This window comes from Elongatibacter sediminis (assembly GCF_037892215.1).
GTDB classification, from domain to species: domain Bacteria; phylum Pseudomonadota; class Gammaproteobacteria; order Xanthomonadales; family SZUA-36; genus Elongatibacter; species Elongatibacter sediminis.
The window spans coordinates 266,283-323,953 of sequence record NZ_JAZHOG010000004.1 but is presented as its reverse complement, the minus strand read 5'-3'; the positions used below and the strand labels follow the sequence as shown (position 1 = coordinate 323,953).

The 57,671-nt window shown below is 62.4% G+C and carries 51 protein-coding genes, 3 tRNA genes and 1 other RNA gene (1 of these 55 only partly in view); 10 read left to right on the top strand and 45 right to left on the bottom strand.

Features of this window, described 5'->3' with window-relative positions:
* Positions 1 to 9: 9 nt before the first annotated feature.
* From V3330_RS08320 to V3330_RS08275, 10 genes are all read right to left on the bottom strand, one after another.
* Positions 10 to 990 carry a helix-turn-helix transcriptional regulator gene (locus tag V3330_RS08320; protein ID WP_354694935.1) on the bottom strand — a complete coding sequence of 327 codons (981 nt, stop codon included), beginning with the start codon at positions 988 to 990 and terminating at the stop codon, positions 10 to 12.
* A 37-nt stretch (positions 991 to 1,027) separates the two neighbouring features.
* The gene (gltX, locus tag V3330_RS08315) at positions 1,028 to 2,443 is read right to left on the bottom strand and encodes a glutamate--tRNA ligase (protein WP_354694934.1); all 1,416 of its coding nucleotides are present in this window, start codon (positions 2,441 to 2,443) and stop codon (positions 1,028 to 1,030) included.
* Between the two features lie 113 nt (positions 2,444 to 2,556).
* Positions 2,557 to 4,701: a type IV pilus modification PilV family protein gene (locus tag V3330_RS08310; RefSeq protein ID WP_354694933.1), complete on the bottom strand. Its 2,145-nt coding sequence runs from the start codon at positions 4,699 to 4,701 to the stop codon at positions 2,557 to 2,559.
* Positions 4,702 to 4,715: 14 nt separating this feature from the next.
* On the bottom strand, positions 4,716 to 6,206 hold the full coding sequence (locus V3330_RS08305) for a hypothetical protein (protein WP_354694932.1): 1,491 nt from the start codon (positions 6,204 to 6,206) through the stop codon (positions 4,716 to 4,718).
* 40 nt (positions 6,207 to 6,246) lie between these two features.
* A complete protein-coding gene (locus V3330_RS08300) occupies positions 6,247 to 6,945 on the bottom strand; it encodes a PilW family protein (RefSeq protein WP_354694931.1) in 699 nt (232 codons plus the stop codon).
* A complete protein-coding gene (locus V3330_RS08295; RefSeq protein ID WP_354694930.1) occupies positions 6,945 to 7,592 on the bottom strand; it encodes a GspH/FimT family pseudopilin in 648 nt (215 codons plus the stop codon). Before V3330_RS08295 ends, V3330_RS08300 begins: the two co-directional genes overlap by 1 nt.
* A gap of 370 nt (positions 7,593 to 7,962) precedes the next feature.
* Positions 7,963 to 10,056: a type IV pilus modification PilV family protein gene (locus V3330_RS08290; RefSeq protein ID WP_354694929.1), complete on the bottom strand. Its 2,094-nt coding sequence runs from the start codon at positions 10,054 to 10,056 to the stop codon at positions 7,963 to 7,965.
* 13 nt (positions 10,057 to 10,069) lie between these two features.
* The gene (locus V3330_RS08285) at positions 10,070 to 11,614 is read right to left on the bottom strand and encodes a pilus assembly PilX family protein (protein WP_354694928.1); all 1,545 of its coding nucleotides are present in this window, start codon (positions 11,612 to 11,614) and stop codon (positions 10,070 to 10,072) included.
* 51 nt (positions 11,615 to 11,665) lie between these two features.
* Positions 11,666 to 12,385 carry a PilW family protein gene (locus V3330_RS08280; RefSeq protein ID WP_354694927.1) on the bottom strand — a complete coding sequence of 240 codons (720 nt, stop codon included), beginning with the start codon at positions 12,383 to 12,385 and terminating at the stop codon, positions 11,666 to 11,668.
* On the bottom strand, positions 12,379 to 12,987 hold the full coding sequence (locus V3330_RS08275; protein WP_354694926.1) for a GspH/FimT family pseudopilin: 609 nt from the start codon (positions 12,985 to 12,987) through the stop codon (positions 12,379 to 12,381). Before V3330_RS08275 ends, V3330_RS08280 begins: the two co-directional genes overlap by 7 nt.
* A 186-nt stretch (positions 12,988 to 13,173) precedes the next feature.
* On the opposite strand from V3330_RS08275, the gene V3330_RS08270 reads away from it, so the two are divergent.
* Positions 13,174 to 13,602: a type IV pilin protein gene (locus V3330_RS08270; RefSeq protein ID WP_354694925.1), complete on the top strand. Its 429-nt coding sequence runs from the start codon at positions 13,174 to 13,176 to the stop codon at positions 13,600 to 13,602.
* Positions 13,603 to 13,717: 115 nt separating this feature from the next.
* Positions 13,718 to 15,172 (top strand): membrane-bound lytic murein transglycosylase MltF, encoded by a 1,455-nt coding sequence (gene mltF / locus V3330_RS08265; protein WP_354694924.1) that lies wholly within the window; start codon positions 13,718 to 13,720, stop codon positions 15,170 to 15,172.
* A 7-nt stretch (positions 15,173 to 15,179) separates the two neighbouring features.
* On the opposite strand, the gene dnaQ is transcribed toward mltF, so the two are convergent.
* From dnaQ to V3330_RS08250, 3 genes are read right to left on the bottom strand one after another with little or no spacing between them, the layout of a single operon-like run.
* Positions 15,180 to 15,905, bottom strand: a complete 726-nt coding sequence (dnaQ, locus tag V3330_RS08260; RefSeq protein ID WP_354694923.1) for a DNA polymerase III subunit epsilon — start codon at positions 15,903 to 15,905, stop codon at positions 15,180 to 15,182.
* A gap of 16 nt (positions 15,906 to 15,921) precedes the next feature.
* Complete coding sequence (gene rnhA / locus V3330_RS08255) at positions 15,922 to 16,359, bottom strand: ribonuclease HI (RefSeq protein ID WP_354694922.1); 438 nt, start codon at positions 16,357 to 16,359, stop codon at positions 15,922 to 15,924.
* Positions 16,360 to 16,381: 22 nt separating this feature from the next.
* The gene (locus V3330_RS08250) at positions 16,382 to 17,068 is read right to left on the bottom strand and encodes a hypothetical protein (RefSeq protein ID WP_354694921.1); all 687 of its coding nucleotides are present in this window, start codon (positions 17,066 to 17,068) and stop codon (positions 16,382 to 16,384) included.
* A gap of 78 nt (positions 17,069 to 17,146) precedes the next feature.
* On the opposite strand from V3330_RS08250, the gene gloB reads away from it, so the two are divergent.
* From gloB to V3330_RS08235, 3 genes are all read left to right on the top strand, one after another.
* The gene (gene gloB, locus V3330_RS08245) at positions 17,147 to 17,917 is read left to right on the top strand and encodes a hydroxyacylglutathione hydrolase (protein WP_354694920.1); all 771 of its coding nucleotides are present in this window, start codon (positions 17,147 to 17,149) and stop codon (positions 17,915 to 17,917) included.
* A 70-nt stretch (positions 17,918 to 17,987) separates the two neighbouring features.
* Entirely contained in the window at positions 17,988 to 19,547 is a 1,560-nt protein-coding gene (locus V3330_RS08240; protein WP_354694919.1) for a lytic transglycosylase, read from the top strand.
* An 8-nt stretch (positions 19,548 to 19,555) separates the two neighbouring features.
* The gene (locus V3330_RS08235; RefSeq protein WP_354694918.1) at positions 19,556 to 20,425 is read left to right on the top strand and encodes a M23 family metallopeptidase; all 870 of its coding nucleotides are present in this window, start codon (positions 19,556 to 19,558) and stop codon (positions 20,423 to 20,425) included.
* A 40-nt stretch (positions 20,426 to 20,465) separates the two neighbouring features.
* On the opposite strand, the gene folE2 is transcribed toward V3330_RS08235, so the two are convergent.
* From folE2 to V3330_RS08180, 11 genes are all read right to left on the bottom strand, one after another.
* On the bottom strand, positions 20,466 to 21,449 hold the full coding sequence (gene folE2, locus V3330_RS08230) for a GTP cyclohydrolase FolE2 (RefSeq protein ID WP_354694917.1): 984 nt from the start codon (positions 21,447 to 21,449) through the stop codon (positions 20,466 to 20,468).
* A gap of 210 nt (positions 21,450 to 21,659) precedes the next feature.
* Positions 21,660 to 21,736 (bottom strand) — tRNA-Pro (locus V3330_RS08225).
* A gap of 75 nt (positions 21,737 to 21,811) precedes the next feature.
* The gene (locus tag V3330_RS08220; protein WP_354694916.1) at positions 21,812 to 22,168 is read right to left on the bottom strand and encodes a MerR family transcriptional regulator; all 357 of its coding nucleotides are present in this window, start codon (positions 22,166 to 22,168) and stop codon (positions 21,812 to 21,814) included.
* Positions 22,149 to 22,448, bottom strand: coding sequence for an integration host factor subunit alpha (locus tag V3330_RS08215; RefSeq protein WP_354694915.1), 300 nt, complete (start codon positions 22,446 to 22,448; stop codon positions 22,149 to 22,151). Before V3330_RS08215 ends, V3330_RS08220 begins: the two co-directional genes overlap by 20 nt.
* Positions 22,449 to 22,450: 2 nt before the next feature.
* Positions 22,451 to 24,823, bottom strand: a complete 2,373-nt coding sequence (gene pheT, locus V3330_RS08210) for a phenylalanine--tRNA ligase subunit beta (protein WP_354694914.1) — start codon at positions 24,821 to 24,823, stop codon at positions 22,451 to 22,453.
* Between the two features lie 25 nt (positions 24,824 to 24,848).
* Complete coding sequence (gene pheS, locus V3330_RS08205; RefSeq protein ID WP_435791620.1) at positions 24,849 to 25,892, bottom strand: phenylalanine--tRNA ligase subunit alpha; 1,044 nt, start codon at positions 25,890 to 25,892, stop codon at positions 24,849 to 24,851.
* A gap of 129 nt (positions 25,893 to 26,021) precedes the next feature.
* Positions 26,022 to 26,378, bottom strand: coding sequence for a 50S ribosomal protein L20 (rplT, locus tag V3330_RS08200; protein WP_354694913.1), 357 nt, complete (start codon positions 26,376 to 26,378; stop codon positions 26,022 to 26,024).
* 20 nt (positions 26,379 to 26,398) lie between these two features.
* A complete protein-coding gene (gene rpmI, locus V3330_RS08195) occupies positions 26,399 to 26,596 on the bottom strand; it encodes a 50S ribosomal protein L35 (RefSeq protein WP_354694912.1) in 198 nt (65 codons plus the stop codon).
* Positions 26,597 to 26,792: 196 nt separating this feature from the next.
* Positions 26,793 to 27,311, bottom strand: coding sequence for a translation initiation factor IF-3 (gene infC, locus V3330_RS08190; protein WP_354694984.1), 519 nt, complete (start codon positions 27,309 to 27,311; stop codon positions 26,793 to 26,795).
* A gap of 3 nt (positions 27,312 to 27,314) precedes the next feature.
* Positions 27,315 to 29,246 (bottom strand): threonine--tRNA ligase, encoded by a 1,932-nt coding sequence (gene thrS / locus V3330_RS08185; RefSeq protein ID WP_354694911.1) that lies wholly within the window; start codon positions 29,244 to 29,246, stop codon positions 27,315 to 27,317.
* Positions 29,247 to 29,558: 312 nt separating this feature from the next.
* Positions 29,559 to 29,633: transfer RNA gene (locus V3330_RS08180), tRNA-Val, on the bottom strand.
* A 233-nt stretch (positions 29,634 to 29,866) separates the two neighbouring features.
* Here V3330_RS08180 and dnaE point away from each other — a divergent pair.
* Complete coding sequence (gene dnaE / locus V3330_RS08175; RefSeq protein ID WP_354694910.1) at positions 29,867 to 33,340, top strand: DNA polymerase III subunit alpha; 3,474 nt, start codon at positions 29,867 to 29,869, stop codon at positions 33,338 to 33,340.
* Positions 33,341 to 33,364: 24 nt separating this feature from the next.
* Here the strand turns inward: dnaE and V3330_RS08170 are convergent, their stop codons facing one another.
* Together V3330_RS08170 and V3330_RS08165 are read right to left on the bottom strand one after the other, a co-directional pair.
* Positions 33,365 to 33,958, bottom strand: coding sequence for a transglycosylase SLT domain-containing protein (locus V3330_RS08170; RefSeq protein ID WP_354694909.1), 594 nt, complete (start codon positions 33,956 to 33,958; stop codon positions 33,365 to 33,367).
* A 192-nt stretch (positions 33,959 to 34,150) separates the two neighbouring features.
* Positions 34,151 to 35,032 (bottom strand): acyl-CoA thioesterase, encoded by an 882-nt coding sequence (locus V3330_RS08165; RefSeq protein ID WP_354694908.1) that lies wholly within the window; start codon positions 35,030 to 35,032, stop codon positions 34,151 to 34,153.
* A gap of 182 nt (positions 35,033 to 35,214) precedes the next feature.
* Between V3330_RS08165 and sbcB the strand changes: the two genes are divergently transcribed.
* Positions 35,215 to 36,750 (top strand): exodeoxyribonuclease I, encoded by a 1,536-nt coding sequence (gene sbcB / locus V3330_RS08160; RefSeq protein ID WP_354694907.1) that lies wholly within the window; start codon positions 35,215 to 35,217, stop codon positions 36,748 to 36,750.
* A complete protein-coding gene (locus V3330_RS08155; protein WP_354694906.1) occupies positions 36,747 to 38,927 on the top strand; it encodes an acetyl-CoA hydrolase/transferase C-terminal domain-containing protein in 2,181 nt (726 codons plus the stop codon). Before sbcB ends, V3330_RS08155 begins: the two co-directional genes overlap by 4 nt.
* A gap of 259 nt (positions 38,928 to 39,186) precedes the next feature.
* Here V3330_RS08155 and V3330_RS08150 read toward each other — a convergent pair whose 3' ends face one another.
* Positions 39,187 to 39,414, bottom strand: a complete 228-nt coding sequence (locus tag V3330_RS08150) for a hypothetical protein (RefSeq protein ID WP_354694905.1) — start codon at positions 39,412 to 39,414, stop codon at positions 39,187 to 39,189.
* Between the two features lie 264 nt (positions 39,415 to 39,678).
* On the opposite strand from V3330_RS08150, the gene V3330_RS08145 reads away from it, so the two are divergent.
* Entirely contained in the window at positions 39,679 to 39,960 is a 282-nt protein-coding gene (locus V3330_RS08145; RefSeq protein WP_354694904.1) for a ComEA family DNA-binding protein, read from the top strand.
* Positions 39,961 to 40,005: 45 nt separating this feature from the next.
* Here V3330_RS08145 and recR read toward each other — a convergent pair whose 3' ends face one another.
* The 11 genes from recR to pncC form a co-directional block, all read right to left on the bottom strand.
* A complete protein-coding gene (gene recR, locus V3330_RS08140) occupies positions 40,006 to 40,605 on the bottom strand; it encodes a recombination mediator RecR (protein ID WP_354694903.1) in 600 nt (199 codons plus the stop codon).
* Positions 40,606 to 40,612: 7 nt separating this feature from the next.
* On the bottom strand, positions 40,613 to 40,933 hold the full coding sequence (locus tag V3330_RS08135; RefSeq protein ID WP_354694902.1) for a YbaB/EbfC family nucleoid-associated protein: 321 nt from the start codon (positions 40,931 to 40,933) through the stop codon (positions 40,613 to 40,615).
* Positions 40,934 to 40,957: 24 nt separating this feature from the next.
* Positions 40,958 to 42,640: a DNA polymerase III subunit gamma/tau gene (gene dnaX / locus V3330_RS08130; RefSeq protein WP_354694901.1), complete on the bottom strand. Its 1,683-nt coding sequence runs from the start codon at positions 42,638 to 42,640 to the stop codon at positions 40,958 to 40,960.
* 135 nt (positions 42,641 to 42,775) lie between these two features.
* Positions 42,776 to 42,872: signal recognition particle sRNA small type (gene ffs / locus V3330_RS08125), an RNA gene on the bottom strand.
* Positions 42,873 to 43,193: 321 nt separating this feature from the next.
* Positions 43,194 to 43,286 (bottom strand) — tRNA-Ser (locus tag V3330_RS08120).
* 197 nt (positions 43,287 to 43,483) lie between these two features.
* The gene (gene csrA / locus V3330_RS08115) at positions 43,484 to 43,672 is read right to left on the bottom strand and encodes a carbon storage regulator CsrA (RefSeq protein WP_354694900.1); all 189 of its coding nucleotides are present in this window, start codon (positions 43,670 to 43,672) and stop codon (positions 43,484 to 43,486) included.
* 145 nt (positions 43,673 to 43,817) lie between these two features.
* Positions 43,818 to 46,463, bottom strand: coding sequence for an alanine--tRNA ligase (alaS, locus tag V3330_RS08110; RefSeq protein ID WP_354694899.1), 2,646 nt, complete (start codon positions 46,461 to 46,463; stop codon positions 43,818 to 43,820).
* A gap of 144 nt (positions 46,464 to 46,607) precedes the next feature.
* Positions 46,608 to 47,102, bottom strand: a complete 495-nt coding sequence (locus tag V3330_RS08105; RefSeq protein ID WP_354694898.1) for a regulatory protein RecX — start codon at positions 47,100 to 47,102, stop codon at positions 46,608 to 46,610.
* Positions 47,103 to 47,127: 25 nt separating this feature from the next.
* Positions 47,128 to 48,174 (bottom strand): recombinase RecA, encoded by a 1,047-nt coding sequence (gene recA / locus V3330_RS08100; protein ID WP_354694897.1) that lies wholly within the window; start codon positions 48,172 to 48,174, stop codon positions 47,128 to 47,130.
* Positions 48,175 to 48,276: 102 nt separating this feature from the next.
* On the bottom strand, positions 48,277 to 48,834 hold the full coding sequence (gene thpR / locus V3330_RS08095; RefSeq protein WP_354694896.1) for an RNA 2',3'-cyclic phosphodiesterase: 558 nt from the start codon (positions 48,832 to 48,834) through the stop codon (positions 48,277 to 48,279).
* On the bottom strand, positions 48,834 to 49,328 hold the full coding sequence (pncC, locus tag V3330_RS08090; RefSeq protein ID WP_435791612.1) for a nicotinamide-nucleotide amidase: 495 nt from the start codon (positions 49,326 to 49,328) through the stop codon (positions 48,834 to 48,836). The genes thpR and pncC overlap by 1 nt, the downstream gene beginning before the upstream one ends.
* A 69-nt stretch (positions 49,329 to 49,397) precedes the next feature.
* On the opposite strand from pncC, the gene mutS reads away from it, so the two are divergent.
* Complete coding sequence (gene mutS / locus V3330_RS08085; protein WP_354694895.1) at positions 49,398 to 52,010, top strand: DNA mismatch repair protein MutS; 2,613 nt, start codon at positions 49,398 to 49,400, stop codon at positions 52,008 to 52,010.
* 4 nt (positions 52,011 to 52,014) lie between these two features.
* Here the strand turns inward: mutS and V3330_RS08080 are convergent, their stop codons facing one another.
* From V3330_RS08080 to V3330_RS08050, 7 genes are all read right to left on the bottom strand, one after another.
* Positions 52,015 to 52,401, bottom strand: a complete 387-nt coding sequence (locus tag V3330_RS08080; protein WP_354694894.1) for an RNA-binding S4 domain-containing protein — start codon at positions 52,399 to 52,401, stop codon at positions 52,015 to 52,017.
* Positions 52,402 to 52,408: 7 nt separating this feature from the next.
* The gene (gene htpG, locus V3330_RS08075) at positions 52,409 to 54,370 is read right to left on the bottom strand and encodes a molecular chaperone HtpG (RefSeq protein WP_354694893.1); all 1,962 of its coding nucleotides are present in this window, start codon (positions 54,368 to 54,370) and stop codon (positions 52,409 to 52,411) included.
* A gap of 152 nt (positions 54,371 to 54,522) precedes the next feature.
* Positions 54,523 to 54,870 carry a 50S ribosomal protein L19 gene (gene rplS / locus V3330_RS08070; RefSeq protein WP_354694892.1) on the bottom strand — a complete coding sequence of 116 codons (348 nt, stop codon included), beginning with the start codon at positions 54,868 to 54,870 and terminating at the stop codon, positions 54,523 to 54,525.
* Between the two features lie 34 nt (positions 54,871 to 54,904).
* Positions 54,905 to 55,648 carry a tRNA (guanosine(37)-N1)-methyltransferase TrmD gene (trmD, locus tag V3330_RS08065; RefSeq protein WP_354694891.1) on the bottom strand — a complete coding sequence of 248 codons (744 nt, stop codon included), beginning with the start codon at positions 55,646 to 55,648 and terminating at the stop codon, positions 54,905 to 54,907.
* 2 nt (positions 55,649 to 55,650) lie between these two features.
* Positions 55,651 to 56,166 carry a ribosome maturation factor RimM gene (gene rimM, locus V3330_RS08060; protein ID WP_354694890.1) on the bottom strand — a complete coding sequence of 172 codons (516 nt, stop codon included), beginning with the start codon at positions 56,164 to 56,166 and terminating at the stop codon, positions 55,651 to 55,653.
* Between the two features lie 30 nt (positions 56,167 to 56,196).
* Positions 56,197 to 56,448 (bottom strand): 30S ribosomal protein S16, encoded by a 252-nt coding sequence (gene rpsP, locus V3330_RS08055; protein ID WP_354694889.1) that lies wholly within the window; start codon positions 56,446 to 56,448, stop codon positions 56,197 to 56,199.
* 150 nt (positions 56,449 to 56,598) lie between these two features.
* Positions 56,599 to 57,671: the 3' portion of an alkaline phosphatase PhoX gene (locus V3330_RS08050; protein ID WP_354694888.1), read on the bottom strand. Its footprint extends 358 nt past the window's final position; only the last 1,073 of its 1,431 coding nucleotides appear in the window; its start codon lies beyond the right edge, outside the window; the stop codon is at positions 56,599 to 56,601.

Here is a 57,671-nt window from a genome sequence, read left to right as displayed (position 1 = left end):
GGGCGCTGTTCAGTCGTCCGGAGCGTCGTAGCGCTGCGCGGTCCGGCGGGCAGCGGCGGCCACCGCTTCACGCAGAAAATCCGGAGCCCTGACCTCGACGTCAGGACCGTAGCGCAGAATGTCCATGGTGAGTTCCCGGGCGCTGCTGAACGGCAGGCGCAGCACCCAGCGCCCTTCCCCGTCGAATTCGCCCTGCTGATCCGGATGCCAAACCTCTTCGGCCACCCAGCGTGACATTTCCGGGGTGAAACGCAGTTCAGCCGTGTGTTCAGCCGGGCCGGAGAAAATACCGTAGGATCGATCGAAGTGTTCCGCCAGGGCCCCGGCGGGAACATCCCGGGCCGGTTCATCCAGCCGTTTCTGCTCGCGAATGCGTTCCAGCGCAAAGCTCCGCAGCCCTTTCGCCTGGTGGCACCAGGCGTCGAGATACCAGGCGTTGCGGTACTGCGTCAGCCGCTGGGGTGAAACCGTTCGTTCGCTAACTTCGTCGCGCCGCCGGCCGTGGTAGCGCAGGAACAGTCGCTGCCGCTCCAGCAGGGCCCCGAGCACATCCTGGAACATGCGCGCCGGCACCACCCGGCCGGCCACGTGTTGAATGTGGATGCGGCTGTCACCACTGTCGGTGTCCACGCCCTTTTGGCGCAGCAGTGCCGATATTCGGCCCTGCAGGGACTGCAATTCCCCTTCCAGCAATCCGGGTTGCACGTTGGACAGAACCTGGCGGGCCGTCAGCAGGGCCTGAAGTTCCGCCGGGCTGATCCAGATGCCCGGCAGGTCGAAGGGCTGCTCCAGGCTGCGGTCGTAGTAGAAACCGCGGGATTCCGGGTCCTGTTCGATCGGCGCGCCCAGATAGTCGCGCAATTCGGCCACCAGGCGGTACAGGGTCGCCTGCGAACACTCCAGCCGCTCCATCAAATCCTGCCGGGAAATGGGCGTGCGGCGCTGCTGCAGAATGTTGTGCAGGTGATACAGACGTTCGACCTTGGACACCTTCCGCTCCCGCGCTCAGACCGTTTTGCACACCGGCTCAGGCACCGGCGGCGGCCCGGGCCAGGATGAACTGCAACGCCCGCTCGATGCGCCTCAGGCTGCGCTCCCGACCGGTCAGCCACAGAGTCTTGTCAATGGACGGCGAAGCCGCCGTGCCGGTCAGCGCCACCCGCAGGGGCTGGGCCACTTTACCCATGCCCACTTCCAGTTCCCCGGCGACCCCCCGGATCGCCTGATCCAGACTCTCGGGTTCCCACCGCGCCAGGTCCTCCAGGCTGTTGCCGAGGGCGCGCATGACCGGCTCGGCCACCGGCCGCAGGTGCTTTTTCGCCGCCCCCGCGTCGTAGTCCCCGAAGTCCTCGTAGAACACCCGGCTGGCGTCCACCATTTCGCGCAGGGTCTTGACCCGGTCGGCCTGGACCCCGATCAGCGCCTCCAGGCCGGGGCCGCTTTCGGGGTCGATTCCCGCCTTCTCGAAATGCCAACGCAGATGACGCGCCACTTCCGCTGCCGGCAGGGAGCGCATGTAGTGCTGGTTGAGCCAGTCGAGTTTGTCGCTATCAAAAGCCGCCGCCTTGCGGTTGACGTTGGCGATATCGAAGGCCGCCACCATCTCCTCCCGGCTGAATACCTCCTGGTCACCGTGCGACCAGCCCAGACGCACCAGGTAGTTGGTCAGTGCCTGGGGCAGGTAGCCGTCGTCGCGGTACTGGAGCACGCTCACCGCCCCGTGGCGTTTCGACAGACGCGCGCCATCGTCGCCCAGGATCATCGGCACGTGGGCAAATTCGGGAAGCGCCGCGCCCAACGCCTCGTAAATATTGATCTGCCGGGGGGTGTTGTTGATGTGATCGTCCCCGCGAATCACCAGGGACACGGCCATGTCGGCGTCGTCGACCACCACCGTGAAGTTGTAGGTCGGGGAACCGTCCGGCCGCGCGATGATCAGGTCATCCAGTTCGTCGTTGGAAATGGTGATCGGGCCGCGTACCCGGTCGTCCCACGATACAACGCCGTCCCGCGGATTACGGAACCGCACCACGGGCTTCACCCCTTTCGGGGTGTCTTCGCGATCGCGGCAGAGGCCGTCGTAACGCGGCTTGAGCCCCTGCGCCATCTGCTCTTCGCGCAAATCCTCCAGGCGCTCCTTCGAACAGTAGCAATGATAGGCCTTGCCTTCATCCAGCAACCGCCGGGTGACTTCCGCGTAGCGATCGAAGCGTTGGGTCTGGTAAAACGGCCCCTCGTCGTAATCGAGGCCCAGCCAGTCCATGCCGTCGAGAATGGCCTGCACGGACTCCGGGGTGGAGCGCTCGAGGTCGGTATCCTCGATACGCAGGATGAAAATGCCGCCGGCGGCACGCGCCTGCAGATAGCAGAACAACGCCGTGCGGGCGCCGCCCACGTGCAGAAAACCGGTGGGACTGGGGGCGAATCGGGTACGAACCGTCACAGGAGCTCCAAAAAAATTGCCGCCTCGAATGAGGCGGCAATTCTAGCAGATGCCTGAGCACCCGCGGTGCCTGGGCATGGCCGAAGCCTCCCGGCCCGCGTTTCGGATCTGCGTCAGCAGGAATCCTGCTTGATGACGATGTCCGCGCCGCTGACGTCGGACTTCGGCAGAGTGAACCGGGTCCAGTTCTGGGTCGGATCGGATCCGCTGTGATTGGTTCCCTGGATCACCAGAGTATCGCTGCAGGCCACCAGAATCTTGTTGCGCTTGAAGTAGTTGTACACCTTGATCCGGGGATTGTTGGCGCCGGTCGGGACCACGCACTCGAAGCCGACGCTGGTCCGGTCGCATTGCGCTTCGGAGACTTCGATTTCCACGTCAGCGGCTTTCACCCCGCCCACGGCGGACAGGATGCTGCCGGAAACATCGAATCCACTGGTTGGCGGCGGCGGCGTGGACGTCGCGGCCAGGGCGTACATGTCGTAATCGCGCAGATTACCAGCGTACCAGGGATCGATGGGGTCGGTCGCGGTCAGGCCGAGATTGCCCCGGTGCGATTCCGCATTGATCTCGGAATAACCGTAACCGCTGGTCAGGTCCGCGAACCCCCGGCTGTGGGTATTGTTGTCACGCACCGCTTCGTTGGTCACGTCAACCGGGTTGTTGTTGGGGGTCTCGGTCCAGCGCGCCAGCCAAGTCAACTGGACATCGTAGAACGGAATTACCTCCAGCGGAGAGTTCGCGCCCTCAACACCACATTCGGAACCACTGCCACCGTCGTCCATGCACGAAACGATGTCTCTCAATACGTCGCTCATGTAGTCGATATAAATGCCGCGATTACGCAACTGCTGGTTCGCACGGGAACTCGACATGGTCGTCGCATTCTGCTGCTGACTGGCCGGGAACGTGACGGGCTCCGCCATATCCTGAGGCTGCATCAGGGTCGGCGGACTCTGCTCGTAGCCGTTGCCCGTGGCATCCTTGAAAATCGACACCGCGTCAGTCACGTACTGAGAATACTCTTCGATCTCCGCGTCTTCATCCAGGTAGTCGTCCGGGAAGCTGTTGTTGCCTTCCTGGCGCAGGTCCTGGGCGACCCGGAAGAAACCGTCCTTGCGCACCAGCCGGCAGGCTTCGACGTAGGTGTTGCCGACTGTCGCCAGGGTGAGCGTCCCGTTGTTCGAGCGCCGGTAGTGCTTGTGATCGCCGATCAGGCCCGTCTGGCCGTCCGCTGACGTCCAGTACTGGCTGGACGGGCGGAACGGGTCGGTCAGCGACCGCCCCGGATCGTTTACGTCGTCCTGGGTGCCCGTGCCCCCATCATGATGATCCCGGCAGCAGATGGAACAGAAATCGGACTGCTGGTTGTTGGCGCTGACGCCGTAGGGTTTGGCCACCCATTCCCCTTCCGTGTAATCGGTGCCGTTCCAGATCGTGGGCCGCAAACCGCCGTCCCCCGGATCGGTCGCCGCGCGCAGGGTGCATTCGCAACTGACGGCGCGGAATTCCTCACGCCGAAGAAAGGTCGCGCCCTCATCGCTCTGCGAGTAGGTCACAACATCGAACGACGTCTCCACCAGTTCATCCGACCGAATCACATCGGGCAACGGCGTGGTGGATTCCTTGAAACGGTTGTCGCCGAGCTTGATCGACACGATGTCCGGATTCTGGCCCGGCGTGTAGTCGACCGGAGGTCCGTACAGCTCGTTGGTGGTGCTGTTCAAAACCACCTTGCCGCCGGATGGCGATGTGATCGAGGAGATCATGTCGGTCAGCACGATCGTTCCGGTGCCGATGTCTCCGGAAACTTCGTCCTCATCGATCTGGAAGGTTTGACCAGACCCCCAGGTGACCGCCAACTGCAACCGCTTGAGATCCGCATTGACGATGGTGCTGTTGGGCTTGGACGTGCTGAACGAACCGGTGGCCGGATTGTAGTAGTAATCCGTAACGGTCGAAGCCACGGTGTAATTGATGCCACCCCGGCTCTCGGTACGGGTTCCGCTGACGATGTTGTTGAAGGCGTTTGCGCCCGGCCCGCCGGTGACCTGCACGAACGTTCGCGCCGCCTCGATGGTCTCCTCGGCGATGTTGATCGCAACCGTGCGCGCATTGGAGTCGGCGCTGCCTTTGCTGAGGTTGCCCTGCAACTGCGCCAGGGCCATGATGCCAACGGCGAAAATAACGATGCCGACCAGAACTTCAAGCAAGGTCGTACCGGCCTGATTGCGCATCCGTGTGCTGCTAATGTTCATTTCCGTGTCCTTGGTTAGCGCCAGTCCGGATGGAAGTCCGCCCATCCACCGATGACGTTGCCGAGACCACCACCGCCGGTGGCGTCGCCAATGGTGTTTTCGTTGTAAACCACCTGGAAGGTACCCTGGTAGCTGCCCAGTGTGGCATCGACGATAACCTGGCCGTAGATCGTGTTATTGCCATTCGAATACAGGGTGGCGTTGGATTTCTCGGTATCGGAGATATAGACGACACCGTATACCTGCGCGCCGCCGTTGAAGCGCGTCTCCGTCGCTGCTGAAATCAGCAGCACCGGTGCGTCCGGCGATCCTACGGTGGTGTTCGAGTTAACGCGACATTCGGCGCCGCTGATCCAGTAGATCCCGTTCGAATTGGGCCCCAGAGTAGAGCAGTCGCTCAGAACCTGTGAGAAGCCCTTGACGATTTCGTAGTTGGTCCTCGGCACACCGAAATAGAACTTGAACAGGTCACAGGGAAAGTTCTCATCCTGGACCAGATCGATGCCGAGAGTGTCGGAGGTCCCATGCGTGTAACTGATGGATTCGGACTGACTGCAACTGCAGTTTCCGGGGCAGGCATAATCGTCAGGCATCTGGTCCACGCCATACCACTCGTGCATTTCGCAGGTTGCCCAGGAGCCACTGCTCGGGTCGATGATCGATCCGTCGGCATTGCAACTCGTATTGGCGTTCATCCACACGGAAATCGGCACGCCCACGCCACCCGAGTTCGGGTTCGGGACGATTTCGGCCGTACCCGAGGGTGGAAAGGTGCTCTTGGTGACCAGGGGAACCGACGGTGCCTGCCCCCCGGCGGTTCCGCCGAAGTTCGACACCTGTTCACGCACCAGTGCCTCGGCGCGACAGGTCGTGCCGTCACAATCGGACTCGCCCCGGCCAAGCAGGGTGATCATGAAATGATCGCCGTCGACCACAGTCGTATCGGTGCTACAGCCCTGGACCGGCGTGACCGCGTCATAGTCGATGTCCAGAACACAGAGCAGCGCCTGCACGCTGGCCTGCTCGGTGGTTCCGGGAAGCAGTGTTTCGGTGTCGACCGGCACCTCGGTGGAGTTGGCAAACGAGTAGTAGTACAGATCGGAGCGGCGGTCCGGGTTGGGCTCACCGAAGCAGGGATGCGACCCGCTGCCCGACGACAGGTTCAAACCCGCGCCGCTGCACGGCTGCCAGCGTTCCGCGCCCGTGGACAGCCACCCGTCCGCGCCATTGGGCAACAGATCGGTCACGCTGGAGGCGACCAGCACCGAATTCGCCAGAAAATACTCCTTCGCATGCTGAATGGCTGACTCGGCCGCGTGAAACGCGCGTTTCTGCCTCAGGTCGTTGGAGGATATACGCTGATCGAACACGCCGACCCGCAACGCGAAAAACACCATCAGGGTCAACAGCAGGAGAATCAGAACGGCTGTAAACGTGGTCATCATGCCGGTCTGCCGCACGCCCCCCGCGGCGGAGCCGGATCGTTTTGCTTGCCTGGCATTCATGGGTTTGCCCTTCCCTGTGCTCGGATTCCGCCGCCGGGTTTCACAGCAGCAGGTCGTTACGTACGCTGATCACATCCTCGATCTCGCGCGTGATGTTGTCCGCGTGAAGCAACGCGGCCTGAATATTGAAGCGCAGCTTGCGAACACGCTGCGAAATGGTGTTGCCGGCCCCGTCGTCGTAAATCACTTCCGTGTAGGACAGTGCGTCGTCCACGTTGAAGGTGGTGATGTCCATGCTGTCGATGTTGGTCACGGCGGTCCAGTTCGCATCATTGGCCGCGCAGTTCGGCGAATTGTCGCCCGTCCACATCTCGACCACGCCCACGCCGCCCACCACTCTCCGACGGAATCCTCCGGCATCGTTCTCGGTGGAGTCGCCATCGTGATCCCGGTCGGTGAGAAAGGTGAAACAATCGTTGTTGTTGCTGACCGTGATATCACCCGGAAGGGTCACGCTGCCATCCGAGTAGCAATCATCGTTGCCGTAGCACAGCATGGCGTTGGCGTTGTAGCTGGTGCGTCGCACGTCGCGGGTCATCAACTGCATGGTATTGCGCAAATCGTCGCTGAGCTTGGTCATGTTGACGATGCGGGTCGTGCTGCCCAGGGAATTCGCCATCAGGGCGACCATCGCCGATGTCACGATCAGGCTGATGCTCATCGACACCACACCTTCCATCAGACTGAAACCGGCCTGGCGCCGCCGACTCGACATTCCCTTGCGTCCTTGCATGCTCATCAGGATGTTTCCTCGGTGATTTCCTGAACGGGGCAGACGGGGTAACCGGGAACATCGTGGCCATTGTCTTTGGAGCAGAGCACGACCTGACCGGTGTTGGAAACCCGAAGCTGCAGACGGTAGGACTCGTCGTCCGAGCGCATTTCGATGACCAGGGAATCATCGAGGTCGGTCATCAGACCGCGCACCGGATCAAAGGAATAGGCGCCGTCTCCGGACATCGACTGGACCAGGTCGTGGTTACCGGCATGGGTGTTGTTGATGATCCACGGCACGGAGTCGATCGCGCAGTAATCCGCTGACGCCGTATTGGTCTGTCCGCAATCGCAGGCCGTCGTTCCAAGCACGGCGCCGGCGCACCAGTCGTCGTCATCGGTGCGTTCGTAGGAGACCGTCAGCACCCGGTTTTTTTTGATGGATTCGCTTTGAGCGGAGTTGACAAAAGACATCAACTGCTCCGCACCATAGGTGAGTTGCCGTTTTTCGACCATTTCGCGGTACGAAGGAACGGCCAATGCCATGGCGATGGCGAGCAAAACCACGGACATCATCAATTCGATGATGCTGAAACCGGTCTGATGTGTTCGCGGGATCGTGGCGCGGGCAACCCTTCCCTGGGGTAATACTGTCAGCTTCCTGCTGTTCATGGCTTCCTGTCCTGCTAAGGCATTCACTCTTCCTGAGTACGCACATTATAAGACAGCGAATCGGACACCATCAGCCTCGGATGCACCGTTTGGTCACAAATTGACGCCGTTCGTCACCAAATTGCTCCCGGGCGCGGTATCTGGAGGCGTCCGGTTCGCCTCAACGGTGAAAAACCGGTCAGGAATTGCCGCTGTTTGTCAGCACAACAGTCCCGGACCGGGTGCCGGAGGCACCGGACCGGATGCAGGAACCAGGATTCGAACCGACGGTGCCGCTATTTGTCACCGAAACCGCCCCGGGAGGGGCGGTCTGGCCGTGACCGGCTGGAGACGGGGTCGGCCCCTTCGCACCAGGACCCCGGACCTGCCCTCAGGGGCAGGTCGCTGTGGTCACATTGACCACGATGGAGACATTGGAAGTCGTCGTGGTCGGCAGCGCGAAAGTCGTTGAATTGGCGCTGAGATTTCCACCCTGGGTGCAGCCGGTCATGGTGAGATCACCACTTTCAGCAACCAGCAACTTGTTCCTTTTGTAGTAATTACTGACCGTCAGGGTCGGCGATACCAGCAGAGGATCGTCGAGCACGCACTGGAAGGTGGTATTGGTCGGGCGGGTGCAATTGGCGCCGTTGCCGGTGACCGACGCGACCGCATTGCCGGCCTGGTTGGAATTGACCAGGGTTCCGGAAATGATCTTGCCCGTGGGCTGCGGCGGATTGGTCCCCAGCCCGGCCCGCATGTAGATGTAGGCATCGGAGTAGGCCGGCGAACTCAGGTTGGGGGCGATGCTGACCAGACCGTAGTTGCCGTCTTCGATCTTGCTGTCGCCCACCGAGGTGCCCTGCCCGGTACCGGCCAGTTCGGCCACGCCGCGGCTGTAACCGTTGTTGGCGATCTCTTCGTTGGTGATGTCGATGGGATCATCCGGCTGATTCTCGCTCCAACGCGCCAACTGGGTCACCTGCACATCGAAGAAAGGATACAGTTCCAGCGCGGACCCGGCCTGGGGTACTTCGCATTGCGTGCGATCGCCGGTACCGCCAATGTCGAAACAGTTCAGCAAGTTGGCCTGCAGTTGCGTGCTCACCAGGTCCGCGTAGATACCGCGCGAACGCAGTTGCTGGCTGTCTTGCAACAGCCCCGTCGGCAAGTCGGTCGGATTGGCGGTGTCCCTGCCGTCATAGCTCAGGTTATGGGCCCAGGGATCGTTGTTGGAGGGGTTCTGAAAGTGCTCGACAACAGCCGCCTTCACATAATCCGAATAGGCCGTGACCTCACCGGATTCATCCAGATAGTTTTCCGGGAAGGCGAGCTGACTCTCCAGGGTAAAGTCCTGGGCGACGCGGAAAAACCCATCCTTACGGACCATACGGCAGGCTTCGACGTAATCGCTGCCGGCACTGACCACCTGCAGCGCCCCCTGATTACTGCGGCTGTAATGCGGGTGATTACCGCTGGAAGACGGGCTGTCCGGAATGTAGGAATTCGGTCCGCCGGCCGTGTCGTGGTGATCCCGGCAGCAGACATCGCAATACTGGCTTTGCTGGTTGGAGGCGCTTTCACCGTACTGCTTGGCGACGAATTCGCCTTCGGCGTACTCGGCGCCGGTCCAGATGGTCGGCTGGCGTCCGTCCTCGCCGCTGCCACTGGGGTTGCGCAGGGTACAGTCGCAGCTTATCGCGACGAATTCCTCGCGCCGGATGAACACCGAGTTACTGTCGGTTGTCGAATAGGTCACCACGTCGAACCAGGTTTCCATCAGTTCGTCTCGGCGTACCACCACCGGTTCCGGCGTGGTCGATTCCTTGAACTTGTTGTCACCAATCTGGATGGCGATGATGTCCGGGTTCAGACCGGGGGTGTAGTCGACCGAAGGCCCACCCAGTTCGCCGTCACTTTCGCTGGCGACCTGGGCCGTGCCCAGCGGAGGAATCGACGGAATGATCTGGGTCACGACCAGGCTGCCGCTGCCCAGGCGGTTACCACCGGTGGATCCCGTATCGAAATTCGAGCCATCCCAGGTCACCGTCATTGTCACGTGCTTGAAATCCGGCACGCTGGTGTCCCACTCGGATGGAAGATCACCCACGTTGCTGGTCACGGTTTCCTGATCTTCGTCGAAATAATAGTTTTCGACGTCGATGTCGGCCGTGTACACGATGCCGCCACGGGTTTCGGTGATGGTTTGATCGACGATTTCCTGGAATTCAATGGTCGTGTTGGTGCCGTCCGCCGGGACCTTTTCGAAAGCGCGACGTTCCTCGATCAGTTCCTCGGCGAAGTTGGCCGCCACGGTGCGCAGGTTGGCGTCGGTGCTTGATCGGGTCAGATTGCCCTGCAGGTGCACCAGCGCCATCATGCCCACGATGAAGATAACGATGGCCAGCAGCACTTCGAGCAGCGTCGTACCCTGCTCGCGCCGCCGGACTTCGAATGAAGTTCCGAGTGTTTGGTAAGGTTTCATGCGCTGACGCTCCCTATTCCCAGGTGTCATGGAAATCCGCCCAGCCACCGGCGACGTTGCCGAATGCGCCGGTTTCCGTGACCGCCCGGATGAGGTTTTCGAGATAAACGACCTGGAAGGTTCCGTTGAAGTGCTCCATCACCGCATCCATCACGGCCGCGCCGTAAACGGTGCCGTGGCCGTTACCGGTGAATTCCGCATTGGCGTTGGCCGCATCGGAAACGAACAGAACCCCAAAGATTTCGGCACCGGCGGTGATCTTCGTATTTGCCACCAGTGAAATCAGCAGCACCGGGTTTTCCGCGGAGCCGATCTGGGTTTTGATGTCGCAACTGGCGCCAGTGATCCAGTAGACCCCTGCGGAATCGGAATCCAGCGAATCGCAACTCGTCAGCCGGTGGTCGATGGGTACCACGGCGTCCCGCACTTCCACGTAGCGCGCTTTCGGAATACCGAAGGTATACAGCCACAGATCGCACGGGAAATTCGGGTCGGGCACGATGTCGATGCCCATCTCGCGATTATTACCCTGGGCATAGGTCAACAGCCGATCGTCGTTCTTGCTGCACGAACAGTTGTTGGTCGGGCATTTGTAGTCGGACGGAAATTCCGAGGTCCCGTACCACTCGTGCCGTTCGCAGGTCGCATAGGATCCGCTGATGGGGCTGATCGGGTCGCCCGATAGCCGGCAGGCCGGATCCTGGTTGAGATTGACCCAGGACGAAATGGGCACGCCTTCACCGCCGCCGTTCGGATTCGGCACGATTTCGACCGTTCCGCTGAGCGGCACGTTGGTGCGCGCTGTCAAGGGCACGGCCGGACCGCCTTCGCCGGCTCCGGGACCAAAACTGCCGATTTTCTCCGAAACCAGGGCCTCGGCGCTGCAGTTCGCCCCGTTCCCGTCGCAATCCGCCTGGCCACGGGACAACAGGGTAATCATGTAATACCGGTTGTCCTGCTTGGCCGCATCGGTGGTGCAGCCGCGCACGATGGGATCCTGGGAGCGGTCGACTTCAAACATGCACAGGATCGCATAGAGTTCGACCCGATCGGTCGGATCGGAGGTTCCCAGGGCGTCGGGATCCAGCGGCAATTCCGCTTCGGTCAATGTGATGGCGTCGTTGGAATCGGCATCGATGCCGAAGAAGTAGCTGCCGTCCCGGAAACTGGTGCCGTTATACGCGGTGGTCGCGGATTCGGCGAAACAGGGGTGAGCGCCCTTGGTTCCTGAGGTCGCACCCGCGCAGGGATACCAGCGCTGGTCCGAGGTACCCGCTGCCATCCAGGCTCCGGTGCCAATCGACTTCACCACCTGGCCCGAATTGCGCAGCATGTACTGCTTGGCCTGTTGAATCGCCGAATCGGCTTTATGAAAGGCCACCTTCTGGCGCAGTTCATTGCTGGACTTGCGTTGCTCGAACACACCGGTCTGAACCGCGTACAACACCATTTCGGTGAGCAGGATCAGGATCAACACGGCGCTGAATATCGTGATTCCCCCGGCCTGGCGCCGGCGGCCGCAAATCTGTCGCACCATTCGGTCTGCAGTTGTCATCATGTTTCTGTCCTCTGATCGGCGCGCAACAGGCGCGCGCCGATTCGATTCGCCCTAGACCTTGGAGATCAGGTCGTTGCGAACCTTGATCTCGTCCTGGATCGTGCGCGTAATCGAATTTTCGCGCACCAGCCGACCCTGGATCTCCACCACGACGCGGCGGCTGCGCTGATTCACGGTGCTGCCGTCCTCGTTCGGAAAGGAAATCACGAAGGAGTCGCTGTCGTCGATGTTGAAACGGGTTACGTCGACAAAGGACGGATCGGTTACGCCCACCCAATTGGCATTGGACGCCGCACAGTTTGGGGAACTGTTCCCAATCCACATCTCGACCAGGCCCACCCCGTTGACCACCCGGCGACGAAACGCGCCTGCATCATCGGTGCTGGCGTTACCGTCCCGGTTGCGGTCCAGGTTGAAGGTCACGCAGGAGTTGTTGACGATGGTGATGTCCGGTGACTGTGTCGCCGACCCGTCAATGCCACAATCGCTGTTGGCGTAGCAGTAGGCGGCGTTGGCCGAATAGTTGGCCCGGCGCAGATCCCGGCTGAGCATGCTCATGGTGTTGCGCAACTCGTCGGTCAGCTGGGTCATCTGAATGACCTTGGAGGCCGTACCCAGTGAATTCGACATCAGCACCACCATGGCGGAGGTGACGAACATGCTGAGGCCCAGGGCAATCATCGACTCGATCAGAGTCATGCCGGCCTGGCGGCGCAGCCCGCTGACGCGGGCCGGCCCACCGTTCCCTTGCACTGACTGGTTGTTCAACATGACGCGTACCCCGGCACTTTCTTGGACGAGTCGCTGGAGCAGATCTTGACCCGGCCGGTTGCTGAAACGTCGACGTCGAGCGCGTACTTGCCGCGGCTCGAAGCCAAATGAAGCTTGGCCGCGTCGGTGTGGTCGATCATCAGACCACGCACCGGGTCGAACACGAAAGCACCGTCGCCGGTCGTGCCACTCATGACCCCGGGGTAATTCAGGCTGCTGCTCTGCAGTACCCGCAGCTCACCGTCCACGGTGCACGAGTCGGAATCCGTGATGTCGGTGACGGTGCAGTCGCAGGTCGCGGCCGCATTGTCCAGGCCAACGCACCACGAATCGACTGCGGCACGCGCATAACGGACCGCGATGGGTTCGTTACGCTTGACCGACTCGATCTGCACAGAGCTGAGAAAAGCGCTGATCTGTTCGGCGGCACTGGTGACCTGGCGTTTCTCCAGGACGGTCCGATAAGACGGCAGTGCCAGTGAAGTTATGATGGCGAGGACAGCCAGGGTGATCATCAATTCAATCACCGTGAAGCCTCGATGAGCGGAAAATCCTTTTCCAGTGTTTCGCGGGTCCCTCCTGATCGATGCCGGTATTGGCATATCGCACCTCAGGAGCATATGATGGAAAACGTGATCGTCAGTATAGGAGGCGTCCCACTGCGGCAACAGGGCACGAGCGACCGCTCATCCCTGCAATTTCGCCGCCGGTCCGGCAACCACCGCTCCCGCACCCCAATTCAGGAAGAATCAGGTGACATCATGAACATATTCAACGGATTCAAGCCCATGAATCGCCGGACTGAACGCGGCATCAAACACGGCCGCAGGCAACGCGGCATGACGATGATCGAACTGATGATCGTTCTGGTTGTGATCGCCATCCTCATCGCCCTGGCCTATCCCTCCTACGTGGACTACGTGCGCAAGGCCCGCCGCGGCGAAGCCCAGCAACTGTTGTTGAACTGGGCCATCAATCAGGAAATCTTCCGGTCCAACAACACCACTTACGCGGCGGACAACAACGCCAATCTGCCCAAGCCCGACCACGCCAACTACAATTTCAGCACTCCGGCGACTCCCACGGCGACGGCTTACCAATTACAGGCGGTCGCCCAGGGTGACCAGGCCAAGGACAAGACCCGGGACGGAACGTCATGTACGACCCTGACCATCAACCAGGCCGGCACCAAGACCCCCGCGGGCTGCTGGGACTGACTGACGTGCGCGTGCCTCCGCGTCGGTGACCGAGCCGCCGGTGCCTGCAGTGGCCGGCGCCCGGAACCGTGGGCCAGCACTTCCGCCACGAATCCTGAGCCACACCAGGCGTTATTTGCTGGGGGCGGTTTCCCTGATCCTGCTGTATTCCGGCGACGATCGCCCCTCCGTGCTCGACCAGGTCGAACAACGTGGCAGCCTCACCGTTCTGACCCGTAACGGCGCCAGCAGCTATTACCTCGGAGCGGACGGCCCGACCGGTCCGGAATATGAACTCGCCCGTGCTTTCAGTGAATATCTCGGTGTGAACCTCGAACTCAAGGTCGCCGACGCGTTCAGCCATCTGGCGCAGGACCTGACCGCTGGCCGCGGCGACCTGATTGCCGCCAATCTCAGCCGGACCCGGCGGCGGGAATTCCAGTTCAATTTCGGCCCCGACTACCTGGAAACCGAAATTCTGGCGGTTACCCGCCGGCGCGGCGCGAACATCGGTTCCCTGGCCGACCTGGCCGGCCGGTCGGTCATGGTGATCGGCGGCTCGAGCTACGAGGAGGCTCTGCAGCAGGCGCGGGAACAGGTTCCCGGCCTGACCTGGGAGGCGCGTGACGATGTCGGCATCGAAGACCTGCTCCAGGCCGTGTCCGACGGCGCCGTGGATGCGACCCTGATCGACTCGACGATTTTCCGTATCAACCGGTCGTTCTATCCGCGTTTGCGAATCGCATTCACACTGCCCGGAAGCGTTCCGCATGCATGGGCCTTCGCACCCGGGCCGGACGACAGCCTGGCGCAGAAGGCACGGGCCTTTTTTCTGCAGGTCCGTGAAGACGGGCGGCTCGCGGAGGTTCTCGACCGTTTCTACGTGGATGTCGAGCGTCTCGGCCAGTTCGACATGTTCCACTTTCTCGAACGCGTGCGCGATCGCCTGCCGCTGTTGATCGAGGCGTTTCGCGAAGCCGGAGAGGTATACGACATGGACTGGCGCCTGCTCGCCGCGGTCGGTTACCAGGAATCGCAATGGGATCCCGAGGCGTCCTCCTACACCGGGGTACGCGGCATCATGATGCTGACCGAACAAACCGCCAAACAGCTAGGAGTCGCCGACCGGCTCGACCCCGACCAGAGCATCGACGGCGGCGCCCGTTACCTGCGACGCCTGCATGATCGCCTGCCGGACCGGATCGCGGATGCCGATCGCATGTGGATGGCCCTGGCGGCCTACAACCTGGGCATGGGCCACCTGCGTGATGCCCGCCGGCTCACCCAGAAGCGCGGATTCGACCCCGACCGCTGGGCCGATGTGCGGCAATCGCTCGATTTGCTCAGCCAGGAAAAGTGGCATTCCCAAACGCGCCATGGCTACGCCCGCGGTTTCGAAGCGAAACAGTTCGTGGCCAATATCCAGCGTTATTTCGAGATTCTGACGTGGATGGACACCCGGGAGCACCCCCTGCTGGTAACCCAGCGGCACTCCGCACCGGACGTCTTTTTCACATCGGAAGCCTACGGCGCCGCACCCCGCCGCCAGACCGACGCCAGCGCGCCACCCGAAGAGTCCGGAGCACCCTAGGTCTTCGCTAGCCGCCCTGCCCCTCCTCTTCGAGCTCCAGCCACAGGCATGCACCGGCCCGCTCGCGAATGGCCTCCAGCCGGGCCCGGTGACGAGCCAGCTCAGCGGCATCCGGTTCCAGCACCCGAACCGGCGGGCGTTCGCTGCGGTCGACCGCCATCATTCCGGGTTGCTCGGTGGGCCGGGCTTCGAAACTCAGTCCCAGGTCCTCCTGCCCGCCCGTCATCGCCAGGTAGACGTCGGCCAGGAGCTCGGCGTCCAGCAGGGCGCCGTGCAGGGTGCGGCTGCTGTCGTCCACCTCGTAGCGCTTGCACAACGCATCCAGGTTGTTGCGCTGGCCCGGATGCAGATCACGCGCCAGTTCCAGTGAATCGAGCACCGTGGCGAAATCGACGATCCGGCCCGGCGAATCGTTCAGCAGCGCCAACTCCGCATCGATGAATCCGATGTCGAACGCGGCGTTGTGAATGATCAGTTCCGCGCCACGGATAAAGTCGACAAAGGGCTCCGCGATCTCCGCGAACAGCGGCTTGTCGGCGAGAAATTCCAACGTGATGCCATGAACTTCGAGCGCTCCTTCCTCGATATCGCGTTGCGGGTTGATGTATTCATGGAAATGCCGCCCCGTGAGTTTGCGGTCGATCAGCTCCACACCACCGATCTCGATGATGCGATGCCCCTGGGTCACTTCCAGTCCCGTGGTTTCGGTATCCAGAACGACTTGCCGGTTCATGATGCCTCCGTTGAAATCACTGGCTGATGCCCTGGCGGGCCAATTGGTCGGCTCGCTCGTTTTCGGGCACCCCGCTGTGCCCCTTCACCCAGCGCCACGTGATGTCGTGCGGCACGACTGCTTTTTCCAGACGTTGCCACAATTCAACATTCTTGACCGGTTTGCGCCCCGCCGTGCGCCACCCGCGACGTTTCCATTGCTCCAGCCACTCGGTGATCCCTTTCATGACATACACCGAATCGGTATACACGGTAACCTGGCAAGGCCGCTTCAGCGCCTCCAGCGCGCGAATGACCGCCATGAGTTCCATGCGATTATTGGTCGTATCCGGCTCACCACCGTTCAACTCGCGGCGGTGGCCGCGAAACAGCATGACACTGCCCCAGCCGCCCGGTCCCGGGTTGCCGCTGCACGCACCGTCGGTATAGATTTCCACCTGCTCCGATTCTTCCAAGTCCTTGTTTCCTCCTGCTGGGTCAGCGGCCGGCCAGCGCGGTTGGCGCCCATCCGGCGGGTACGTCCTTGAGTCTGGGCCGCGCCATGCCCATCGGCCGGACGTGGCGGGCGTGCAACAGTACGATGTCCGCCGCCGGCAGGGCCAGCCGCCACGCGCCACGGCCCATGTCAGCCGGGTGCGGCCGTCCCAGAAAACCGGCGCCGTACCGGGCGTGCAGAACCACGTCGAATTCGAGCAGGCGGCGCCGGACCGCACCGGGCCGCAGGCGTGGCAATTCCGGGCGGTAGCCGGCATCAAACCCCGACCAACCGCAATGATTCAGGCCCACCACCAGCAGATCTCCGTCGGACGCGAGCACACGACAGGCCTCGCCGAGTTCCGGTTCCGTCCCGTCGGCGAGCACATGGTAGAGCGTGACACTGCGGAAGGCGCCGTCGGTAAACGGCAATTCGGCAGTTTCACATTCCATGACGGCACGATCGACTTTGGCAGCGGCATTCATACCGGCAGCCAGACGGATCGACGGCCCCGCCATGGCGTTTTCGCCCGAGCCCCACACCGGCTCGCGCTCCGGTCGCACCGATGGATGGCGAATCAGCAGGCGACCTTCAATCGCGCGCCCTGCGCGAATCCGCTTGCACAGCCCATTGGACAGGAATTCCAACCGAGGCTCGGCACCGCCCGGCGCGCCGATATCGGAATTCATGGACGGGACGGCCCTTCTGCTAAAATTGCCCGGTACCGGCCTTCGGGGCCAGCCGCACGAAAGGAGACCGATCGAGGCATGCTTGGTTTCAAGGTGGAAGCGATTCCCGCATTTACAGACAATTATATCTGGCTGATCCGCGCAGATGGCAACCACTGCGCCGTGGTCGACCCGGGCGATGCCGAACCGGTCATCGAACGCCTCGACGCCGAGGGTCTCAGCCTCGACTACGTGCTGATCACGCATCACCACCCCGATCATATCGGTGGGCTGCTCGCATTGGTGGAACGGCATCAACCCGAAGTCTTCGGGCCCGCGGACCCGCGGATTTCCGGCATCGATCACGTCATGCGCGAAGGCGGCCGGGCCAGGCTCACGAAGCTGGGCCTGGATTTCCAGGTGATCGAAGTGCCCGGTCACACCTCCAGCCACATCGCCTATTTTGGTGGCGGTGCCCTGTTCTGCGGCGATACGCTGTTCAGCGTCGGATGCGGACGCCTGTTCGAGGGCACGCCGGAACAAATGCAGTCGTCACTGGACAAACTGGCGCAACTGCCAACTTCGACCCGGGTCTTCTGTGCGCACGAATACACCCTGGGCAACTGCCGGTTCGCGCTCGAAGTCGAACCCGGCAACGAGGCCCTCCAGCGCCGGGCCCGGGCGGTCAAGACCGCCCGGGAGCGCGGCGAACGCACGGTTCCCAGCCTGCTGGGCGACGAACTGGAGGTCAATCCGTTCCTGCGCTCCCGCGCCGCGGGGGTGGTAGCCGCCGCCCGCAAACGCATTCCCGGCGCGGAACCGGGCAGTGATACGCTCGCCGCGATACGGGCCTGGAAAGACGCCTGGTAGGCCCAAAACGGTTGACCCACGGCCATTGAGAAGCATAATGGCCTGCTAAAACAAGAGATTGAGGATTCCGATGCCACTGCGTTCTCTGGCCATACCGGTTTTACTGTTCCTGGCAGGTTGTGCCACGACGGGCACGGATTCCGGCAGCGTTGACACACCACAGCCGATTCCCGCGCGCATCACCGTCGCGCCGCCCCAGTCCGCCGCAGCCGTGGACGATCACCTGTTCGTCCCCCCCCAAAACGAGGACGCGCCGGCCTATGCGAATGTATGGGAACGGGTGATCGACCGCTTCGGTCTGCCCGAATGCTCGGACCAGGAAATCAATCTGCGCTGGGCGAACTGGTATGCGGACCGCCCGGAATACATGGGTCGAATTTTCAAGCGTGCGCAACCGTGGATTTATTACATCGCCGAGGAACTGGAACGCCGTGACATGCCCGGCGAGCTGGCACTGTTGCCGATCGTCGAGTCTGCTTTCGACCCGTTTGCCTACTCCCGCGGGCGGGCGCTCGGCACCTGGCAATTCATCGCCGCCACCGGACGCCGCTACGGTTTGGCGCAGAACTGGTGGTACGACGGACGCCGCGATGTCTGGGCCTCCACTGCCGCCGCCCTGGACTACCTCGCTTACATGCAGCAGATGTTCGACGGGGACTGGCTGCTGGCGCTCGCCGGATACAATGCCGGCGAAGGCCGGGTCGGGCGCCAGATTCGGCGCAATCGGGCCGCAGGACGGCCGGCCGATTACTGGAACCTGAAGCTGCCGCGGGAAACGCGCGGCTATGTACCCAAGCTGCTCGGCCTCGCCTGCCTGTTCCGCGATGCCGAGAAATACGATTTCGAGATCCCCGACACCCCGGACCAACCCGTCGTCGCAGCGGTCGATATCGGCCAGCAGGCCGACCTCGTCCTGCTGTCCCAATTGAGCGAAGTGCCCATCGACGTGCTGTTCACCCTGAACCCGGGCTTCAACCGCTGGGCAACCTCACCGGAAGGCCCGCACCGGGTGGTGCTGCCGCTGGAGAACGCGGACCGGCTCAAAGAACGCCTGACGGACATGGACCGCAGCGCCCTGATGCGGTGGGACCAGGTCGTCGTGGAGCGCGGCGACACGTTGTCCCGCCTGGCGCAGCGGCATCACGTGCCGGTCACGGTGTTGAGAACAGCCAACGAACTCGATGGCGATTTGATCCGCCCGGGACAGAAACTGCGACTGCCGCGCGACGACCAACTGCTGGTGGACCCCCTGTATGCCGCCGCGGCCGCCGAATTGCTGGATTTGCAGTCCGGCCTGATTTCAGCTGACCGGCTCACCCATCGCGTACGTTCCGGCGAAAGCCTTTCCGTCATTGCCCGGCGCTACCGGGTCAGCGTCAAAGATCTGCAGCGCTGGAACAACATCCGCGATCCGCGCACGCTGCGGGCGGGGGCCAACCTGGTGGTCTTTCACACCCCAACCCGCCAGAATGCGACCAGTGGAACCGTTCAGCACATCGTCCAGCGTGGCGACTCGCTGTGGAGCATCGCGCGCAAGTACAAGGTTCGGGTCAATGACCTGAAATCGTGGAATGATCTGGATGCCGGCAACACGATTCAGCCGGGACAATCCATCCGCATCCGGCTTTGAGCCGGTCCATGGCCCCTGTCAATCGCCGTATCTCCATCGCCGCAGCGCTCCTCCTGTTCGCGGCGTTCTGCCTGTGCACCGCGCCCGGAACGGCCTGGGCGGTCACGCTTGAAGGCGAAGCCATCCAGGGCGGACTGATCTTTGGTCAGGCCCGACCGGGCAGCGAGGTCGACCTGGACGGCCAGCCCGTGATGGTTTCCGGGGATGGCCGCTTCGTGCTGGGGTTCGGGCGCGACGAGACCGGCACGAGAACACTCAGCGTCATCGAGCCGGGCGAGGAAAAACAACGGATCGATCTGCCGGTACGCGCACGAGACTACGCCATCGAACGGGTCGACGGACTGCCGCCGCGTACCGTGACACCGGACCCGGCAGCCGCGCAGCGCATTCGTGAGGAGGCCGCACTGGTCTCGTCCGCTCGCTCGCGGCGGGATTCGCGTACCGACTATGCTGAAGGCTTCGCCTGGCCGGCGGAGGGCCGCATCAGCGGCGTATACGGGAGCCAGAGGATTCTGAACGGCGAACCGAGGCGTCCACACTACGGGCTGGACATCGCAGCGCCCACGGGCACCCCCGTCCATGCGCCCGCGGCCGGCATCGTGACCCTCGCGCATCCTGATATGTATTATTCCGGCGGCACCCTGATCCTCGATCACGGCCAGGGCCTGTCATCGACCTTTCTGCACCTCAGCCGTATTCTGGTCGAAGCGGGAATGACGGTTGAAAAAGGGGATGTGATCGCGGAAATCGGCGCCACCGGACGGGCGTCCGGTCCGCATCTGGATTGGCGCATGAACTGGATGGACCGCCGGGTGGATCCGCGCCCTCTGGTGCCGGAATTGCCGCCGTCGGACGGCGCGGCCGCAAACCCTCGCTGATTCGCCAGGGCCGGTAACGCTCGTCAGCCGCGGTTGGCGGTTACTTGCGTGATGAACCCAATCGCACCGGTGAGCCGCCGCCGGCCACGTAACCGCCGTCCACGCCCTTGGTCACCACGGACACGGCGTTGTGCGGGTGCAGGCTTTCGTAGTGCGTGCAGCGCACCCAGAAATCGAGAATTCGCTCGTCGCGATTCAACGCCGTCTGAATGCGGCGCCCCGCATCTTCGCAGAACATCAGATTCTGACCGTTCAGCAACGCGAATGCCTGTTCGTCCTCGCGCTTGACCGTGGCCTGAACCGGGGTGCGCAGAGCCCCTTCAATCTGGTCAATCAGTTCAACGATGGGGAACATTTCGAAACTGGGGGTGAGTCGAACCCGCAGTTCGGCCGCCGAACGCTGGCTGTGCGGGGTCGCGACAATTCCGCTTTCACCACCCAGCCATTCGAGAACGCCCGCGGTATCGACCTGTTCCTGGCCACCGAAGTCCTCGCGGAACTTTTCCTGGATGAGCTGCCGGGCCAGGGCTGCCGAACAGGGACAGGTGCTGGAGTAGAGTACTTCCAGGCCCATTTCCAGGCTGAATTCGTTGTTCTCGAGCACGCCGATCATGGAAACCGGGTAGCGCCGCCAGCCGACGTTGTCGCTTACCAACGCCGGACGCCGGGTCACGTAATCGAAATCCACACGAATCAGCGCCCGGTCACTCAGGCCCTCATGGGAGTCGAGAAAGGCCCGCAGCATCTGACGCAGCGTGCAGGGATTGAGGGGACGCTGGGAGAACGTTTCATCCAGGTGCAGATACAGGCGCGACATGTGAATGCCGCGAACATGCGGTTCGGTGAGATTCACATAGGCCGTCACCAGTGCGGTCGACTGAATCAGCCCGCCGGCGTCGTCCTCGATCCGGACCGGCATCTCGATTTCGTTCATGCCCACCCACGCCAGGGTGCCGGAAACTTCCGCCTTCACGTCATTGGCGATATCGGGCATGTCCCGCAATACATTTTCAAAAGGACTCATATCATTCTCCGCGCCTGAACCTACCTTATGGGTCCGCTCAACCCCGGTATCAAGCGCTGTGCCGGGCGATCAGGGGAAATTATCCGCCAAATCCCGCCCGCTGGCCAATGCAGCGGCTGCTCCGGCAGAAAGGACGCCGGCCGGGCCCGGGGCCCGGGAACAGGGATGTCAAACAAAAAACGGCCGAACCGGCCGTTTCGATTTGCTGGATGGTCGGGGCGGCGAGATTCGAACTCGCGACCCCCACAACCCCATTGTGGTGCGCTACCAGGCTGCGCTACGCCCCGACACGTGAAATCCAGCAGAAACGTTCCCCGCATGGGGAGGCGGCATGGTATCAGAGGCCGCGCCCGCGGGAAAGCTCAGCGCTTGAGTACCTGCAGAACTTCTTCGAGTTCCATACGGACCTGGCGAATGATCTGCTGGCTGCGATTGACGTCGTCCTTCGCCTCGTCACCTTCCAGCATCTGGCGGGCACCGCCGATCGTATAGCCCTGCTCGTACAACAGGCTGCGAATCTGGCGGATCATCATGACGTCACCGCGCTGGTAATAGCGGCGGTTGCCACGGCGCTTGACCGGCTTGAGCTGCTCGAACTCCTGCTCCCAATACCGGAGCACGTGTGGTTTTACCCCACAGAGATCGCTGACTTCGCCAATCGTAAAATATCGTTTCGCCGGTATCGGCGGGAGATCACGGTCAAGTCCCGGATCCAACATAGGCTTCTACCCTTGCACGAAGTTTCTGGCCCGGACGAAACGTGACGACTCGGCGTGCCGAAATCGGGATTTCTTCCCCGGTTTTCGGATTTCTGCCTGGTCGCTGATTCTTTTCGCGTAATTGAAAATTACCGAAACCAGATAACTTGACGTTCTCGCCCCCTTCCAGCGAATCTCGGATGGCCTCGAAAAACGAATCCACGAATTCCTTGGCCTCTCTTTTGTTCAGACCTACTTCCTCGAACAACCGGTCTGCTAAGTCCGCTTTGGTCAGCGACATTGTTATCCTCTCAACTGGGCTTTCAATTCTTGTTCCAGACCGGAAACGACCCGTTTGATGACCGGGTCAGCGTCTTCATCCGTAAGAGTGCTAGAAACGTTCTGTAAAATCAAGCCAATAGCAAGACTTTTATAACCTTTTTTCTGGGTTTCGTCATGGTATACATCAAAAACGACCAATTTTTGTAACAGTTCACCGGCGGCTGCCACCACGCAGTCGTGCAGTTCAGCATACGGAATACCTTCCGGAACCCACAGAGCCAGATCACGGCGTACCGACGGGAATCGCGAAATGGATTTCGCGTATGGTATTTCTCGTTTTGCCAGAATATCCAGGTCGAGTTCGAAGGCGAAAACGCTCCGGCCAATGTCCAGTTGCTCCAGCACCCCGGGGTGCAGGGCTCCGCACCAGCCGAGCTCGGCGCCGTCGCTGTGAATGACGGCACTGGCTCCGGGATGAGCCCAGTCCCGCTCCAGGGGCGCAAACGTCACGCTCGCATCACCGCGCGACTGCAACAGGCATTCGACATCGCCCTTGATGTCGAAAAAATCCATGGGCCGCGCTTCTTGCGCCCATTGCTCGGGCTGCGCCAGTCCTGTTGCGACCCCGGCCAGAAACGACCGCTCCCGCAGACTCCCGTTCTGCTCGAAGACACGGCCGGTCTCGAACAGCCGAACCCGATCGTGCTGGCGGTTCAGATTATGCTGCAGCGCGGTCAGCAGTCCGGGCACCAGGGACGTCCGCATCACATCCATGTCCGAAGCCAGCGGATTGGCCAGCGCCAGCGCCGGACCGTCCATATGCAGTGTCTGCAGCAGGCGACGGTCGACAAAACTGTAGTTGATCGCCTCGAAGTAACCGGCGCTGCACAGTGCTTCACGCAGCTGCTCCAGCGGCACGTCGTGGAGGGCGACACTGCCGACGGTGGCTTCGCCACCAGGCGGTTTCTCGGGAATGTGGTCGTAACCGTGAATGCGCGCCACCTCCTCGATCAGGTCCTCCTCCCGCTCGATGTCGGTGCGTGCGGAAGGGGCGGTCACCCGCCAACCTTCTTCGGTGGTTTCGACCTGCATGCCGAGACGCGCGAGAATCGACTCCACGGCATCACGCTCGAAAGGCATGCCGACGAGGTGTTCGAGACGCTGGTGCCGCAGCAACACCGGCTGGTTGGACGGCAGGTGTTCGGCTGCCTCGGCCAGCAACACCGGCCCGGCCGTTCCGCCGCAGATGTCCAGCAACATGGTCGTGGCCCGCTCGATCGCATCGACCTGTCCCTGCGGATCGACGCCCCGCTCAAATCGATGGGACGCGTCGGTGTGCATGCCGTATCGCCGCGCCTTGCCCATGATGGTGGATGGCCGAAACCAGGCACTTTCCAGCAGTACACGGTTGGTGGCGTCGGTGACCGCGCTCGTCTCACCACCCATGATTCCCGCCAGGGCCACCGGACCGTTCTCATCGCAAATGGCGAGGATTTCCGGATCGAGGTCGACCTCGGACCCGTCCAGCAGGGTAAGTTTTTCACCCTCATTGCCACGGCGCACGCTGATGCCGCCGTGCAGGCGGTCGAGATCGAACGCATGCATGGGCTGACCCAGCTCCAGCATCACGTAGTTGGTGACATCCACCACCGGGCTGATGCTGCGAACCCCGCACCGCCTGAGCGCTTCCTGCAGCCACAGAGGCGAAGTCGCGGTGGTGTCCAGACCTTCGATCACGCGACCCGCGTAGCGGGCGCAATCCTCCGGGGCATCCAGGCGAATCGGAAAATCGGCCGAACTGCCGGGCTCGACCGGAACAATGTCAACGGGCGTGAATTCGGCCGCGCAACTCGCCGAGACATCGCGCGCCAGCCCGCGAATCGACAGGCAGTCGGCGCGATTCGGCGTCAAATCCACTTCGATCGAACAGTCGTCCAGATCGAGCCACTCACTCAGATCCCGCCCCACCGGCGCGTCGGCCGGCAACTCCATCAGACCGGCGTGATCGTCCGACAGGCCAAGCTCCCGGGCCGAGCACAACATGCCGTGGGATTCGACACCACGCAGCCTGGCGCGGCGAATTTTCATATCCGGGCCGATGGTCGCCCCCACCCGGGCGAAGGGCGCCGTGAGCCCGGCCCGCGCATTCGGTGCGCCGCACACGACCTGTACGGGTTCGCCACTGCCATCGTCCACGGTGCAAAGCGAAAGGCGGTCGGCATCCGGATGCGGGCCGCGGTCGATGATGCGCGCCACGACCACGCCCTCGAACTGTGTCGCGACGGGCGACACCGAATCGACTTCCAATCCGCTCGTGGTCAAACGCGCGGCCAAATCTTCCGCGCCGATATCCAGGCGCACCCATCGCGCCAGCCACTGGTAGCTGAATTTCATGCGGTCGGTCCCGTATCCGTTCCGCTCACCGGAACTGGCTCAACAAGGTCAAATCGTTCTCGAACATCTGGCGCAGGTCCGTGATGCCGTATCTGAGCATGGCGAGCCGGTCGACACCCATGCCGAAGGCGTAACCCGTATAACGCTCAGGATCCACCTTGCACGCCTCCAGGACATTCGGATGCACCATGCCGCAACCGAGAATTTCCAGCCATCCGGGTTCGGTACCGCCACCCTTGTCCCAACCGATGTCGACTTCTGCCGAGGGTTCGGTAAAGGGAAAGTAGGAAGGACGAAAGCGCATTTCGAGCGAGCGTTCGAAGAACGCGTTCAAAAACGCATGCAGCACGCCCTTGAGGTCGCCCATGCTGACGCCCTCACCCACCAGCAGGCCCTCGATCTGATGAAACATCGGCGTATGGGTCTGATCCGAGTCGCTGCGATACACCTTGCCCGGCGCAATGATCCGAAACGGCGGCTCGCCCTGCTCCATGACCCGAATCTGGACCGGGGACGTGTGGGTTCGGAGCAAGCGCCCGTCACCGAAGTAGAAGGTGTCGTGCATCGCGCGCGCCGGATGGTGCGGCGGAAAGTTCAGGGCTTCGAAATTGTAATAGTCGTCCTCGACTTCCGGACCGATCGCGACATCGAAACCCAGGCGCGAAAAAATGCGGGTGGCGCGTTCCATTGCACGCGTGACCGGGTGCAGACCGCCCCGTTGTTCGCCACGGCCCGGCAGGGTAACGTCGACCCGCTCGGCATGGAGGCGGGCTTCGAGCTCGGCCTGCTGGAGTTCCGACCGGCGTCGCGCCAGCACCTGATTGAGTTCGGCCTTGGCGGCATTGACCGACTGACCCAATGCCTTGCGTGCTTCGGGCTCGAGCGAGCCCAGCGATTTCAGTACGGCCGTCAGTTCGCCTTTCTTGCCCAGATACCGCACCCGCAGGTCGTCCAGCGACCGCAGGTCGGCGCAGTCCGCCACGGCCGCGATACCGCGCCGCTGGATTTCGCCAACCGTATCTTCGCTGACCGCGCTGGTGTCGACCCCGTTGTTACTGACTCTGTCCACCCGTTATCCCCGGGGCGAGGCGGAGATGCCAGTGGCGGCCCGCGCTCGCCGGTCAAAGCGTATGAGACTCGATGCCGGGATGACGCCGGGCGGAACAGGCGTCCCGCCCTTCGAATCCCGGCGCCGCGTTCAACCGAGACTGGCTTTCGCTTTCTCGGCCAGCGCCCCGAATGCGGCGCGATCGTTGACCGCGAGGTCAGCCAGCACTTTCCGGTCGACTTCGATGTCCGCCTTGTTCAGGCCGTCGATGAAACGGCTGTAGGACAGTCCGAATTCCCGGGCCGCGGCGTTGATACGCACGATCCACAGGCTGCGGAACTGCCGCTTGCGCTGACGGCGGTCGCGGTAGGAGTATTGACCGGCCTTGATGACGGCCTGCTTGGCGACCCGGAATACCTTGCGCCGGGCGCCGTAATAGCCCTTGGCCTGACCCAGCACCTTCTTGTGACGCGCACGCGCCTGAACTCCACGTTTTACTCTGGCCATGTTCCTTGTCCTCCCTCAGATCAGGCGTACGGCAGCAAGCGCTTGACGGACTTCTGGTCGGCGGCATCGATCATATCGGTGCCACGCAGTCCGCGCTTACGCTTCTGGTCTTTTTTGGTCAGGATATGGCTGTGAAAGGCGTGGCCTCGCTTGAAGCCGCCAGAGGCGGTTTTCTTGAATCGCTTGGCCGCGCCCCGGTTGGTTTTCAACTTGGGCATGGTGTTCTCCTGTTTGATGCGCGTCCCGAAACCTGTCCGGCACGGCATCGATTCATGTCACGTCGCTCGAGCGGCCGCCTGAACGGCACTTTTCTTCCTGCTCGGCATCGCTTCTTCTGCACCACCGGACGCGCAGCCCGGTGTCAGCCGGTCAGTATAACTGATCGGCGGAAATTAGCCAGGATTTTCGGGGGGTTCAGGTCTTTTTCGGCGCGATCATCATGACCATCTGGCGACCTTCCATGCGCGGGTACTGCTCGACGGTGATTTCGTCCGCCATTTCCGCTTCCACGCGCTTGAGCATCGCCGCTCCCAGTTCCTGGTGCGTCATCTCGCGCCCACGGAATCGCAAGGTTACCTTGACCTTGTCGCCATCTTCGATGAATCGGCGAACATTGCGCATCTTGACCTCGAAGTCAGCATCTTCGGTTCCAGGCCGGAATTTGACTTCCTTGACTTGAACCTGCTTTTGCTTCTTTTTGGCCTGCTGTGCCTTTTTCTGTTGTTCGAACCGGAATTTGCCGTAATCCATGATCCGGCAAACCGGTGGTTCTCCGTTCGGTGCGATCTCCACAAGGTCGAGCCCTTGTTCCTCAGCCAGACCGAGCGCCTGCGCGACCGGCATGATCCCAGCCTGCTCGCCCGCGGCGTCGATTACCCGAACCTGCGGCGCTGTGATGTCGTGATTGCGCCGCGTCTCTTTTCCTGATGCGATGTGTCAGTCCTCCGTTTGGTTTTCAGTCTGGCCCCGCCGGTTGATGTTTTCGGCCAGGTGCCCACAAAACGTACCGATGTCCAGGCTTCCCAGGTCTTCACCCGACCGGGAACGCACAGAGACAGTACCACTCTCGACCTCCCGGTCGCCAACTACAAGCAGGTAAGGAACCTTGCCCAGAGTGTGCTCGCGGATTTTAAAGCCGATTTTTTCGTTTCTCAAGTCCGCATCCGCCCGGAACCCTTTATTTCTAAGCACTTGGGCGACCCTGTTGCAATATTCGATCTGCTTTTCACTGATATTCAGCACCATGGCCTGGACCGGTGCCAGCCAGGGCGGGAACGCCCCCGCGTAATTTTCGATCAGAATCCCGATAAAGCGCTCCAGCGAGCCGAGAATGGCCCGGTGCAGCATGACCGGAACCTGGCGCGCACTGTTCTCGTCGATGTAACTGGCGCCCAGCCGCTCCGGCATGAAGAAATCCACCTGCAGGGTGCCGCACTGCCACACGCGGCCGATGGTGTCCTTGAGCGAAAACTCGATCTTCGGACCGTAGAAAGCGCCTTCACCGGGGTTCTCCGCCCATTCGATCCCGGCCTCGTCGAGCGCCGCGGCCAGGGTGGCCTCGGCCCGGTCCCACTGCGCGTCGTCGCCGATTCGGTTCTCCGGGCGGGTCGACAGCTTGACCAGCACGTCGGTAAACCCGAAGTCCCGGTACATCGCATACAGCAACTCGATGAAGGCCGCGGATTCGGCCTGAACCTGATCCTCGGTGCAGAAGATGTGTGCGTCGTCCTGGGTAAACCCCCGAACGCGCATCAGGCCGTGGAGCGCGCCGGAGGGTTCGTTGCGGTGGCAGGACCCGAATTCGGCCAGGCGCACCGGCAGGTCCCGGTAACTGACCAGCCCCTGGTTGAAAACCTGTACGTGACACGGGCAATTCATCGGCTTGATCGCGTAAGTACGGCTTTCCGATTCGGTGATGAACATGTCGTCACCAAACTTGTCGGCGTGACCGGATTTCTGCCACAGGGAAATATCCACGACTTCCGGCGTATTGATTTCCTGGTAGCCGTGCTCCCGCAACTGCTCGCGCACATAGTCCTGAATCTGGGTATAAATACGCCATCCGTGGTCGTGCCAGAACACCATGCCCGGCGCTTCTTCCTGGAAATGGAACAGGCCCAGTTGCTTGCCGAGCCGGCGATGGTCGCGTTTCTCGGCTTCCTCGAGCCGTCTGAGGTAAGCCTTGAGCTCCTTCTTGCCGGCCCAGGCGGTGCCGTAAATGCGTTGCAGCATCTCGTTGTTGCTGTCACCGCGCCAATAGGCGCCGGCCAGACGCATCAGCTTGAATTCACCCAGGCGCCCCGTATCCGGCACGTGCGGCCCACGGCACAGGTCGATGAAATCGCCCTGCCGGTAGAGACTGATCGTCTCGCCCGCGGGAATGTCCTCGATGATTTTCGCCTTGTATTCCTCACCCTGCTCCCGGAAAAAGTCGATCGCCTCATCGCGGGGCATGACTTCCCGGGTCACCGGCAGCGCCGCCTGGCTCAGGCGCTGCATCTCGGCCTCGATTTTTTCCAGGTCTTCCGGCGAAAAGCCCGGGGGATAGGAAAAGTCGTAGTAAAAGCCGTTCTCGATGACGGGCCCGATGGTGACCTGCGCTTCCGGGAACAGGTGTTTGACGGCCTGGGCGAGCAGGTGCGCGGTCGAATGCCGGAGAATCTCCAGCCCCTCGGCGTCGCGGGCGGTGATGATACGAACCTCGGCATCCTGATCGATGACGTGCGCCGCATCGCGCAGGCGCCCATCGACTTCACCGGCCAGGGTGGCCTTGGCCAGGCCCGGCCCGATGTCGGCGGCAAGGTCCAGTATGCTTACTGGCGCGTCGAAAGTTCTCTGGCTTCCGTCAGGTAGCGTGATTACCGGCATGCTTCTTCCTGCAACGAATGGCTTGACTGGTCCGGCCCGGCATGGAGCAGGCTCCACCCCCGACCGCTGTAACGAATCCCGAAACGAAAAAAGGGCGCAAAGCGCCCCGCCGGGATCGCTTTGCCAACCGCTTTATCAACCGGGAGTTCGCCGCGTAAATTTCATGCAGGCCATTGTACGGCGGTTTGCCGCGCCATGAAAGCGCACTCACCTGCACCTGACCGCCCGGAAGCCGACCCAGCGGCGTGCCGGCCGGCCGCCGCGAATCGCGCAAAAGAAAAACCAGGCCGAAGCCTGGTTTCGAAAATACGATGGTGGGCACGACTGGGATCGAACCAGTGACCCCTGCGATGTCAACACAGTGCTCTACCGCTGAGCTACGCGCCCGTAATTCACCCTTGACCCCGAACCTGATCAAAGCACGGGCCGGAAGACAAGGGCCGCGAAATTTACCACAGCAACGCGGTGCGGCTCAACCACTGTGTGACGAACGGACTGACCCGGGGAACTCGCCACCGTCGAAGGGGCGCGCGGGCGCCACACATCCCGACGATGCCGGGGTAGAATAGGATTCGGACTTTCCCCATCGCGCACCCGAACAGGTAATCCGGCACTCGAACATGCCCCGGCCATTCGTCCACCTCCATCTGCATACCGAATATTCGCTGGTGGACGGAACCCTGCGTATCCCGGAAGTGGTCGAAGGCGCCCGGCGGCTGGGGATGCCGGCGATCGCCGTCACCGACCACACCAACATGTTCGGTATGGTGAAGTTCTATCGCGCTGCCGAGAATGCGGGAATCAAACCCATCATCGGCGCGGATATCCAGGTCACCTCCCCGTCCGATCCTGGTCAGTCGGGCCGCATGGTGCTGCTGTGCCAGAACCGCAGCGGCTATCTCAACCTTTGCGATGTGCTCAGCCGGGCCTATCTGGAAGGCCGCGACCGGGGAATGCCGGTGGTGAATGCCGAATGGCTGGACGATCACGCTGAAGGGCTGATCGCCCTCTCGGGCGGCGTCGACGGAGAAATCGGCCAGGCGTTGCTGAACAATCACCCGAATCGGGCCCGGCAGGCGTTCGAACACTGGATGCGGCTGTTTCCGGACCGCTTCTACCTGGAGATCAACCGGCTCGGGCGGGAGACGGAACAGCGCATCGAAATGCCCGGACTGGACCTCGCGGATACCCTGGGCTGCCCGGTGGTGGCCACCAACGACGTGCGCTTCCTGAAGCGCGATGGCTTCCGGGCGCACGAGGCGCGGGTCTGCATCCACGAAGGGCGCCTGCTGGCCGACAAGCGGCGCGAACAACGCTACACCGAGGATCAATACCTCAAGAGCCCGGAGGAGATGAACGAACGCTTCTCCGACCTGCCGGAAGCTCTGGACAATGCCACCGCCATCGCGCAGCGCTGTTCGCTGGAGCTGGAATTCGGCCGTTACTACCTGCCCGCATTTCCCACCCCCGAAGAACACGACGCCGAATCGTATTTACGCGAAGTCGCCGAGCAGGGTCTGCGGAACCGGATCAAAACCCTGCCCGATCATCATGCCTTCAGCCGCGAGGATTACCAGGAACGTCTGGATATCGAACTGGCGGTCATCAACCGCATGGGCTTCCCAGGCTACTTCCTGATCGTCGCCGACTTCATTCGCTGGGCCCGGGAGAACGACATTCCGGTCGGTCCGGGTCGCGGCTCCGGGGCAGGCTCACTGGTCGCCTATGCGCTGGGCATCACCGACCTCGACCCGCTGGAACACGAACTGCTGTTCGAACGCTTCCTGAATCCCGAACGCATCTCCATGCCCGACTTCGATGTCGACTTCTGCATGGAGAAACGTGACCTCGTCATCGACTACGTCGCCCGCACCTACGGGCGCGACCAGGTGGCGCAGATCATTACCTACGGCACGATGGCGGCCCGTGCCGTAGTGCGCGATTGCGGACGCGTACTGGGCCACGGATATGGGTTCGTCGACAGCATCGCCAAGCTGATTCCGATGACCCTGGGCATCAAGCTCAAACAGGCGCTGGAGGAGGAACCCCAACTCAGGAAGCGCTACGACGAGGAAGAAGATACCCGCGGCGTTCTCGACCTGGCCATGTCCCTGGAAGGCTTGTCACGCAACGCCGGCAAACACGCCGGCGGCGTGGTCATCGCACCCTCCCGCCTGACCGATTTCACGCCGCTGTTCTGCGAATCCACGGGCGGCAGCATCGTCACCCAGTTCGACAAGGACGACGTCGAATCCATCGGGCTGGTCAAGTTCGACTTTCTCGGACTGCGCACCCTGACCATCATCGACTGGACCCTGAAAACCGTCAATCGCCAGCTCCGTGAGGCCGGGGAGGATCCCGTCGAACTGCAGGCCCTGCCGATGGACGATGCGCCGACGTTCGCCCTGCTCCAGTCGTGCCGGACAACGGCCGTGTTCCAGCTGGAATCGCGCGGCATGAAAGACCTGATCCGGCGATTGGTGCCCGACAGTTTCGCGGAGATCGTCGCACTGGTGGCTTTGTTCCGGCCTGGACCGCTGGAATCCGGCATGGTCGGGGATTACATCGACCGCAAGCACGGCCGCTCACGGGTCGTCTACCTGCACCCCAAGCTCGAACCGATTCTGAAACCCACCTACGGCGTGATCCTGTACCAGGAACAGGTCATGCAGATCGCGCAGGTTCTGGCCGGCTATTCGCTCGGCGCCGCCGACCTGCTGCGGCGCGCGATGGGCAAGAAGAAGCCGGCCGAAATGGCCAAACAGCGGGAAATTTTCGTCAAGGGCGCCACCGAGCGCGGTGTCGAGGAAGCGCTGGCCAACAACATTTTCGACCAGATGGAGACCTTCGCCGGCTACGGCTTCAACAAGTCGCACTCGGCCGCTTATGCCCTGCTCTCCTACCAGACCGCCTGGCTGAAAACCCACCACACATCGGCATTCATGGCGGCGGTCCTGTCGGCCGACCTCGACAACACCGACAAGATCGACGAATTCATTCACGAATGCCGGGACCTGGGCCTGACCATCGAGCCGCCGGACGTCAACCGCTCGCAGCGCATGTTCACGGCCCGGGACGACCGCACCATTCTCTATGGCCTGGGCGCAATCAAAGGCCTCGGGCACGGCGCGATTTCGTCCCTGGTCGAAGAGCGCGAAACCAACGGCCCCTTCACCGACCTCGCGTCGTTCTGCAGCCGCCTGGACCTGCAGAAGGTCAACCGCCGGGCGCTCGAGGTCATGATCCGCTCCGGCGCGCTGGACGAACTGGACCCGGACCGCAACCGGGCCCGGATGATGCACGAACTGCCAGACGCCCTGCAGGCCGCCGAGCAGGTTCAGCGCGACCGCGCCTCCGGCCAATCGGACATGTTCGGTCAATTCGAAACGGTCGCCGAAACGCGCCCCGTGGAACACGAGGCCTGCGCCCCGTGGACGACCTTGCAGTCACTGCAGGCCGAACGCGACGCGCTGGGTCTTTATCTCACCGGCCATCCCACCGGGGTGTATGCCCGGGACCTGGCCCGATTCACTTCCTGCACATTGGCTGAAGTCGCCAAAAAGATCCCACCCGACATGGATACGAGCCATCGGCGCGGCGGGGTCAAGATGAATCTGGCAGGGACGATACGGGCCATTCGGCGACGCGCCAATCGTGGCGGCTTCATCACCCTGGAGGACAGCAAGGGGCGGCTGGAAGTCGCACTGTTCGACCAGACCTGGAACCAGTACGCTGAACTCCTGACCAAGGACGAAATCATCGTCGTCGAAGGTCGCGTCGCGCCGGACGATTTCTCCGGCGGATTCCGCATGAGCGCCGACCGCATTCAAACCCTGTCCCAGGCTCGCGCGGCCTACGCCCGCGGCGTCCACTTGTCCCTGCGCGGACCCTGCGAGGACATCAGCACCCGCCTGCAGGACACATTTCGACCTTATCGCAACGCCCACGGGCACCCGGTTTTCATCGATTATTCGAACCCGCGGGCGCGGGCACGGCTGCAATTGGGCGAGAAATGGAAAATTGAAGCCTGCGAGGAAGTCGTCGCCGCCCTGTCCGACCTGCCGGACGTGAGTGAGGCCCGGCTCGTTTACTGAGGCGCCGGAGCGCTTCGCCGGAGTTCAGCCGCCCGCCTGGCGGTAGCGCCGATACAGGATATTGACCCGGCGCACGTACTCCCGCGTTTCTTCGAACGGGGGAACGCCCCCATGCTTCTGCACCGCGCCGGCCCCGGCATTGTAGGCCGCGGCAGCCAGTGTGGAATCGCCGCCGAATGCTTCCAGCAGCTCGGACAGATGCCGCGCGCCGCCCTCGATGTTGTCCGCCGGGTCAAACGGGTTCGAAACGGCCAGTGAGCGTTGCGTCTCGGGCATCAACTGCATCAGGCCCTGGGCACCTTTGGGCGACACGGCCTCCGGCTGGTAAGCCGACTCGGCGTGGATGATGGCGCGAATCAGGGATTCTTCGAGCCCGTTGCGCAACGCAGCCCCATGAATTTCTTCACGAAAGGCCCGGGTGTTCAAAGCGACCTTTTCCCAACTCACGCCGCGGCAGCGGGGGTCGGACGCATAACAGGGAAACCGCAGGGTCTCGTAAGCGTGGTCCTCCGGTGGCGCGATGTTGGTGAAAGTGACGATTCCGTCTTCGTCGACGTACTTGTACACCTGCGCCCGGACCGGGAACGACACCACGACGGCGCAGAGCAGCAGCACCATTCCATTCCACCTCAACAACGCGGTCCTTTGCATTGATGAACCTCGGTATTCTTCGGGCATGAGACCTCAGTGCGATCCATTTTAAACCGATTTTCAACCGCTTGTCCCACCACTCGACCGAACAACCGGCTCCTGTTTCGCCGGTACTTCCCGGGCCAGGGCGGCGCCACATCATGACGCTGGCTCACCCGATCAGGTGTTATCACGGTTCTTGCGCAGGCGGATTACGCCTTCCTGGGCGGTGCTCGCCACCAGCCGGCCATCGCGGGAAAAAAGCATCCCGCGCGACAACCCGCGCCCGCCCCCGGTACTGGGACTGTCACAGTCGTACAGCATCCAGTCATTGAGCCGGCAACTGGCATGAAACCACATCGCATGGTCCAGGCTGGCCATGACCAGGTCACCCTGTGCCCATGACAGACCGTGCGCAAGCGTGCCGGTTCCCACCAGGTGAAAATCCGAGACGTAGGCCAGCAAGGCTCGATGCAGAACCGGATCGTCCGGCAGTTCACCGTGCAATCGGAACCAGACCTGCTGCCGGGGCTCCTGGGGTTCGGGGTGGAACGGGTCATAGTCACCGACCCGGCGGAATTCGAACGGCCCGAACCGGTCGATCCATCGCCGCATTTTCTGGGGCAGGTGCTCCAGCGCCGACGGGTCGACCGGCTTGCCCGGGCCGATGCGGTCCGGCGGCGGAACGTCGGGCATGTCGAACTGGTGCTCCAGACCTTCTTCGAATACCTGGAACGAAGCCGCCAGCGTGAAGATGGGCCGGCCGTGCTGGATGGCCACCACCCGGCGGGCGCTGAAACTCCTTCCATCACGGCTGCGGTCGACGCTGTAAACAATGGGCGCCGCCGGATCACCGGCCCGCAGAAAATACGCGTGCAGCGAATGCGCCAGGCGATCCTCGACCGTCGCGCTGGCCGCCAGCAGCGCCTGGCAGAGCACCTGGCCGCCGAATACGCGCTGAGTACCGATGTCGCGGCTCTCGCCCCGAAACAGGTCGGCCTCGAGGGTTTCGAGATGAATGAGTTCCAGTAATTCCTGAAAACCTTCTGCGTATTCGTCCATAAATCGACTGCTGCCATGGTGAGCGGACGCTCATGGTGTCACGGCGGCCAGCGCGGGCCAAGTCCCGGGAACCGGCACCGGCCCGGCACGGACGTGGCATGCCCTGCCTGGACGACTGACTGAGATCGTGTACTCTCGCCACCGAATGCGGCAGGATAAGACGGACGGACCACGGATCACCCATGAAGCCACCCCGCAGTTTTCTCTGGCACGACTACGAAACGTTCGGCGCGAATCCGAGAAGCGACCGGCCCGCCCAGTTCGCGGCGATTCGAACCAATGCCGAACTCGAACCCGTCGCCGACCCCATCAGCTGGTATTGTCGCCCGGCCAATGATCTCGTACCGCACCCCATCGCCTGTCTGATCACGGGCATCACGCCGCAGAAAGCCTGCGAAGCAGGACTACGGGAGGCGGATTTCGCCCAGCGCATTCACGCCGAGATGATGGTGCCAGGCACCTGTAGCGTGGGCTACAACAACATTCACTTCGACGATGTCGTCACCCGTCACCTGCTGTACCGCAACCTGCGCGACGCCTACGAGCGCGAATACCGGAACGGCAACTCCCGCTGGGACCTGATCGATCTGTCCCGGATGTGTTACGCGCTGCGTCCGGACGGTGTGCACTGGCCGCTGCGGGATGACGAGGCCGCCGCCCGGAGCCCCACACCCGTGCCCAGCTTCCGGCTGGAGGATCTGACCGCGGCCAATGGTATCGAGCACGGACAGGCCCACGACGCACTGGCAGACGTGACGGCCACCATCGAATGGGCAAGGCGCCTGCGCCAGGCCCAACCACGCCTGTTCGAATGGGCCCTGGGCCTGCGTGACACGGCAACAGCCCAAGGCCTGCTGGATCCCGTCGATCCCCGGCCTGTACTGCACACGTCTTCGAGAATTCCAGCGGCGAGGGGCTGCACCACGCTGGTCTGGCCGCTCGCCGTGGTGCCCGACCGCCCCAAGTCGGTCATCGTTTTTGACCTGATGGGAGACCCAGCGCCGCTGCTCGAGGAACCGGCCGACCGGATCGCAGACCGGGTGTTCACGCCGACCGCGGACATGCCCGAAGGGGAGGAGCGGCTCCCGCTCAAGGTCGTGCATTGCAACCATGTGCCGATGCTGGCACCGGAGGCCACCCTGAAAGGCGTCGATCAGGAACGCATCGCGCTGGACCGGGACCGCTGCCTGGCCAACGCCGAGGTCATCCGGGCATCCATCGACACCATCCGCCCGAAGGTGATCGAGGTGTTCAACCGGCCGTATGAGGATGCGCATTCAGGGACGGACACGGACCCGGACGTGGCGCTGTATTCCGGCGGTTTTTTCCCGCCGCATGACCGGTTTCTGATGAACAAGGTGCTGCAAACGCCAGCCGAGGAACTCGGCAGCCACAGCTGGTCGTTCGAAGACCCGCGGCTGCCCGCCCTGCTGTTCCGTTTTCGCGCGCGAAACTACCCCGACACCCTGTCACCCCAGGAAGTCGCACTCTGGGACCAATACCGCGCCCAGCGGCTGCTCTCGCCCCCCGACTCACCCTTCATGGGCTACGAGGCTTTCCAACAGGCCTTGACCGATGCACGCGCCCTCCATGCCGACGCTGTCGACAAACAACGCATTCTCGACCAGGTCGAATCATGGCTGCACGAATGTGGCCTCGAGCATGTGTGGCGGGAGAACGCGAATGCCGCGGCCGCCCCTTCCCGCCCGGCGCCATGAAACCGCTCGTCACCGCGAAGCTCGATGAATTCGTCGCATTCGTTCGCGGCCGGCTGGGCGACCACTGGGTCGTTGGCGCGCCATTGGGGCTCGGCAAACCCAACCATCTCGTCAATGCGCTGTACCGGGCCGCCAAATCCGACCCGTCGATTCGCCTGGAACTGTTCACGGCGCTGTCGCTGAACCCCCCCAAACCCGCACAGGGACTGAAACAGCGTTTTCTGGGGCCGTTCGTCGAGCGCCACTTCGGCGGCTATCCGTTGCTGGATTACATCGCCGACCTGGACGCCGGCGCGGTGCCGGAGAACATCGTCATCAGCGAGTTCTACCTGCGTTCCGGCAGCCGCCTCGGCGATCGCCACATACAGCGCCACTATGTTTCCAGCAATTACACACACGTCGCGCGCGACATGGCTGCGCGCGGTGTGAATCTGCTGGTTCAGATGGTGGCTACCCGATCCGACCGCCCTGATGACTTCAGCCTCAGCTGCAATCCGGATGTCACCCTGGACCTGCTTCGGCTGCTGCCCCGTGAGCACCTGATGGTGGCGGTGCAGCCGAATCCGGATCTGCCGTACATGACCGGAGATGCCGAAGTGGCTGCGGACACGTTCGACATCATTGTCGAGGACCAGGCACAACGCCTGTTCGCGGTGCCGCATATGCCGGTCAGCGATACGGACTACCTCATTGGCCTGCACGCCAGCCAATTGATCCGTGACGGCGGGACCTTGCAACTGGGCATCGGATCGCTGGGCGATGCCGTGAGCTTTTTCACGGCGATGCGCCATGGCGACAATCCGGCCTATCGGAAACTGCTCGCCGACAGCGATGCGGATCAGCGCGTAGGCCGTGAACTGCGTGAAGAATGGGGTGGAGAAGCCCCGTTTGAAATCGGCTTGTACGCCGCCAGCGAGATGTTCACCGAAGGATTTCTGCACCTCTATCGCGCCGGAATTCTGCGGCGCCGCGTTTACGACCACGTCGGGATTCAGGGCTTACTCAATCGCCGGCTGATCGCCGAACGCCTGCGCGCGGATACGTTCGACGTTTTGTGGCGCGAAGGTATGGTTCCAGTCTGCCTGACCGATTCGGACCTGGGCTGGCTGGCCGACTTCGGCCTGCTCGATCCGCAGGTCCGCTGCGCAGCCGAAACGCTCGAATTTCCGGACGGCGGAACCGTTCCAAACGATCTGAGTCAACCAGAAGTTCGCCAGGCACTCGGACGACATGCGGAAAATCGCGAGCTGAAAGGAGGCGCAGTACTCCATGCCGCTTTTTTCCTCGGCTCGCAATGGATGTACGACACTCTCAACGCCCTGACTGACGCCGAGCGTGAAGAATTTCGCATGACGGCGGTTTCACGCATCAACCAGCTTTATCGCGGGGAGGCCCTGGACCGCGCACAGCGCCTCGAGGCGAGGCTGGTCAACTCAACCATGAAAATGACCCTGCTCGGAGCTGCAGTGTCGGACCAGTTGCGCGACGGCCAGGTGGTCAGCGGTGTGGGCGGGCAATACAACTTCGTCGCGATGGCGCACGCCCTGGACCGGTCGCGATCCCTGCTGATGTTGCGCAGTTTTCGCGGTCACGGTTCCGAAGCCGTGTCCAATATCGTCTGGGAGTACCCCCACGCGACCATCCCGAGGCATCTGCGCGACCTGGTCGTGACCGAATACGGCGTGGCCGACCTGCGCAGCGCCAACGATGAAGAATGCATTCGCCGCCTGATCTGCCTGGCCGACAATCGCTGGCAGGAGGCTTTGCGGACCGAGGCCGTCGCGGCCGGCAAACTGGATCCCCATTGGCGGGTCCCGGCACCTTATTGCGAAAATTCACCCACCTGGGTGCGAGGCGTCACGGCAGCCTGGCGTGCCCGTGGCCAGCTGTCAGATTACCCGTTCGGCAGTGACTTCACGCCCGAAGAAGAGCAACTGACTCGCGCGCTGGCCTGGTTGCAAAGCCACTCACGGAACTGGCGGGCACGAGCACGACTGGTGTTCTCGGCCATCGCCTCGGCCGGCAAAGCGAGCGAGGAAAGCCATGTACTGCTGCGCCGCATGGGGCTGGAACGAAGCTCCGGCCCGGGCGATTGGCTCGACCGCAGGCTGCTGCTTGTGGCCATTCGATCCACAATCCAATCCGGGTCGAATGCGCAGGCTTCGGATGAGCCGTAGCGATTGAACGAATCAACAACTTATAGCACTTTCCTCGATTCGATTCTCTCAGCTTATACACAAGTCACTGATTGTCTATATGACCGTCTCATGACATCGTTACCCGCCGTGGACGATTGCAGCTTGCAGATACAAATGACTGTATTCATTGGAGTTTTTTGATCTGGTTAAAATTTGATCAAAGCGGGAGGTCGCTTGCCCCGTTTGATGACCCGCCAGGTTCTGCACAAGGTTATCCACAGAATTTGTGGATAACTCCTCATGCGACATTCAGAGTCAGCTGACCGGCGTTTGCGGCCTGCCGTGACGACGCTCTGCGAGTACGCACGGAGCGTTTCAGTGCCCGTTTCGCGGCAGGTGAAACGAACTCCACATGGGTCCCGTCGCTGAACTGCAACATCCAGATTTCCCGCGGAGCGCTGCGATCGGGAATCGAAGCGATCACGCCGGTAATGGTTTTGCCAATCAAGTCCTGTTTCACGTCCATCGGGATATCTCCTGTCTGCCGTTTCTCTCTGGCCGAACCATGAATTCGTGCCTGAAATTGCACCTGTTCGTGGCTGGCAGGCTTATTGAACGATATCTGTTTCTCAAAACCTGAGAGTAGCGATGAGTCGGATTCCTACACCCATTCGGGCGTTTTTCCGGTGACCCCGAACCGGCACGTCCCTAGTCTGGAGTTACCCGGCCACCGAACGGCGCCGGGCGGAGTCGAACAACTTCTGTAACGACACTGGCACTGGAGGTTCACATGAAATCCCTACTGACAATCCTGCTGTCCTGCCTGCTCAGCTGCTCGATCTGGGCCGTGGAATCGGTTGACATCAATAAGGCATCGGCCGAGGAAATGGCTTCCGCACTGACCGGAATCGGGCTTTCGAAAGCGGAGATGATCGTGCGCTACCGGGACGAGAACGGCCGCTTCGAGCACGCCGATGAACTGGTTAACGTGAAGGGCATTGGCCTGAGAACCGTTGACCGAAATCGCGACCGCATTCGCGTCGAGGGCGGCGCCGAACCGGCGGGCGATTGAATCGCAACGACTACAGCCTGGCGCGCTCAGATCGCCAGGCTGTTTTCATTCGACCAGCAGCCGACTGGAAAACGCGTGAGCGATAGTCGACTGGTCGGTAAATTCCAGCTCCCCCCCCAGGGGCACACCGTGCGAGATCCGGGTGGCGCGGATGCCATACGACGAAGCCATGCGCTGCAGGTAAATCGCAGTCGCCTCACCTTCTACGGTAGGGTTGGTGGCAATAATGAGTTCCGCCGGCGTGCGGTCCTTGAGCCTGCGATCAAGCTCGTCCAGACCCAGATCTTCCGGGCCGATTCCGTCCAGGGGCGACAGCCGGCCCATCAACACGAAGTACAGACCGCGGTAGCCGGTGGCCTGCTCTATCGCCAGCACGTCGCTGGGCGATTCGACCACGCATAGCAGGGAGGTGTCGCGGCGCGAATCCGAACAGATCCGACAGACCGGATCTTCAGTCAGATCGCGGCATTGCTCACACCGCCCGATGCGCTCGATAGCCGACTCCAGCGCCTGCGCGAGACGCGTTCCACCGGGCCGGTCGCGTTCGAGCAGGTGCAGCGCCATTCGCTGGGCGGACTTCGGGCCCACCCCGGGCAGGCAGCGCAAAGCTTCCATCAGTTGGCCGAGCAGGGGCGAAGCGGTCATGGGTGTTCTAGAACGGCAGTTTGAACCCGGGAGGCAATGGCAAACCGGAGGTCAGGCCGCTCATTTTCTCCTGTTTGGTATCGTTGATCCGGTTGACTGCATCGTTGACCGCGGCGGCCACCACATCTTCCAGCAGTTCCGCATCGTCGAGCATGGATGGATCGATCTGTACCCGGCGCACCGCATGGGCTCCGGTCATGACGACCTTGACCATGCCCGCGGCCGCCTCACCGGTCACTTCGAGCTGTTCCAGCTCTTGCTGCGCCTTGGCCATCTGCTCCTGCATTTTCTGTGCCTGTTGCATCAGGCCCGCAAGGTTTCCTTTCATGTCTCTGGGTTCCGTTGGGTGTCGCTACTGCAAGGGTTGAATGCTGTCGGTGATCACCGTTGCGCCCATGTCCTGCTTCAGGGAACGAATGGTGGGATCCTGCTCAATTGCGAGTTCCGCATCGGTCATCTTGGTTCGAAGTTGCTGTTCTTCAAGGCTGGCGGCGGTTTTGAGATCATCGTCTTCGCGGTCGATCAGCCGTATCTGCACGGCATGTCCGACCTGTTCGCTGATCGCGCGACCGAGGCGCTCGATGCAACCGGGCGACCCCAGGTGCCGCAGGGAATGCGCAATGACGAATTCCCAATTCCCCCCGGAGCGGCGCCGCAGGTGCAGATTTCTCGCGAGTTCGCGGACGGGGCCCGCCAATTCCAGTCTCTGCGACAGGGCAATCCACTCCTCGTCGACTTCTCCACCGGCCTCGATGGCCTGCGGCGGGACGACGTTGCCACGGCCGGGTTCGGATTCAGTCCCGGCCTGCATCTGCGGACCCTGGCCTGCAGCGGCGGCGGCGGACGAACCCACCGACGGCTGGCGTGATTCGCCAGCGGCGCCGCTTGCAGCCTGCCGGCCTCCGCCTTCCGATTCGGAGGACCGGTCACGCGGCGTCCCGGCACCCGCCCCGGCGGGGCGAAACGCCAGCATCCTGAGCAAAGTCATTTCCAGCCCGGTACGGGGGTCCGGGGCAATTCCCAGTTCCTGCCGGCCCTTGATCGCGATCTGGTAAAACAACTGGGCGTCCTCGACCGAAATTCGCTCGGCGAGATCCTGAATCGAGTCCCAGTCGCTGCGCTCTTCGTCACGGAATCCCGGCACGGTCTGGACCAGGCAGATCCGGTGCAGGGTTTCGGCCAGATCGACCAGTACCGTATCGAGATCGCGCGAACGCGCGACGAGGTCACCGGTGATCTCGAGCAGATCATTGCTGCGCCCTTCCGCCACGGCGGAAATCAGGGCAGCGATGATTCCGTGGTCGACCAGACCCAGCATACGCTCGACGTCCGCGGAGCTGACCTTGCCCCCGCCGAAGGCAATGGCCTGGTCCAACAGACTCAGACCATCACGCATGCTGCCATCGGCGCACCGGGCCAGCCGGCTCAGCGCCGCGCCATCGGATTCGATGCCTTCATCCTCGACGATGCGATCGAGTTGTTGCTGAATCTGGGCAGGCAGCAGCCGGCGCAGGTTGAACTGCAGACAACGCGACAGGATCGTCACCGGAATCTTGTCCGGGTCGGTCGTGGCCAGCACGAATTTCACGTGCGGTGGCGGCTCTTCCAGGGTCTTGAGCAGGGCGTTGAAACTGCTGGCCGACAACATGTGCACTTCATCGATGATGTACACCTTGTAGCGGCCGCGGGTCGGTGTGTACTGAACCGAATCCAGTAGCTCGCGGGTGTCATCCACCTTGGTCCGTGACGCCGCGTCGATTTCCAGCATGTCGACAAAACGACCTGCATCGATATCGGTACAGGCCGCACATTCACCGCAGGGTTGCGATCCCATACCCGACTCACAATTCAGGCATTTGGCCAGAATACGCGCCAATGTGGTTTTTCCGACGCCACGAGTCCCGGTGAACAAAAACGCATGGTGGAGTCGATCCTGGTCCAGTCCGTTGGTCAGCGCCTGGACGACATGCTCCTGACCGACGAGTTCGTCAAACCGGTGTGGACGCCATTTTCTAGCAAGTACCTGATAGCTCATCGTGGCTTGGGTGGGTTCAGGGGAAGAGAATCATAAACGACGCATCACTATAACAGACAGCAAGCGACCGCCGGCGGCCCGCGCCCGGTCCTTTGCCCAAGCCCGACCGCCACTACCATCGTGAATGGAGGCGACCCCTGCCAGCCACACCCCGGCGCCCGAATCCGCTGCTGCCGCTGCTCCCTTCCGGGCCTGACGGGGTTCACAACGTATCGTCGCGGGGGGGCCGACAAGGGCCACCATGGAAACGCTTACGATCAACCGCGCACGCGGCGGCCGAACGGGGACCGGCATTGTGCCGCAAGCCCGGTGTGGTCGCAACACTCCCGCTGCTCGTTCCTTCCGGGGGCGGGGTTAACGTGCCACAGCTGGGGAGAGGGATTGACTCGCGCCATCCCTGGCGCTCGCCCTGCGGGCGCCGCCGCGTTGCGGCAGCGTCCCGATCGGCTATCCTGCCGATCGGCGAACCCCGCGGCCTGCGGCCGCCAGGGTCCTCGGCCCTCTTTCCCCATCAGATACAGAAAACCCCGCCGGGGGCGGGGTTTTCTGTATCTGGCGGAGAGAGAGGGATTCGAACCCTCGATGGGCCTTTTAAACCCATACTCCCTTAGCAGGGGAGCGCCTTCAGCCACTCGGCCATCTCTCCTAAAACGGGTTTCTGGCGGACGGGTATCCCGTTGAAACGGGACAGGCCCGAAGCCGGTTTCCGGGCTGCATTATTTCATGACGACGATGTCGTGGAAAGACGGTCGCCGCCCTGAGACCGTGCGGCGCCAAAGCTTACTGATTTCAACATCCCGGGTAAAGACGAACGATCACGAAAAAGGGACGTGAAAAGGCCTTTTACATGTTTTGTGCCTTGTCCGAGCGTTCCTTGAGAATTCGCTGGTAAATTTCTTCCCGGTGGACCTGGACCTCGGGCGGAGCCTCGATCCCGATGCGTATCTGGTTACCCTTTACACCCAGTACGGTGACGGTGATATTGTCACCAATGACAAGCTTCTCCCCAATCCTCCTTGTCAAGATCAGCATGTGAACCTTCCTTTGGCTTCAGGCACCTGATGCGTCCTTGTTTATTGTTCGCTTTATGCCAGAACCATAGCGAGACGTTAGTGGAGTGACGGCCATAATCGCGTTACGGCGTCACGCTTTTCCCTTCATTCTTATGCAATACGGATCAGCTATTTTCACTGACCCAGGCCGGGACCGATAAAAGGGCGCGCGCCAACTCTTCTGGCTTGGATCCACCCGCCTGGGCGAAGTCCGGACGCCCGCCCCCTTTGCCGCCAACCTGCTGCGCGACGAAGTTTACCAGATTACCCGCCTGAATCCGAGCCGTCAGATCGGGGCTGACTCCGGCCGCGAGCCGAACCTTGCCCGCTTCCACACTGCCAAGGACCACGACCGCCGTTCCCAAACGCTCCTTGAGACGATCCACGGTACTGCGCAGAACTTTCGGATCAGCCCCATCGAGACGCTCGGCCAGCACCTTGATTCCATTGACCTCACTCGCATTTTCCGCCAACTCGTCGCCACTCGCGCTGGCCGCCTTCGTCTTGAGCTCCTCAAGTTCGCGCTCGAGCACCCGGGTACGTTCGAGAATCTGCTCAATCCGCTCACCGACCGCGTCTGGTGCCACCTTGAGCCGGGATGCCGCTTCACCCAGGCGATCCTCCAGGGTCTGGACATACTCCAGTGCCGCGTCTCCGGCCACCGCCACGATGCGGCGTATTCCCGATGCAATCGATGACTCCTCGACGATCTTGAACGAACCGATGTCTCCTACTCGCGCCACGTGGGTGCCGCCACACAACTCAACGGAAAATTCCCCGAAGCGGAGCACGCGAACCTCATCCCCGTATTTCTCGCCAAACAGGGCGACGGCTCCGGTCTGAAGCGCATCGTCAAACGGCAGGATGTCGCTCTGCGCCGCCACATTGCGACAAACCTCGCGATTGACCAGAGACTCGATTTCGCGCAATTCCCCGGCGGTGACCGCATTGGGGTGGGTAAAATCGAATCGCAGATGATCCGGGGCGACCAGTGACCCACGCTGCTCGACGTGCTCGCCCAGCACCTGCTTCAGGGCGGCGTGCAGAAGATGGGTCGCCGAATGATGCCGCACGATGGCTTGCCGCCGATCGGCTTCCACCCGGGCCCGGGCCGTTTCACCCACGTTCAGAACACCTTCGGTCAGGGTCCCCTGGTGGGCGTAAAGAGTCCCTCCAACTTTTTGGGTGTCTTCAACCCGGAATTCGAATCCCTCGCCCCGGATCGTGCCAGTGTCTCCCACCTGTCCCCCGGATTCGGCGTAAAACGGCGTACGATCCAGGAACACCATGGCCTGCTGACCGGCCACGATGGACGCCACCCCGTCACCTTCGCGCACAATGCCGACGACCCGGGCGTCATCGCACGTCAGATGTTCGTAACCCAGAAACTCCGTTTGAGGCAGCGCGCCGATGGCATCCGCCGATATCCTGGCCTGGGCGCCGAACTGGCTGGCCGAACGCCCCCGCTCCTGCTGCTTGCGCATTTCCGCGTCGAAGCCCTCGATGTCGACGGCAAACCCCTTTTCGCGCGCAATGTCCTGAGTCAGGTCGAGCGGAAAACCATAGGTGTCATACAGCAGGAAAGCGGTTTGACCATCGATGGTCTCGCCGCTGTTGGCCATGACGTCGGCGAGAATGCCCATGCCCGTGCCGAGGGTGCGAAAAAACCGCTGCTCTTCGTCCCGCAGAACTTCCTCGATGGAAGACTGCTTGTTCCGGAGATCGGGATAAGCCTCACCCATGACCTCCGCCAAAGGCTTCACCATACGATGAAAGAACGGCTCGCGCCGACCGAGCATGTATCCATGGCGCACGGCACGCCGGATGATGCGCCGCAGCACGTACCCCCGGCCGTCGCGTGATGGCAACACACCGTCCGTGATCAGAAACGCGCAGGCCCGGATGTGGTCCGCTATGACATTCAGGGAGGTATTTTGCGGCTCGTCACAGCCGCTCACTTCAGCGGCTGCGCGGATGAGCGTTTGGAACAGATCGATGGCGTAATTGCTGTGCACGCCCTGCAACACCGCAGCAATGCGTTCCAGACCCATGCCGGTATCGACGCACGGATGCGGGAGCGGAGCGAGCGTGCCGTCCGCGGCGCGGTCGTATTGCATGAAAACGAGGTTCCAGATCTCGATGTAGCGATCCCCGTCTTCATCGGCACTTCCGGGAGGTCCGCCATCGACACCGGGACCGTGATCGTAGAAAATTTCGGTACAGGGCCCACAGGGTCCGGTATCGCCCATCGCCCAGAAATTATCGCTCTCGTGGGTTTGCCCGCCGGGTTTGTCACCAATGCGCACGATACGGGCTTCGGGCACGCCGATCTGGTCCCTCCAGATGGCATAGGCCTCATCGTCGCTGTCGTAGACAGTGACCCAGAGCCGGTCGGCTTCGAGGCCGAAAACGTCCGTCAGCAACGACCACGAATACGAAATCGCCTCGGTCTTGAAGTAATCGCCGAAACTGAAATTCCCCAGCATTTCGAAAAACGTGTGGTGCCGCGCCGTGTACCCGACCTGGTCCAGGTCATTATGTTTGCCACCGGCCCGAACACATTTTTGCGAAGTTGCGGCGGTCGAATACCTGCGTTTCTCGGCCCCCAGGAAAACGTCCTTGAACTGGACCATGCCCGCATTGGTGAACAGCAAGGTGGGATCATTCGCCGGAACCAGCGAACTCGAAGGCACGACAGCATGTCCCCGGTCACGAAAATAGTCGAGGAACTGCTGGCGGATTCCGGCGGTTGTCCAGTTCGATGCGTTCATTGCTTCAGTGCCTGTTGGGTGCGCTCACGACGGACCGGCAGTTTACCCAATCACGCGGCGTGTGACTGCGCCCTGGAGTGTTCCTGAGGAGATGGTCACGGACGGTCGAAAACACAAGAGTCCGTACACTTCGAGTCGCACGACTCAGTCGCAGCCATCCGGTTCCGAGCCGGACCGCGACTGCAGGTCGAGCGCCGACATGGCCTGTCCGTGGCTGAAACCGCGGTTTCGAAGGCGTCGGTAAAAACGTGCACGCTCGGCTCGATCGAAAGTTCCCGGGTTCTGACGCTCCAGCCATTCGGCTGCGAGCCGGGCCCAAAACGATTCATCCTCTTCCAGGACCCCGCGAACGGCCGCCTCGTCCACCCGCCTGCGCTGGAGTTCCGCCTTGATTTTCAATGGCCCCTGACTGCGGGCCATGCGGGACCTGACAAACGATTCAGCGAATCGCTGGTCGGACTGAAGACCTTGCTCGGCCAGATCCCGGACGCACTCTTCAATCACACCAGCCAGGCCCTCACCGGCCGGCCATTTGCGCACCAGCCGCTGCACCAGCTCATGCGCACCGTACTCCCGCCGCGACAGGAGTTGCATCGCGAATGCCGAAATTTCCGTTGGCGAAGGATCGTCCGCGGGCACGCCCGCATTCCCGTTCGCGCGCGATTCAGGATTCGACGTTCTCGGCACCCGCGCCTTCGCCCTCTTCCGCCACCGGGGTTTCTTCGGGGAGCAATTCCTTGCGCAGCCGTTGTTCGATTTCGGCCGCCATGTCCGTATGTTCCTTCAGGAACTGCCGGACGTTCTCCTTGCCCTGACCAATGCGGTCGCTGCCGTAGCTGTACCAGGCGCCGGACTTGTCGACGATGTTGTGTTTTACGCCGAGCTCGATCAGTTCACCCTCTCGCGAAATACCCTCGCCGTAGAGAATTTCGAACTCCGCCTGTTTGAACGGCGGGGCCATCTTGTTCTTCACCACCTTGACGCGGGTCTGGTTGCCGACGACCTCGTCACCTTTCTTCAACGCACCGATGCGGCGGATGTCCAGGCGGACCGAGGAGTAGAATTTCAAAGCATTACCGCCGGTGGTGGTTTCCGGACTGCCAAACATCACCCCGATCTTCATGCGGATCTGGTTGATGAAAATGACCATGCAGTTGGAGCGCTTGATGTTACCGGTGAGTTTGCGCAGGGCCTGAGACATCAGGCGGGCATGCAGGCCGACGTGGGAGTCGCCCATGTCACCCTCGATTTCGGCCTTGGGTGTCAGCGCCGCGACCGAGTCAACTACCACCACATCGACTGCGCCGGAGCGAACCAGCATGTCGGTGATCTCCAGCGCCTGCTCGCCGGTATCGGGCTGGGAGACCAGAAGATCTTCCACGTTCACGCCCAGTTTCTCGGCATATTGCGGGTCCAGCGCGTGTTCGGCGTCCACGAACGCGGCCGTGCCTCCCACCTTCTGACATTCGGCGATGACCTGCAGGGTCAGGGTGGTCTTGCCGCTGGACTCCGGGCCATAGACTTCCACGACTCGTCCGCGTGGCAGGCCACCAATACCCAGAGCGAGATCCAACGCCAGAGAGCCGGTCGAAATGGCCCGTACGTCATGCGCGGCAGACCCATCGCCGAGCCGCATGATGGCACCCTTTCCAAACTGCTTCTCGATCTGGGTCAGAGCGGCCGCCAGGGCCTGTTTTCTGTTGTCGTCCACGCTTCCTCTCCTGTCTGCTTTTGGGTCGTGCCGGTTTGGCACGCATTATGACACAGGCCCGTTTGAGCCTTCACCCGAACCGGGTCAATGCGAGCCGATTTCCTACGCTGCTCCCGGACTCTGCCCGGTCGGTCCACACGACCAGCGATCCTTAACCCGGTAACACACTCCGCCCGGCCCGGTTTCGGATGCCAGCAAGGCGAACTCGCGAACGGGCCAGATCACCGGATCGATCAGGAGATTCTCACACGGCGTTCTCAATTTGCGATAAAGCGTGACGTGCGGAGTCCAGCGGCGGAGATCCACCGAAAATCCCTCGTCCCGGAGCCCGCCGACCAGGCGCGCACGAAAGTCCGCCAGGAATGCCGGGGGACGATCGATTCCCAGCCAGGCGACCCGGGCGCGCGGAAATGACCCGATGCGATCCAGCCGGACCTGCCCTGCTGAACACCTGAGTGTCGACGCAAGGCTCCCGAGCGTGCCCTGGCGCGACGAAGGAACGGAACCGAGGAAAGCCAGCGTGACGTGAAAATTTGCCGCCGGCACCTCTCGCCCGGACACATTCAGCCGGTTCCGCAAACTGACGATGCGGCGCCGGACCCGGGCATCCGGAAGCAGCCCGAAGAACAGCCGCAAGGAACCGGCACGTGCACCCGGCATCAGGCGGTGGTGGCCTGCAGCAAACCCTCGAGCGCGGTCACCGCGGACTGCCATCGAACCGCTTCGCGGTCTCCGGAAAAACACTTCGAGACACTGATGGTTGGCCGATCGTCGCAAGCCCAGGCGAACCAGACCGTCCCCACCGGTTTATCCGGGGTGCCACCCTCGGGTCCGGCGATCCCGGTCACGGCGACCGCGAGACTCGCGCCGGACGACCGCATGGCACCCTCGGCCATTTCCCGGGCCACCGCCTCACTGACCGCCCCCCAACGTTGCAGTGTTCCCGGATCGACCGCCAGCATTTCCATCTTGGCGGCGTTGCTGTAGGTGACGTAGCCCCGCTCGAACCAGTTCGAACTGCCAGCCCGGTCGGTACACAGCTTGGCCACCCAGCCGCCGGTACAGGATTCGGCCGTCGTCACGGTCCAGCCGCGCTCACACAACGCTGCGGACAGCGCTTCGAGCAGCGCAGACAGGTCCTCGTTTGCCATCATTCGGCTCCCCTGGAAAGCCGGCCATCATGCACCTTCATGCCTCGCTCCCGTTACGCTAAACTTCGTGCGATGTCATCCGCCGCCCCCCTGGAACTCGCCGGCCATACTCCCCTGATGCAGCAATACCTGGGCATCAAGGCGGAGTTCCCGGACACGCTCGTGCTGTTCCGAATGGGGGACTTCTACGAATTATTCTACGACGATGCCGAGCGCGCCGCGCGGCTGCTGGACATCACGCTCACCACCCGGGGAGAGTCCGCCGGCCAACCCATTCCCATGGCCGGCGTGCCACACCACGCGCTGGATGGTTACCTCGCCCGCCTGGTGCGCCAAGGGGAATCGGCGGCGATCTGCGAGCAGATCGGTGAACCCACACCGGGCAAGGGCCTGGTCGAACGCCGCGTCGTACGCATCGTCACACCCGGAACCCTGACCGAGGATGCCCTGCTGGAATCGCGGCGGGAAGCCTTGCTCGCCGCCCATGCCAGCGTTGGCGGCCAGGCAGCACTGGCCTGGCTGGATCTGGCATCCGGACGTTTTCGCGTGAGGGGCATCCCGGATGAGGCCGACCTCGAGGCCCAGCTGGGACGCCTGCAGCCGGCCGAGTTGCTGGTCGTCGATGGTCTCGAACTCCCGGGTCTGCCCACCAGCCGGCAGCGTAGCCGCGCGGCCTGGAAGTTCAACCCCCGCTCGGCCGCCAAACTGCTCTGCGAACAGTTCGGCACCGCCGACCTGGGCGGATTCGGTATCGAGGACCTTCCGGCCGCGATAACGGCTGCCGGAGTGCTGGTCGATTACGTTCAGGAAACGCAACGCACCGCATTGCCACACTTGCGGGGACTGCACCTGGAACTCGCCAACACCTTCGTCCACATCGATGCCAATACGCGTCGAAATCTTGAAATCGACCGCAGCCTGGACGGCAGCGACGACGCTTCGCTGGTGGGCATCCTCGACTCCTCGGTGACCGCCATGGGCGGCCGTCTGCTACGGCGGTGGCTGGGAGATCCCCTGCGCGACCGGACCACCATCGAACAGCGCCATGACGCCGTCGGGGAACTGCACGCCGCAGACGGATGCGCCCCGTTACGCCAGGTGCTGGCTGGCATTGCCGATATCGAGCGCATCCTTTCCCGGGTCGCGCTTCGCTCGGCGCGGCCGCGGGATCTGGCCGCCCTGCGGCAGGCGCTGGAGGCGTCCCCCCGGCTGCAACGCCTCATCGACGACAGCGGCCATGCAGCCCTGCGAAGCGCCGTTGGCAGCCTGTCCGGGTTCCCGGATTTACTGGCCCTTTTGCAGGAAGCCTTGGTCCAGGAACCACCGGCCCTGGTGCGCGACGGTGGCGTGATCGCCCGGGGCTACGATGAAGAACTGGACCGCCTGCGCGACCTGTCGGACAACGCCGCCGCGTTTCTCACCGAGTACGAGCAACGCCAGCGCGAGGAAACCGGTATCGCCAATCTGAAAGTCGGCTACAACCGGGTTCACGGCTACTACATCGAAGTCAGCAAAACCCAGCAACAGCACGTACCGAACGACTACACACGCAAGCAGACGCTCAAAGCCGCGGAGCGCTACATCACCGAAGAACTCAAGCAATTCGAAGACCAGGTGCTGTCCAGCCGGGAACGGGCGCTGACGCGCGAGAAGCATTGCTACGAAGGCCTGCTCGACCGCCTGCAGTCCAATCTGGACGGACTGCAGAAACTGGCAGCCAGCCTGGCCCGTCTCGACGTGCTGGCGGCATTCGCGGAACGTGCGGCGGCACTGAATCTGTGCCGCCCGGAAATGAGTTCCGAGTCCGGCCTCACCATTACCGCCGGACGGCACCCGGTGGTGGAGCAACTGCAATCGGATCCCTTCACCCCGAACGATCTGCAACTGGGGCCCGACCGGCGGATGCTGATCGTCACCGGCCCCAATATGGGTGGCAAATCCACTTACATGCGGCAGACCGCGCTCATCGTTCTGCTGGCGCACGCCGGTAGCTGGGTGCCCGCGGACGCGGCCCGCATCGGACCGATCGACCGGATATTCACCCGCATCGGCGCCGGCGACGAACTGGCGCGCGGCCGCTCGACCTTCATGGTCGAAATGTCGGAAACAGCCAACATCCTGCACAACGCCACCCGGGACAGCCTGGTGTTGATGGACGAAATCGGCCGCGGCACCAGCACCTACGACGGTCTGGCGCTCGCCTGGGCCTGCGCGGCCTATCTGGCGCGTTCGGTCCAGTCCTACACCCTGTTCGCCACGCATTACTTCGAATTGACCCGAATGGCCGATGACGAGCCGGGTGTGGCCAACGTGCATCTCGACGCCGTGGAGCACCGCGACCGGATTGTGTTCATGCACGCGGTGCAGGACGGACCAGCCAGCCAGAGCTATGGATTGCAGGTGGCCGCGCTGGCCGGGATTCCTCGCCGCGTCATCGAACAGGCCCGCAAACACCTGGACCGGCTGGAGCGGCAACAACGTCCGGATTCACCGCAACTCGGCTTGTTCGATCCGGCGCAATCCGAACCGCGGATTCACGAAGTGCCGGATACGGAGCTGGATGACATCCCGGCCGATCGAATCAACCGGCGCCTGGAAGCGGTAGACCCGGATTCGCTCACCCCCCGGGAAGCGTTGGACCTGGTTTACGAACTCAAGCGGGAGCTCGACGCCGGCTCCGACTGATATCCTACTTCTGCCGCCGGGTAAAACTGACGATCTGGCGCCGCTGCCTCTTGTCCGGGCGCCGCGGTCGCTCCCCGCGCTCGGCGCGCGCATCCCTGCGCTCCTGGGCCTGCCGTTCCCGGCGCTCGATGCTCGCAGGATCTTCTTCGTACTTCTCACTCACCCGATCGGCGGAAACGCGCCGACCGCCGATATCCCGCACCGTGACTTCAAACAGGGTTTCGCCGCGCTGGACGGTCAACCCATCACCGCTGCGAATCGCCCGGCCCGGTTTCACCCGATGGCCGTCCACTCTCACCCTGCCCCCCAGAACCGCCTCCCGGGCCAGCCCGCGCGTCCGAAAGAAACGCGCGGCCCAAAGCCACTTGTCGAGGCGGACGGAGTCTGTCACGTGGCGTTCAGTCCGTTGCGGGACCGACGGTCATCAGCCGGTTCATGCGGCGCACGAACCCTGCCGGATCTTCCAGCGAACCACCTTCGGCCAGCAACGCCTGTTCGTACAGAAGCACGCTCAGCATCTCGAAGCGTTCCTCGTCACTCTCGACCGCCAGCCGTTCGACCAGCGGGTGGGACGCGTTGAGTTCCAGGATCGGCTCGGTGCCGGGAACCGGCTGCCCCGCCTGCTGCAGCATTTTCTGCAGGTGCAGGGCCATCTCGCCTTCTCCGAGCACCAGGCAGGAGGCCGAGTCGGTCAATCGCTGGCTGGCGCGGACCGCGCTGACCCGGTCTCCGAGGCAGGCATCGATACGCTGGATCAGGTCCTCGTCGAGCTGGCCGGATTCCGGCTCTCCCTCATCGGCATCGGGACTCGACTGGGACAGCTTGCCGAGGTCGATATCCCCTTTGGCGACGGACTTGAACGGCTTGCCATCGAATTCATGCAGATAGGACATCATCCACTCATCGACGCGGTCGGACATCAACAGAACCTCGATGCCGTTCTTGCGGAACACCTCCAGGTGCGGACTGTTGGCCGCCGCCTGAGCGTGCTCCGCGGTGATGAAATAGATGGCGTCCTGACCCTCGGTCATGCGCTCCACGTAAGCGGGGAGATCGGTCATATCCGCCGGATCCGCATCCCGGGTCGACTCGAAACGCAGCAAGGGCAGAATGCGTTCGCGATTGTCCGGATCCTCGACAACACCCTCCTTGAGCACGGTGCCGAACTCTTTCCAGAACGCCGCATACTCGTCACCACCCGCCTCATTGAGTTTGCCAATCATGTCCAGGCTGCGCCGCACCACGGCCGCCCGGATGCGGTCGACCAGCACATTTTCCTGCAGAAGTTCACGCGATACATTGAGCGGCAGGTCCTGCGAATCGACGACCCCGCGAACGAACCGGAGGTAGTGCGGCAGCAGGTGTTGCGCGGCATCCATGATGAACACACGGTTGACGTAAAGCCGCAGGCCGTGGCGTTCGTCACGCTGCAGCGCGAGGTCGAACGGCGCCTTGCGCGGAACATAAAGCAGGGTTGTGTAGCTCTGCGCGCCTTCAACGGTGTTGTGAGCCCAGCACAGTGGATCGTCGACATCGTGGGTCAAATGCTTGTAGAAACCCTGGTAGTCGGAATCCGACAGCTCGTTGCGGGGCAACGCCCACAGCGCGGTGGCGGTATTGACCTGTTCCCATTCGCCGTCCTCTCCAGCCTTGTCGCCGTCGGGCTGCGGGTCACGGCGCAGGTGGATGGGAAAGCCGACGTGGTCGGAATAGCGCTGAACCAGTTGCTTGAGGTTCCAGTGCTGCAGAAACTCCTTTTCGTCCTCCTTGAGTTGGAGCACGACCGAGGTTCCGCGGCCCGGCACGTCGGCGGTCTCGATCGAAAACTCGCCCTCGCCATCGGAGACCCAGCGGACTCCCTGCTCCGGCGCCGTGCCGGCCTTGCGCGTGAGCAGCGTCACGGAGTCGGCCACGATGAACGCGGAATAGAATCCGACACCGAACTGCCCGATCTGTTGACGGTCGGCTTTCTGCCCCGCTTCCAGTTGCTCGAGAAAACGGCGCGTGCCCGAGTGCGCGATGGTGCCGATGTTCTCCAACACCTCTTCGCGGGTCATGCCGATGCCGTTATCGCGCACGGTCAGGGTGCCGGATTCTGTATCGGCCTCGATCTCGATTCGAAGGTCCGAATCGCCCTGCAGCCATTCCGGGTTCTGCAGACCGGCAAACCGCAGGCGATCGAGTGCGTCGGAGGCATTGGAAATCAGCTCGCGAAGGAAGATTTCCTTGTTCGAGTACAGGGAGTGAACCATCAGGCGCATGACCTGACGGGTTTCGGCCTGAAAGGCGTGGACTTCCGGAGCGGATCCGGTCGCGTCCGGCGAAGAGGTCTTGTCTGCTGAAGCGTTGCTTGAACTCATGATCATTTCGGCTGTGGCCAGGGATGCCTGCCGAGATATGGGTTTTCACGCAGAGTTCAAGTCGTCCGGCCCGGAATACGCCGGCAAAAAAGCCCGCACAAGGCGGGCTTTTCGGTAGCGAAGTCTCCGGCCGCGTTGGGCCGGGGCTGCGCTCAGTTGAGCTTTTCGCGGATCCGGGCCGACTTGCCTTCGCGCCCGCGCAGGTAATACAGCTTGGCGCGCCGCACGTCGCCCCGCCGCTTGACCTTGACGGAATCGATCAACGGACTGTAGGTCTGAAAGACGCGTTCAACACCGGTACCGTGGGAAATCTTGCGCACGGTAAATGCCGAATTCAGTCCCCGATTGGTCTTGGCGATGACGACGCCCTCGAAAGCCTGCAGACGCTCGCGGTTTCCTTCCTTGACCTTGACGTTGACCGTCACGGTATCACCCGGTGCGAATTCCGGAATGTCGCGGGCCATCTGCTCCGCATTGATCTCGTCGATGATGTTGCTCATGTTCGTTTTCCTTAAATGCCGATTCGGGCTGCGGTCAGTCACCGATGTCCGATTTGAATTCCTCTAACAATCGCCGATCCTGCTCGTTCAGTTCGCGACCTTGCAACAGGTCCGGACGACGCTGCCATGTCCGGCCCAGGGCCTGCTTGCGCCGCCAAAGCCGGATGGCTTCGTGGTCGCCGGACAGCAGGACGCCCGGGACCCCATCACCTTCCACGTTCTCGGGACGCGTGTAGTGAGGACAATCAAGCAAACCCTCACTGAACGAATCCTGTGCTGCCGAATCCGCGTCACCCAGTACTCCGGGTACCAGCCGTGCAACGGAATCGACCACCACCGCGGCGGCCAGTTCGCCACCGCTGAGGACGTAATCGCCAATCGACCATTCTTCGTCGATCTCGCGCGCGATCAAACGTTCATCGACGCCCTCGTACCGGCCGCACACGAGGATCAATTCCCCGCGTTTCGCACAGTCTCGCGCATTCGCCTGGTCGAATCGTCGACCCTGCGGTGTCAGCAGACCGACTCGCGGCTGACGAACGACGGACGAATCACGCGCCGCCCGAATTGCCGAGCGTAACGGCTCGACCGCCATCACCATTCCCGGACCACCGCCGTACGGCCGATCATCGACCGTGCGATGCCGATCCGTCGCAAAATCGCGTGGATTCAGCGTCTCCAGCCGGACTCGCCCATCACGCAGAGCGCGGCCGATCACCCCGAAATCCACCATCCGGCGAAATTCCTCCGGAAACAGGGTGATGACCTGAATCCTCACCCCTAGAATTCCGGGTCCCAGTTCACCTCCACCCTGCGGGCTTCGAGGTCAACCGATGAAACATAGATTTCCGGCACGAACGGCACCAGTCGTTCGCGATCGCCGCGAACGCGCATGACGTCGTTGGCCCCGGTTTCAATCATTTCCACGACCTCGCCGAGGACCCGTTCATCCGCGGTAACGACCGTGCATCCCACGAGATCCGCCCAGTAGTAGCGATCCTGTGGCAATGGCGGCAACCGGTCGCGCGGCACCGCGATATCGGCACCCACCAGCGCTTCCGCCGCATTGCGGTCGTCGATGCCTTCGAGTGCTATCCGCAGGGACCTGCCCTTCGGGGCAACGTCGGCAACCCGCATTTCCCGTCGATCCGGCCCCACCAGCCACGGCTGGTATTGCAGGATGGCTTCGGGCGGCTCGGTGTCCGAGCGCACCTTGATCCAACCCCGGACGCCGTGCGGACCGGCAATCCGGCCGAGTCGGACCAGCTTATCCGCCGAGCCCAGATCGTCCGCCATGACGCCGAAAGCGCGACCCGCAGGTCACGCTCAGGAGGCCTGGGTCCGTGCCTCCGAAATCAAGGACTTGACCCGGTCGCTGATCTGCGCGCCAACGCCGGTCCAGTAGTCCACGCGGTCGAGGTCCAGTCGCAGGCGTTCTTCCTGACCACGGGCGACCGGGTTGAAGAACCCGACGCGCTCGATCTTGCGGCCGTCACGCGCCTTGCGGCTGTCCGTCACCACGATGTGATAGAACGGTTGCTTTTTGGCCCCGCCCCGCGACAATCTGATTTTTACCATGTCTCAACCTGTCTGGTTTAATTCCGCAGCGCGGACGTGTTGCGTTTCCGGCCCCATAGGGTCACGGCCCGCATGAATTCTGGGTTCAGCAAACCGCGTATTGTACCGTGAACAGCGCCAAAAGAAAACAACCGCGAGCCGCGCAAAGCCTCAGATCAGACCGTCTTCCCACGGTCCGGTTATGGCAACGGTAAATCCCGGTGCATACACGTTGCAGAACAACCATTCCCCGTCCGGTGAAAACGTCGCTCCGGCCCACTCGCTGTTGCGCGCGGTTCCCCCCAGATCATGGCCGCCATGCCGGACATCCAGGTCCGGATTGATCTGACAGAATCGAAACAGTGTGCCATCCGGCCGCAACCCAGCCAGATACTGGCCCGCCGGATTCCCGCTGACGCGATCCTCGCAGATCAGCAGGCTGCCCCGAGGGCTCATAACGATGTTGTCCGGACCGGAGAAAACGGCACTTCCCGGAGACTCGTATACCATCCGAACGGTTTGCTGGCCGGGGTCATACACGTAAACGCTGCCCGCGCCCGCGTGCCCGCCGCTCTTGGACGTGAAATACACTTCGCCGCGGTCATACACGCAGCCCTCGAGGGCGATGAAGGCCGATCCTCCAGCCGCGAGCCCCTGGGTGACCACTCCGTCGCCTGCGCTGCTTTGCGCGGTAAACCCCGCCTCGGGGTCGGGAATATCCACCCATTGGACCGCCAGGGCCGCGCCGAGGTCGAGCCCCACACGCATGTCCCTGCCATCGCCGACCCGCATCATTTGCAGGCGTCCGCCAGCGGCCAGGTCACCGGGCTGATCGGGCACGTAGCGGTAAAATCCGGCGCGGGGGCTGAGATCTTCAGTCATGTAGGCCACCCCGTCGCGCGGATCGATGGCCACGGCTTCATGGTAGAACTGGCCCATCGCCCGAATGGGTTCCGGCACTGCGGTGCCCGTCGCGGGAACCTCGAATACAAAACCGTGTTCCCGCTTTGCGCGGCCCACATCCCACAGCGCCTGGCGAGCAGGCACCGGCAAATGCGTCAAAGCCGGCGACCAGGGCGCCTCCTCACACGACAACCAGGTACCCCACGGAGTGACGCCGCCGGCGCAGTTATTCAACGTGCCGCACAGACTGACCCATGAATCGGCCAGGGATTCGGTGGCCGTATCGAACACCAGGGTTGTCGTGCCACCGCCGGTGACATCGTAGGCAAGATCCGGGGCTC

What these genes read in the sequence shown, in the direction of transcription:
- V3330_RS08310 (WP_354694933.1), bottom strand. Translation starts at nt 4,701, where the DNA reads ATGAACATTAGCAGCACACGGATGCGCAATCAGGCCGGTACGACCTTG.
- V3330_RS08305 (WP_354694932.1), bottom strand. Translation starts at nt 6,206, where the DNA reads ATGAATGCCAGGCAAGCAAAACGATCCGGCTCCGCCGCGGGGGGCGTG.
- V3330_RS08300 (WP_354694931.1), bottom strand. Translation starts at nt 6,945, where the DNA reads ATGAGCATGCAAGGACGCAAGGGAATGTCGAGTCGGCGGCGCCAGGCC.
- V3330_RS08295 (WP_354694930.1), bottom strand. Translation starts at nt 7,592, where the DNA reads ATGAACAGCAGGAAGCTGACAGTATTACCCCAGGGAAGGGTTGCCCGC.
- V3330_RS08290 (WP_354694929.1), bottom strand. Translation starts at nt 10,056, where the DNA reads ATGAAACCTTACCAAACACTCGGAACTTCATTCGAAGTCCGGCGGCGC.
- V3330_RS08285 (WP_354694928.1), bottom strand. Translation starts at nt 11,614, where the DNA reads ATGATGACAACTGCAGACCGAATGGTGCGACAGATTTGCGGCCGCCGG.
- V3330_RS08280 (WP_354694927.1), bottom strand. Translation starts at nt 12,385, where the DNA reads ATGTTGAACAACCAGTCAGTGCAAGGGAACGGTGGGCCGGCCCGCGTC.
- V3330_RS08275 (WP_354694926.1), bottom strand. Translation starts at nt 12,987, where the DNA reads ATGCCAATACCGGCATCGATCAGGAGGGACCCGCGAAACACTGGAAAA.
- V3330_RS08270 (WP_354694925.1), top strand. Translation starts at nt 13,174, where the DNA reads ATGAATCGCCGGACTGAACGCGGCATCAAACACGGCCGCAGGCAACGC.
- dnaQ (WP_354694923.1), bottom strand. Translation starts at nt 15,905, where the DNA reads ATGAACCGGCAAGTCGTTCTGGATACCGAAACCACGGGACTGGAAGTG.
- V3330_RS08250 (WP_354694921.1), bottom strand. Translation starts at nt 17,068, where the DNA reads ATGAATTCCGATATCGGCGCGCCGGGCGGTGCCGAGCCTCGGTTGGAA.
- gloB (WP_354694920.1), top strand. Translation starts at nt 17,147, where the DNA reads ATGCTTGGTTTCAAGGTGGAAGCGATTCCCGCATTTACAGACAATTAT.
- V3330_RS08240 (WP_354694919.1), top strand. Translation starts at nt 17,988, where the DNA reads ATGCCACTGCGTTCTCTGGCCATACCGGTTTTACTGTTCCTGGCAGGT.
- V3330_RS08235 (WP_354694918.1), top strand. Translation starts at nt 19,556, where the DNA reads ATGGCCCCTGTCAATCGCCGTATCTCCATCGCCGCAGCGCTCCTCCTG.
- folE2 (WP_354694917.1), bottom strand. Translation starts at nt 21,449, where the DNA reads ATGAGTCCTTTTGAAAATGTATTGCGGGACATGCCCGATATCGCCAAT.
- V3330_RS08220 (WP_354694916.1), bottom strand. Translation starts at nt 22,168, where the DNA reads ATGTTGGATCCGGGACTTGACCGTGATCTCCCGCCGATACCGGCGAAA.
- V3330_RS08215 (WP_354694915.1), bottom strand. Translation starts at nt 22,448, where the DNA reads ATGTCGCTGACCAAAGCGGACTTAGCAGACCGGTTGTTCGAGGAAGTA.
- pheT (WP_354694914.1), bottom strand. Translation starts at nt 24,823, where the DNA reads ATGAAATTCAGCTACCAGTGGCTGGCGCGATGGGTGCGCCTGGATATC.
- rplT (WP_354694913.1), bottom strand. Translation starts at nt 26,378, where the DNA reads ATGGCCAGAGTAAAACGTGGAGTTCAGGCGCGTGCGCGTCACAAGAAG.
- rpmI (WP_354694912.1), bottom strand. Translation starts at nt 26,596, where the DNA reads ATGCCCAAGTTGAAAACCAACCGGGGCGCGGCCAAGCGATTCAAGAAA.
- thrS (WP_354694911.1), bottom strand. Translation starts at nt 29,246, where the DNA reads ATGCCGGTAATCACGCTACCTGACGGAAGCCAGAGAACTTTCGACGCG.
- dnaE (WP_354694910.1), top strand. Translation starts at nt 29,867, where the DNA reads ATGCCCCGGCCATTCGTCCACCTCCATCTGCATACCGAATATTCGCTG.
- V3330_RS08170 (WP_354694909.1), bottom strand. Translation starts at nt 33,958, where the DNA reads ATGGTGCTGCTGCTCTGCGCCGTCGTGGTGTCGTTCCCGGTCCGGGCG.
- V3330_RS08165 (WP_354694908.1), bottom strand. Translation starts at nt 35,032, where the DNA reads ATGGACGAATACGCAGAAGGTTTTCAGGAATTACTGGAACTCATTCAT.
- sbcB (WP_354694907.1), top strand. Translation starts at nt 35,215, where the DNA reads ATGAAGCCACCCCGCAGTTTTCTCTGGCACGACTACGAAACGTTCGGC.
- V3330_RS08155 (WP_354694906.1), top strand. Translation starts at nt 36,747, where the DNA reads ATGAAACCGCTCGTCACCGCGAAGCTCGATGAATTCGTCGCATTCGTT.
- V3330_RS08150 (WP_354694905.1), bottom strand. Translation starts at nt 39,414, where the DNA reads ATGGACGTGAAACAGGACTTGATTGGCAAAACCATTACCGGCGTGATC.
- V3330_RS08145 (WP_354694904.1), top strand. Translation starts at nt 39,679, where the DNA reads ATGAAATCCCTACTGACAATCCTGCTGTCCTGCCTGCTCAGCTGCTCG.
- recR (WP_354694903.1), bottom strand. Translation starts at nt 40,605, where the DNA reads ATGACCGCTTCGCCCCTGCTCGGCCAACTGATGGAAGCTTTGCGCTGC.
- V3330_RS08135 (WP_354694902.1), bottom strand. Translation starts at nt 40,933, where the DNA reads ATGAAAGGAAACCTTGCGGGCCTGATGCAACAGGCACAGAAAATGCAG.
- dnaX (WP_354694901.1), bottom strand. Translation starts at nt 42,640, where the DNA reads ATGAGCTATCAGGTACTTGCTAGAAAATGGCGTCCACACCGGTTTGAC.
- csrA (WP_354694900.1), bottom strand. Translation starts at nt 43,672, where the DNA reads ATGCTGATCTTGACAAGGAGGATTGGGGAGAAGCTTGTCATTGGTGAC.
- alaS (WP_354694899.1), bottom strand. Translation starts at nt 46,463, where the DNA reads ATGAACGCATCGAACTGGACAACCGCCGGAATCCGCCAGCAGTTCCTC.
- thpR (WP_354694896.1), bottom strand. Translation starts at nt 48,834, where the DNA reads ATGCCGGGTGCACGTGCCGGTTCCTTGCGGCTGTTCTTCGGGCTGCTT.
- pncC (WP_435791612.1), bottom strand. Translation starts at nt 49,328, where the DNA reads ATGATGGCAAACGAGGACCTGTCTGCGCTGCTCGAAGCGCTGTCCGCA.
- mutS (WP_354694895.1), top strand. Translation starts at nt 49,398, where the DNA reads ATGTCATCCGCCGCCCCCCTGGAACTCGCCGGCCATACTCCCCTGATG.
- htpG (WP_354694893.1), bottom strand. Translation starts at nt 54,370, where the DNA reads ATGAGTTCAAGCAACGCTTCAGCAGACAAGACCTCTTCGCCGGACGCG.
- rplS (WP_354694892.1), bottom strand. Translation starts at nt 54,870, where the DNA reads ATGAGCAACATCATCGACGAGATCAATGCGGAGCAGATGGCCCGCGAC.
- rimM (WP_354694890.1), bottom strand. Translation starts at nt 56,166, where the DNA reads ATGGCGGACGATCTGGGCTCGGCGGATAAGCTGGTCCGACTCGGCCGG.
- rpsP (WP_354694889.1), bottom strand. Translation starts at nt 56,448, where the DNA reads ATGGTAAAAATCAGATTGTCGCGGGGCGGGGCCAAAAAGCAACCGTTC.